Origin of the sequence: Candidatus Phytoplasma australasiaticum subsp. ipomoeae (assembly GCF_024425275.1) — a bacterium.
GTDB classification, from domain to species: domain Bacteria; phylum Bacillota_I; class Bacilli_A; order Acholeplasmatales; family Acholeplasmataceae; genus Phytoplasma; species Phytoplasma australasiaticum.
On record NZ_JALQCV010000002.1, the window covers coordinates 107,881 to 165,551 of the forward strand.

Here is a 57,671-nt window from a genome sequence, read left to right on the forward strand (position 1 = left end):
TAAAAACTATTTATAGCTTTTTAGACTATAAATAGTTTTATTTAAATTTTTTTAAAATTATTTATTTGAATTATTTGTTTAAAAAGAAATTTATAGCGCGAACTATTTGGTCATTAATATATTGAGTTGTAAGAAATTTCATAACTTCGTCTCTTACTTGACTGCTTACTGATGTTTTTATTTGAGCAAATAATACTGTTATAAATTCTCTGTTTATTTCATCAGGTAATATAGTTGTATAATAGTTTGTTGGCAAATTATCATCACTTTTATATGATGGATCGAATGTCTCTGATCCTTTCCATTCTTCAACACCAAATTCATCTTGGAAAATATAATTAATGTAAGTTTGTGCTGCTATTTTAACTGGATGCGATGGTAGATCTTGGCTATCTTCTATTATATTATATTGCATTAAAGATAAAATTTTTTCCTTTTTATCTATAGCTGAAGATACAACTTGGTCAAAATATTGACCTTTATCATAAGCTTTTATAGACATTTTAGAATTGTTAATAGTGAAAATGGTTAATAGACATGTTAAACTCACTGAGAAGAATAAAATACTATTTTTTATTAATTTCAACAAAAAAATAGTCCCCCTTTTGTTAAATGTTTATTCTTCAGTATTATTTTATCTATGGACGATTTCATTCTAACATTTTTTGTTTTTAAAGTAAAGTAAATTATTATCTTGTGGTTTGGGATTGTATAAAATGTTTTCCTAGAGGACTAATGATGATTTTATCATAATTATGTACAACATAATTATATTTAAAAGCTTTTTTTATACATTGTTTGAAAATTTTATTATTCCATTTTAAATCTTTTTGTATAATTATTAATTGTTGTTTAAATGGTTGATTTTGATGATTTTCCAAATGAATTAATAAATTTAACATTAAAAAATTTTTTTTCTGTTGATGATTTTTTATAATTGTTGTTATTATACCTTTTCTTTGTTCAAAAATTAAAACTAATAAAAAATGTATTAAAGTAATAATGGCTATTAAACTAGCTATAGGAATATCCCATAATATACCTAAAAAATATCCTAAATTAGTATTTATCAAACTTATCCATAAAGATAATAAAAATCCCGACCACAAAGTTGATGTTAAAAGAATAGCAGTCATAGCTGGTCCTATCATACAAGCTATTACCATAATAGAACCAACGATATCGAAGCAAACAACTACTGTTAAAGAAACTAAAGTCATCAATAAGTAATTAATAATTATTGTCGAAAAACCTAGTAATGAACATAAGCATGGATCAAAAATGAAAATTTTAATTTCTTTAAAAAATAAAAAAATAAACACTAGGTTAATAATTAAAATTGGTAGGATTTTATATATTTGTTTTAGGTTAATTAATTCTACATTACCTAAAAATACTGCGTCTGTATCTATGTGTACATTACGTGTGTAGTTGCTAATTATAATAATAGCTATTGAAAATAAAAATGTTAAAATTATGCTAATAGCTCCGTCTGATGAAATTTGAGCATGTTTTTTTAGTATTTCTATTAAAATAACAGTAATTAATCCAATTAAAATAGCTCCTACCATTAACCATGGTGAATCTAAATTGCCAGTTATTAAAAAAGCTATTACTATACCTAATAATACAGTATGGCTAATAGCATCTACTGTCATAGTCATTTTTTTTAATACTAAAAAAATACCTAAACTAGCTAAAGCTAATGAAGTTATAGTTAAAATTAAAAATACATCCCATTCAAATTTGTTGGCGATTTGATTTAAATATTTTATCATCATATTTTAAATTTCCTTATTAATTAATTTTTGAATTATTTTTTCGCCTTTGGAAGTAATCATAATTTTTTTATTTATACAAATAAGATATTTTTGTTGGAATAAAAATTTTTCTAAATTAATTTTTTTATTACATGTATTTTTTAAATAAATATTAATTAATGATTTGAATTTTTGTAGATTTTTTAGATATTTTTTGTGTCGGAGGTATTTAGTTATTAAACTTTTTTTTGGTGATAATAAAAATGTAGCTATGATTAAAATATCGGTAATTATTATAATAATAGGTCCTGTAGGTATATTTGGTATTTGGTAACTAACAAAAATACCTATTAAGCTAACGATAGCAGTGATTATAGCTGATAAGATGGCGTTAATATGAAGCTTATTACTGAATTGTAAAGAAATTATTCCGGGTAAAGTTACAAATGAGCTAGTTAAAATAACCCCCATTAATTTCAAACTAATTATAATAATGCTAATTAATAATATATTTAGAATAAAATTAATTAATTTAATATTAAAACCAATACTACGAGTAAATATAGAATCGAAAATAAATATTTTGAATTCTTTCCATAAAAAAATAATAATAACGCTAGTGATAATAGTCATTATAGTTATATAAACAACATTATTATAAGAAATAAGAGCTATTTGCCCTAATATAAATTTTTCTAAAACGGCAATTTTATTGCTAGAAGATATTTTTTGAGCTAGAGCTATTAAAATATTACCTAATCCAAATAAAGAAGATAAAATTAGCGATAAAATCGCGTCTATTGGCAAAATGGAATATTTTTTAATTAATTCTATTAATCCTATAGCTACGATTGAAGATATAATAGCGCCTATCCATAAAACCCATTCATTTGTTTTTTGAGTTAATAAATACATTACTACAATACCAGGTAAAATAGTGTGCGCAATAGTATCACCCAACAAACATTGTTTGCGTAAAATCATAATAATTCCTATGATTCCTGAAGCGCAACCTAATAAAGCAGCTCCTGTAAAGAGTTTAATATTGGTATAGTTCCAAAATTCTGTAATATTCATAATATTTCGTTTATTTTCCGTCCTTTTGGAGTATTTTGAAAAGTTCGATTAATATTATCAGATGTAAAACATTTTATAGTTTTACCGCTAGCTATTTTGTATAAATTAAGTAAAACAATATGATCAAAATATTCTTTAACTGTATTTAAATCATGATGTATTAAAATAATTGTTTTTCCTTCTTTTTGTAATGTTTTCAAAATGGAAATTATTTTTTTTTCTGTTTGTAAATCAATACCTTGTAAAGGTTCATCTAATAGATAAATTTCTCCTTGTTGCGCTAAAGATCTTGCTAAAAAAATTCTTTGTTGTTGCCCTCCGGATAATTCTGAAATTTGACGCTCTTTAAAATCTAACATATCTACTTGTTTTAATGCTTGAATAGCGATTTTTTGATCTTTTTCAGTTGGCCTTTTAAACCATCCTAGATGTCCATATCTTCCCATTAAAACTATATCTAAAACTGTTGTTGGGAAATTCCAGTAAGCTTCATTTCTTTGCGGTACATAAACTATTTTTTTTTGTATATTTTTATAAGGTTGTCCGAAAAATAAAATTTCTCCTGAAATTTTTGGAATAAGTTCTATTAAAGTTTTAATTAAAGTTGATTTGCCAGCTCCGTTAGGACCTAGTATAGCGGTAAAAGAACCTTTTATAATTTCTAAATCTATATCCCAAAGAACAGGTTTTTGGTATTGATAAGAAACAGTTAAATCTTTTATTTGAATAGCTATTTCTTGTGTTTTCATTTTATTTTAACTCCTGACTAATAATATCAATATTATGTAAAAAAGTACCTATATAACTAGACATTTTAAAATACTGATTTGTGTCTGGTAATTGTTTATAATTTGGATCTTCTTCGGTACCTAATGAATCTGAATATAATTCTTGGTCACTAATTTTTATTTTAAAATTGGGTTTATAATTGTTTACCGCTTCTATTAAACTATCAAGATAATTATGTGGAACTGATGATTCTATAAAAATAGCTTTTACTTGGTATTTTGTTATAATTTTAGCTATTTTTTCGATATCACGAGGAGAGGTTTCGGTTTGTGTTGATATTCCTTGTATAGAATATAATCCTTTAAATTGATTTTCTTTAGCTAAATAAGAGAAGGCATCGTGAGCTGTAATTAGTATAATTTCTCTATTTTCGAAAATTTTTTTAGTATATTGTTTTAAATAATTTAATTGTTCTTGGTATAAATTAAAATTATTTTCTAGTGATTCGAGATCTTGTGATTTAGATAATTTCGATTGCAATTGTTCTTTTAGATTTTTTAAAACTTGTTGCCATAAATCGATACTAAACCAAATATGAGGATCTTTTTGACCTGTTTTTTCGTCTATAATTAATTGATCATTTTTAATAGCTTGAGAAGCGGACCATATATTAGAATTAGGAGCTATTAAAGAAAATGAGTCTGTCATTTTAGATTCTAAATGTAATCCGTTAGTTACAATTAAATTAGCTTTTTTTATAGCTATTCTATCGGATTGTTTCATTTTATAATTATGAGGATCAACTCCAGGACCCATTAAAACATAATTTTTAATATTATTAATTTTTTGATATTTTTTATTTTTTGGATTTTCCTTTTTATCAACATTTCCTATTAAATGATTAACTAAATCATTTAGTAAATTAGTTGTAGAAGTAATAATTATTTTTTCATCTATATTATTGCGGGGATATACCGACATTGCATAAAAAATAATATAAATATTTATTATAGTGAAAAAAAGCATAAATATAAACCAATTACGATTTTTATTGGGTAAAAAATTTATCATTCTTAATCTAAGTCTAAATTTAATTTTTTTAAATTTAATACACCTTTCTAAATACTATATTTATAGGTAAATTTTATATTTATTATAAATTGCAAAATATTTTTAAGATTAATTATATTTTTTTTGAATTTTGAAAATAATATTTTATTTTTTTGGTTTACTTTTAAATTAAAATTACAAAAATATATTCATTGATATTAATTTTTTAAATTTCCAAAAATTTTATTTTTTTAATAAAAATTAAAAAAATTTTTTTAATTTTTGTGAGATGTAAATAATATTTATGATATCCGATATAACTTGTATAGTTAAATAAATTAACGATTATCACTATAACAATATTTAGCTTAATTTTAACACATATTTATTTTAATGTCAAACCGAATAATATATTAATTTTATATTTTATATTTAAGTTATTAAATTGATTTTCATTTGAGAATTTTATCATATATTTTAATATTTATTTAAATAAAAATATTCAACAGATTATATTTTATGTATTTATAAATTATAATTAGTTTTTTTATTTTTAAAAATTTTTGGTTTTTTATAAGGTATTTTTAGGATTATCAAATTATAAATATGGTATAATTTAGTTGTTCTCGAATTTATAAATTTTTATGAAATTATTTCAAAAAAATTTCTTTTTAGTTTATAAAATTATTATTTTTTAAACAATAAAAACGAATAAAATTATTATTTATATGATTATTTTTATAAAAAAGAAATTATTTTTGAAAATATTATTTAATAAAATTTATATTAACTATTATATTTAAATATCTCATCTGTGCAATAATGCTTAAAAAAAGCAATAATTATTTTTATTTTTAATTTTTAAATAAAATATATTGTAGAGAGATAAGAGGTTAAAAATGATTTTAAAATCTAAAAAAATAAATCATTTATCTGGTTTTATATTGTTTTTATTAATTATTTTTTTGTTTTTTACTTTAATATCCATTATTACTTTTGCGTTTAAATTATATAATAGTAGACAATCATTAAATAATTATTCCAATGAATCATATTTATCCAAATATATTGATAAACCTAAAAAAAATATTGAAAATACTAATATACCAACTAGTTTATTTAGAAAAATTAATGGAATTGATATTGAATTTAAATTTTTAGGTTATTTAGATGGTGTAGATGAAAAAGGTAATATTAATATTATTTATGAAGGTTCTGATGCAAATTTAAGACTAAAATGTTATATTAATTTTAAAACTAAACAACATTTAGAAGAAAGTGTGTATCAGCGTTTACCTGGAGACGAGTGGCATGCAGTAACAATGGATTATTTCCCTCCTGTTAACAAAAATATTTAATTAAATTAAAAATAACTAATTCGTTTTTTATATAAAAGTGGTTTTTATATAATTTAGGCTATTTAATATTTAATAAATAGCTTTTTTTTATGAATAAAAAATATAATTAATGTTATAAATGATACACAAATTATAATTTATTACTTTGAAATTAATAAATTATTTTTATTTTTGTAAGAGGTTTTTTTGAAATGAATGAAGTCATTAATATTTTTTTTCTTTTTGATTAATTAAAAAAAATTGTTTTAATAAAAATAAAAATTTTAGTTATTATATGATATAATTTCTAGTCAATGTTGCAATATATTGTTATATTAGCGAAATTTTAACTATAAGATATTTTTTTGATTTTAAATTATTAACTAATTTATATTAATTAAAAATTAACGTTTTACTAATTAAATTGCAAAATTAAAATTTTTTTGATATTTGAATCAAAAAATGTTATAATTTGCACAGTTGTATTATCATTATTTAATATTTGATAAATTTTTATATAATTAAATTTTATATTTTTTTCAAACTAAAAGAGTTAAATATTTTATAAAATCTAAGACTTTATTTATAATTAATTTATTTTTATTGCTGTCTTTAAACTGATTTTTAGTATTTATTAGTACTTTAGTATTTGATTATTATATATAAATAAAACATTAAATAGAAAGGGTTTTGATATTTGTATCAATATTATGAAAAAAAATTTTGTTTTAACTAATATTATTAATGTTTCTAAATCTCAAAAAGAAAATAATTATTTTACAAATGATTATGCTAATAAAACGGGCGTCATAATTAAAACTTTATTTTTGCTTTTAATTAGTTTGTTTTCTGGTATATTTAGTTTTCGTTTAATATTTAATTTATCAATTTTTTTTAATCCTTTAAAAATTGCTTTTTTCTGTATCTCTTGTTCAACTGCTTTATGTATTGGATTGCTTATTTATAGTTGCTTTGCTCAATATAATAGTTTACGTACAGTTTCTATTGCATATGCTCTATTTGAAGGTATTTTGCTTGGTAGTGCATTTGTTGTAATGGATGTAAACAATTTTATTTTATTGCCTGTTTTTATGTTTGCTTTAATATGTGTTTGTTTTATTTTTGTACTTATGAATGTCTTATATTCTTTTAATATTATAAAAGTTAATTCTAGATTGTTAACATTTTTCATTATATTGACTGTATTTGTATTTTCTACATGGACTATAAATATTTTCATGGACAATACTGTGTTATCGACTCTAGTTATTTTTGGAACTATTGTATTGGCTTCTTTAAATTTAGTTCAAAATTTTCAGGAAGTAGAATATTTAACTCGTTTGAAATTGGATAAAAAATACGAGTGGCCTTTAGCTTTTTCTTTTCATATAATTTTTATTTCTTTATTTACGGATTTTCTTCTTTTATTATTAGAATATACTAGAGTTAGAGACAAAAGAATTTAAATTATTCCGGTTTATTAGTTTTTATAAATCGGGATATCATCATTTTTTATATAATTTAATATAAATAGAAAAAGGAGGTAAATATTAAATGGCAAAATGTTATTTAACAGGTAAAGCTATTTTATGCGGTAATAAACGTAGTCATGCTATGAATGCCACTAAAAGGAAATGGAAGGCTAACTTACAGAAAGTTCGCATTATCAACGATAAAGGGCAAATTCAAAAAGTTTTTGTTTCTGCGCGTGCTTTGAAAAAAATGAATTTTCAAAGAGTATAATGGTTTTTATATTAAGGATTTTTTATCTTTAATAAATTAACAATGTTCAATATAAAACGTTTTATTTATTTTTATTATATTTTTAATTTAATTATCAATTAAAAAATTTTTAAAACTATATTATATTATTTTGGATATTTAATTTTGAGTTTATAACTTTAATCAAATTTATTATATGATAAATAAGTTTTAAATAATAAAAACTTTAAACTAAATTTAATAGACAATATGTATATATAATTATATAAAACAGCATATAAAATAATTAAAATTTTTTATTTTTTAAGAATAAAAATTATTATTTTAGGCTGTTTTTTGTAATTTTTATTAAAATAATAATTTTATTTATTAATAATAATTAATATTTATTTATAATTCGATATGAATCATTTATTATTAAAATAATTTAATAACATTTATATGCGTATGCTAAATAACTGTTTCGGATAAAGAAATTAATAATAATTTTTTTTAATTTTTTTTGAATAAATAATATTAATATATTATTTAATAAATGTGTCAAAAATAAAAAAAATTTAATAATTATGAGATTAATCGATATATTTTTGAATAATAACAAAAAATCAAAAAATATTTCATAATAATAGTTAATAATATTTGAAAATATTTAAATAGAATATTTATTTAAATATTTTTTAATTTATATTAAAAAATTTTTTTTAATTATTCGATTTATATCTGTGTTTTATTGTTAAATCATATAGAACAATTGGTTGATTGATTGTGACCAAGGACTTATTATTATTAATATTATAAAGATAGATAAAAATAGAATAGAATCAAAACGATCTAATAAACCTCCATGCTCTGGAATGAAGTTGCTAAAATCTTTAATGTTTAAATTTCTTTTAAATTTAGAAACTATAAGGTCCCCTATTTGGGAAATTATACTACTTATAATGGTTAATATTGAGAAAACTATAAAATACGATATTTTATTCATAACATTAAAAAAGGTATTAATAATTATAAGAGTGAATAATATTCCGCACAAAAATCCTTCTTTAGTTTTATTGGGACTGATATGATAACACAATGGCGTTTTACCCCAAAAAACTCCTCCTAAAAATGCAAAACTATCGCTTGAAATAGTAATAATAAATAAATATAAGATTATTTTTGGGTTAATTAGCATTAAACTAAATATAGAAATGCTTCCTAATAAAATGTATATAAAAATAGCTATATTTTTAAATAATTCATTATATAAAAGATAATTATTTTTATGTATAAAAAAAAATATATAACAAAAAATTATGTATAAAGATATATTGAACATTATAAAATTGTTTATATTAGATATAAGATAATATAATCCTTTTATTATTATTAAATAATTTAATGTATAACTTAATTGAATTGTTTTAAATTTTTTTTTATATATAAAATAAATATATAAAAAACAAATGATCATTAAAAATATAAATAATATTATTGAATTATTGGGAATGTTGTTTAAATTTAGATTATTTAAGAAAAAAATTTTTTTAATATAATTATGCAAGATAGGACGATTTTGTATTTTAATAATTTGTTGATGGTACAGATGTTTTAAAATTATTTTTATTAAATAAAATCCATAAACAATATTCAAGATAAAAAAAAATAATAAATTAAGTATATTTTTGGTATTGCTAAATTTTATTATTTGGTTTGAGATTTTGATTTTTTTAATGACTTCACGAAAAGATAAATAAATAAACGTTATAAGGAATAAAATACCATTATAAATTAATAAATCTGTTTTTTGATTTTTATCTATATATATTAAAATACTTAACCATACAATAGTTATTATTAGTATTGTTATTCCTACATATATTTTTTTTTGTATTTTTTTTATATTCATACTCATATTTATTTTATAAAATATTTGTTAATATTTTAATAATTCTTTATTTTTTTGATTGGTTAATTCATCTATTAATTTAATAAATTTATCGTGAATTGTTTGTATTTGTTTGATTATTGTTGTTTCCCAGTCTTGATTAAGTTTTATTTTTTTAATTTTTTCGTTAGTTTGTCTTCTGATATTTCGGATACCAATTTTAGCTTCTTCTGCGTTTCGTTTAATTTTAGATGTTAACTGAATACGTTGTTCTTCGGAAGGTTTTGGGAAAATCAATTTTATAATATTATTTTCAACTTTAGGATTTATTCCTATGTTTAATTTTAAAATAGATGTTTTAATATTTGTGATTAAATTGGGATCAAAAGGTTTAATATGTAATTGATTACCTTCGGCTACATAAATAGAACTAAAATGTCTTAAAGGTTGTGTTTGGTTATAATATTCTATATAGACTTTATCTAATATTTGTGGATTAGCGGTTCCGGTTCTTATATATTTGAATTTTTCATTCATAACTTTAATTTGAGAGTTCATTTTCTCGTTTATTTCTTTTAGTAAAATTTCTATTTGTTGATTATAATCTTGCATTTTAATTCTCCTTAGAAGTGATTAAAGTTCCTATTTTTTCTTCTAAAATTACTTTTTTAATATTACCCTTTTCATTCATATCAAAAACTATAATATCTATTCTATTTTCCCAACATAAAGAAACAGCTGTTATATCCATAACATTTAGCCTTTTAGATATAATCTCTTTATGTTCTATTTTTTCTAAAAAAATTGCTTTTTGATTATGTTTAGGATCGGATGTATAAACTCCTTTAACATTATTTTTAGCCATTAATATTATATTAATACCTAATTCAGCGGCTCTTAAAGCGGCTGCAGTATCTGTAGAAAAAAAAGGTACCCCAATACCCCCGCTTAAAATGATAACACGTTTTTTATCTAAATGATGATCGGCTCTTTTTTTGATATAAGGCTCAGCTACTGCAAGTACTTGAAATGATGTCATTACACGAGTTTCAATATTTAAATTTTCTAAAGCATCTTGTAAAGCTAAAGCGTTTACAATAGTACCCAACATCCCCATATAATCTGATTGATCTCTTTTCATTCCTAGAGTTTGTCCAGTGATTCCTCGCCAAATATTACCTGCACCAATAATGATAACAATTTGTACACCTAATTCTTTAATTTCTTTAATTTCTTTAGCAATTTCTTTTACTTTTTGTGGATCAATAGTTACTTTTTCTCCTTTTAACGCTTCTCCACTTAATTTTAAAAGAATTTTGCTTAACATTATAGCTCTCCATTTTAATAAAAATTATATATTTTTATAAATTGATAAATTGTTAAATATATTTTGTTTAAAATTTTAATTTTATGATCTTTTAATTAATAAAATAAAATATTTTAAGTATTTTATTAATAATTATTTCATTAAAATAGATTTTTTTTAATTATTTAAAGCGAAACGGTAAAAAACAATAATATTTGTATTATTTTTTTGTAAATATTCTTGAACTTTGATTTTAGAGTTATTGTACATTTCTTGTTGTAATAAAATTTCTTTTGATTTTGGATTTGATTCTGTAATATGAATAGGCAAATGTTTTTCGACATTTTTACAAGGTTTCGTTAAATGTATTAAAGTTGAAATTTTACCGTTTTGATGTTTATAGTAACCAAAACTTTCTTCAGTTTTTTTGTAAACAATTTGTATACGTTTCAATCTGATTTGTTCTTGAAAAATAGTCATTTTTTGACTTATTATTTGTTTTACTGTTTTTCCTTGAAAATTATAATTTAAAAAATCATTTAATTTTCGAATACTATCGGGAACTTGTAATAAAATTTTTTCTATTGTTGTAATTAATTCTATAAATTGTATATTTTGCGCTGCAAAATCTGTTTTTATATTGAGTTCAAAGATTACAGCTTTGTTTTTGTTGCAAGCTACATGGGTTGCGCCTTCTGTCAATGGTTCATCAAATATTTCTGGATATTCTATATATTTTTCTTTATTTAATAATTCAATAGCTTCTTCTATATTGCCTTGAGTTTTTGTCAAAGCCTTTGCACAGTCGCATATACTAAAATTAGTAATTTCTCTTAATTTTTTAATTTTTTCTATCATTTCGGGTTTCATATTTATTTAACAAACTCTTTTATTTTATTTATTTTTTATATATAATAATTTTTAAAAATTTTAAAAAAATTATTTTTATTATTTTTTTTAATATATTAAACTTAAATTTTGTTTTTTTAAAAAATATTATTTTAATTAGATATAAAATTATTTTGTTGGATTAGGAATGATTTTATCCGATTCATTTGTCTTGTTGGTTAATTTTATGCCTTCTAAAGCAGCGTTTGCTAAAATAGAAGTTATTAATTTAACTCCTTTAATAGCATCATTATTAGCGGGAATCACATAATCTACTAAATCTGGATCACAATTACTATCTATAATTCCAAAAATAGTAATATTTAATTTTCTCGCTTCTGCAATAGCTATAGCATCTTTTTGTGTATCTATTATAATAATAGCCTGAGGTAGTTTATTCATACTTTTAATACCACCCAAGATTTTTTCTAATTTATTTCTTTTTTTAGTTAATTTAGCTATTTCTTTTTTAGTTAAATAATCCCATAATCCTTCTTCTTCTTCTTTATAAAGATTTAATAAATAACTAATTCTTTGGGTGATAGTGCTAAAATTTGTAAAAATACCACCTAACCAACGTTGATTGACATAATATTGTTGCGATCTTTGAGCTTCTGTTTTTATGATATCTTGTATTTGTTTTTTAGTACCCAGAAAAAGAATTTTTCCACCTGAAGCAACTATTTCTACAATTTTTTTATAAGCAATTTCAATATGTTCTACAGTTTTTTTTAAATTTATAATATGAATTTTATTTCTTACTGTAGGAATGCCATCATTTTTTAAACAAAAAAGATATTTTTTAGCTTTATAATGTGTTTTTTTTGCTGAATGTCCAAAATGTATACCAGCTTCTAATAATTGTTTAATATTTGTTACATTGCCCATATTTATTTTATTTTAAGTTACTCCTTTTTTTATCTTGGAATTTTTTTATTTTTATTAAAATTTCATAATTAAAAAGGGTATTATTATATTTTTTTGATTTTTACCCTAATTTCCAATCGTATTTTTTTATTAACCTTAACATTTTAACATATTTTATATATTTTGACAATTATATTTAGTAAAAATTATTGAGTACTACCGAAGCCATTTTTTCGAATTTGGTTTTCATTATTATCATTTTTAGTAAGTAAAAAATTTTGTAATATTCCTTGAGCAATTCTTTCGTTTTTATGAATAGTAATTATTTGATTAGAAAAATTGTATAATGGGATTAAAATATGTCCTTCATTTTCGATGTTATTATAATAGTCACTATCTATTACTCCTACATTATTAGTCAACATTAATTTTTTTTTAATAAATAAAGAAGATCTGGCATAAATGAGTAAAACTTGGTTCGAAGGTAAAAATACTTTTAAGCCTGTGGGTATTATTGCTATTTGTTGTGGTGGAATATTTATTTCTATAGCAGCTGCTAGATCATATCCTGCACTATATTGAGTTTGTCTTTGAGGTAATTGAATATTATTTTTTTTATAATAACTTACGACTTCAAAAAAACTTTTATTTGACATGTTATATTTTTTCTCTTTCTTTTTGGAATTAATGAATTTTTTATTTTTTTAATTTATTTCTATTATGATAATGGATAAATTTTTTTTGTAAATCGGTATCAGAAATATAAGTGTAAATTTGAGTTGTTTTTAAATGGTTATGTCCTAATAGTTCTTGTACTATTCTTAAATCTGCTCCATTATTTAATAAAATTGTAGCGAAAGCATGACGAAACATATGCGGAGATATTTTAATTTTATATTTATTATTTAGACATATTTTATTAATAATAAAACTTATACCTCTAGTAGTTATTTTATGTCCATGTTGATTTGTAATTAAAAATAATATTTCTTTATTATGGGTTAATTTAGGTCTTATATTAATTATGTAATTTTTTAACATATTTGAAAGTTTTTGATGTAAAGGAATATATCTATCTTTAGAACCCTTACCATTAATTAAAATTTGGTTAGCAGAAAGGTTTATGTTATTGATAGTTAAGTCAGCTAGTTCTTGAGCTCTTAAACCGCAGCTGTAAAGTAAATCTATTATTAAATAATTTCGGTAATTTATTATATTATTGTCTATTTTTATAGAATCTAATAATTTTTGTATATTATTGGGTTCAATAATTTTAGGTATTTTATGGTTTATTTTAATATTTGGCAATGATTTGAATATATTAGTTTTGATATTGTGTTGATCTTTTAAAAAATTATAAAAAGTTCTTAAAGTAGAAATTTTTCTTTTAATAGTTATATTTTTATTTTTTTTTGAAGTTAAATGTACTAAAAATAGACGAGATAAAATAGGATTTTTTAATTCATGAATATTGAAATCTATTTTTTTTTGATTACAAAATAATACAAACTCTTTTAAGTCAGAAGTATAATTAATTATTGTTAATTTAGAGTAATTGCGTTCAATTTTTAAAAATGTTTGAAAATCTTTGATTAACTTTAAATTCATTAAACTTACTCGCTTTTAAATTTTTTTAATAATTTGTTTAACTTTTTTAGATTAATTTTTTAAATGATTTTGATAATAAAACATCGGAATAACTAAAAAATTTTAATTTTAAACAATTCATTAGTAATAAAAGTTATATTCATGTTTCTAATTTATCATCTAAATAAAATAGTTATTCTATAGTTATTCTAAAACCATTATTAATAATTTTAATATTATTTTTAAAGTTTTTTACATATAAATATATATTAATCAATATTTTTTCTAATATATAATAAAGTGGATATCTTATAATTTTTAGACAAAAAAATATATTTATTGTAATATATTACTGTTAATATTTATAATTTTGAATGCGAAATATTATTTATATTTTTGGGAAAATAAAAATTTTAAATTTTTAACTTTATTATTAAAATTTATGATTTTGGGATCAAAGTTATTATATTATTGATGAAAAAAAGCGGTTTAATTATAAAAATTCATAGTTATTTTTTTTATTTTTGAAAAAATATAATCAAAAATTTAATTTGTAATTCGAATGTGTTTTGAAGTTTAAATCCAATAATACAAATAATTATTTTTTTAATTTACATTATAAGTTTTAAAAAAATAATAAAATTTATTGAATTTATCTTTAAATTCTTTTATAAAAAAATAATTGTTTTTTGTAAATTAAAAAAATCTGATTTTTTATTTTTTCATCATGTTTAGAAAAAAAGGATTTTAGAATAATGTCAATATCAGAACAAACTATAGATGGTCTTCTTTTTAAAGAAATGGTTATTAATGGCACTATTAATTTAAAAAAAAATTGTCAAAAAATAAATAATTTGAATGTTTTTCCTGTTCCTGACGGTGATACAGGCACTAATATGTATATGACTATGGCTGAAGGTATTCGTCATATTTATTATTTGAATGAAAATTCTATTACCGAAGTTTCTCGTGTTTTGGCTAATGCTTTAATTATGAGTTCTAAAGGCAATTCAGGCGTTATTTTATCTCAATTTTTTAGTGGATTATCTAATAAATTAATTCAATTAAAGAAAAGTTTTGTTAATATAGAAGAATTTATTCAATCTTTAATTAGCGGTTATCAACAAGCTTATGATTCTATATTTTCTCCTGTAGAAGGTACTATTTTAACTGTTTTACGAGATTCTCTGGAAGCTATTAATGATCAGAAATTTTTTAATAATATTGAAGAATTATTAAAGCAAATCATTAAATATGCTAAAAAATCTTTAGAAAAAACTCCTGAGCTATTACCTATTTTAAAAGAATCCAATGTTGTAGATAGCGGAGCAGCTGGATTAATATATTTTTTTGAAGGTATGTTGTTGTGTTGTCAAGGCTCGAAACTTTCTTTAAAAGAATTTGATAAAGATTTTTTGCTTTCTAAAGAAATTTTAGAAGATTTTGATCATTATAAGGCGACAGAAATATCTGATATAAGTAGTTCTAAAATTCCTTATTGTTATTGTACCGAGTTTGTAGTTCAGTTATATCAGTCTAATGAATTAAGTTTATCTAAGTTACGTAAACAATTTATTAAATTCGGTAATTCTTTAATAGTTATATTAAATGAAAAATTATTGAAAATACATATTCATACTAACAAACCTGGTTTAGTTTTGACTAATTTATTAAAATATGGTTTTTTGATTAAATCTAAAATTGATAATATTAAGGAACAAAATAAAATTTTTCTTCAAGAACAAAATTTTTCTTATGATAATTCAATTTTAAAAAAAAATTATGTTCTAATAGCAACTACTCCAAATGCAACTATTAACGAAATATTTCGAAAAGATTTTAAAGTGGATTATCTTATTATCATTGAACAACGAGAAATTATTTGGGACTTTTTTTGGACCAATTTTAATAAAATTTTAAATAAATTAGAAATTAGTGATGTTATTTTATTCCCGAATAATCCAGAAATATTAGCTAATAGTGATTTGATCAAAAATTTTAATAACTTCAATATTAGTATTATGAATACTAGTAATATAGCTCAAGGTTATAATGCTCTTGTTGCTTTTGATGAAACGTTATCTTATTCTGAAAATATCTCCCATATGAATGATAACATTAAAAATAATCTAGTAGGCAAAATTTTATTTAATCCAAATGTTAATTTATTGGAAAATTTCTCTTCAGATTTTGAAGCTTTTTTAGATTCTACTTTTTTTAAAAAAAATAATAATTTAGAAATTTTAATTATTGAATTATTACAAAAAATGATTACAAAAACAACTCAATTAATTACTATTTTTTATGATCAACAATTGGAGAAACATGATTCTTTGATAGGTTTGGAAAAATTTTTATTTAATAATTATAATGATTTAGAAATTAATAAAATCAAAAACAATGATAATATGCATTATTATTTGATTTTAGTTGAGAATTAATTTATTAAAAAAAATATCTTTGCTTAAAAAAGATATTTTAATGCGGATATGGCGGAATGGTAGACGCGCATGTTTGAGGGGCATGTGAGAAATTTTCTCTTGTGAGTTCGAATCTCATTATCCGTACCATTTAATTTTTTTAATTTTTTTAAAAAATTTTATTTAAAATTTTATATATATTTTAGTTTTTTAATTTATTTAATATGATAAACTACGTTATATTATAATTTTTGAAAAATTATAAAAATTAAATATTTAACTTTCATTAACTTAACTTAATTTACATAATTTTTAATTATTATGTCATTGAGTTAGTTTTTTTAAAAGTGGTTTTTTAAATAACCACTTTTTTAATTTTAAAATCATAAAAAAAATGATAATCTGAATTATATTTCTATGGGAAGAGGTAATTTATTTGCAAAATAAAAATTTTTTAAAACATATTGAACAAATAGCACAAGAATATGAAATAACTTTCGATCAAGTAGTTAATGCTTTAGAGAAAGCTTTAATATCTGGTTGTAAAAAAACTTTTAAACTAAAAAAATGTCGAGTTTGTTTTGAACCGAATTATGATAAAATGAATTTGTATAAACAATATATAGTTGTCGATGAAAAATGTGATTTTTCTGTTAATAAAGAACAAGATTGTATTTCTTTAAAAAAAGCTAAAGAAATTAATCCTTCTGTTGAGGTAGGTGAAATTTTAGAAATTGAAGTGGATCCTAAAAAAGATTTTAATTTTTATGGTAGTCGGGATTTTAAAAATAAATTTAATGAAGAATTATTAAAATTTCAAAGAGAAAATATTTTTAATTTTTTTAAAAAATATGAAAATAAATTAATGATTGCTGAAGTAATTGAAGAAAAATTAAAATTTTTTGTTTTAGAATTAGAAAAAAAATTTAAGACTTTTATATTTAAAAAAGATTTAATGTCTAATGATAATTTTTATATCGGTGAAAAGATTTTTGTTTTAATTACAGGGGTTCACAATACTACGCCTAAACATCTTCAAATTTCAGTTAGTCGTGTTAATAATCAATTTATTATCGAATTATTTAAATATTTTATTCCGGAAATTAAAGATGGTATTGTTCAAATTATGGCTATTGCTCGTATTCCTTCTAGTCGAGTTAAACTTGGATTATTATCTAATAGTAAACAAGTAGATCCTATTGGCGCTTGTATTGGTGCGCAAGGCCATAGAATTAAAAATATTTTAAATATTTTAAGAGGTGAAAAAATAGATTTATTTAAATGGAGCTTAGATGCGGAAAAATTGATAATTAATGCTTTAAAACCGGCTCAAGTAGATCAAATAAATTTAGATTTTGATAACAAAAATGCTTTGGTTTTTGTAGCAGCTGATCAAGTCGCTTTAGCTATTGGTAAATTAGGGCAAAATCTTAGATTAGCTATTCAGGTTACTAAATGGCAAATAGAAATTAAAACTAATGAAGAACGTTAGTCTTTTTATTTTTTGATAAAATTTTTTGTTAATTCCGATTTTATTGAGATTTGATATTAAAAAAGTATTTTTATAATTTATATCTGTTATTTATCTTGTTAATTTTAAAGTAAAATTTATCTTTTTTATAATTAACTTATAGATGTACGGTTAATATATAAAAATTCGTTAAATATAAATATCTAAAGGAGAAAAAATAATTATATGCAAAATAAAAAGAAAAAAGAAGATCATCAACAAGGTGATAAATCTGGTAATTTACTTACAAGTGATTATATTTATAATCCTAATCATACTATTAAAGAATTGGCTGAAATTTGGAAAATTTCAGAAAAATTTTTAATAGGGACGCTTACAAAATTAGGGATAAAAAATAAAGTGCATCAATGTTTAACAAGAGATTTAATTGAGTTATTAGGTTTAAAGTTCAATATTAATATTATCGATGATTGTATAGTTAATGAAGAATTTATATCTCAAGTACCAACGAAAGATTTAATAACTCGTTCTCCTATTGTTACAATAATGGGCCATGTAGATCATGGTAAAACCACTTTATTAGATGTTATTCGTAAAACACGTGTTGTCGATCAAGAAGCGGGAGGCATTACTCAAAAAATTGGTGCTTATGAAGTGGTTTATAATGGTAAAAAAATTACTTTTATAGATAGTCCGGGTCATGAAGCTTTTACAAAAATGCGCAGTCGAGGAGCTCAAATTACTGATATTTGCGTTTTAGTTGTAGCTTGTGATGATGGCGTTAAAGCTCAAACTTTAGAATCTGTTAAACATGCTCAAAAAGCGAAAGTTGATATTATTATAGCTCTTAATAAAATAGACAAAATCCCTAACCAGAAAGAACGTATTATGTCAGAATTATCTGAATATAATTTAATTCCTAAAGAATGGGGTGGAGATACTTTTTATATTGAAATATCTGCATTAAAAACTAAAGGTATTGATAATTTATTAGAAACTATTTTGTTAGTAAATAATAAACGTCCAAGGATAATTAAGGCTCAACAAAATGTATTGGGTACTGTATTAGAAGCTAGTTTGATTAAGAATAAAGGTTCCGCAGCTACTGTTATAATTAATCAAGGTATTTTAAAAATTGGAGATATTGTTGTTGCTGGCCATGCTTATGGTAAAGTTAGAGCCTTAGAAAATGACATTCAAGAAAAAATTCAAAAATGTTTTCCTTCGCAACCTGTGGTTATTTATGGTTTTAAACAAGTTCCACAAGCTGGAGATTTATTAATGGTTGCTACTAATGAAAAAATAGCGAAACAAATTATCGAGATAAGACAACAAAAATCTCAAGAAAAAAAACACCAAGAATTGCAAAAAAATTTAGAACAAAATTTTATGGAAGAATTATTACAGGAAAATGTATCTCATTCAATATTAAATTTTATTTTAAAAACAGATACTCAAGGTATGATTGAGGTTATAACAGAATCATTAAAAAACTTAGATTTTCATGGAGTTAAAATTAATTTTATTAAAACAGCTACCGGAGCTTTAACGGATAATGATATTATGTTAGCTAGTACTTTTCAAGCTATTATAATTAATTTTAATAATTTAGTGGATCAGAATATAATAAAATTAGCTGATAATTTAAAAGTTGAAGTTAGAAGTTATCAAATTTTATATCGCTTAGTGGAAGATATCGCGAAAAAATTAAAAACTTTATCCAAGCCTATTTTTCAACTTAAATTTACAGGTAAAGCTGTTGTTATTCAGGTTTTTTATAGAAGTGATAAAAATAATATAGCTGGTTGTCGAGTTATTAATGGTGTTATTTATAATGGCGCCTCTGTTCAAGTTAAACGTCAACAAAAAATAATTTATCAAGGCAAAATTGTTTCTTTAAAACATTTAAAAAATAATATTGATCATGCTAAAACAGATAGTGAATGTGGTATTGTATTTGATAATTTTAATGATTTCCGTATGGATGATATAATAGAGGCATCTCGAATGGAGGAAATAGTTAATGAGTAATTTGATTTTAGAAAGAATGTCAAGCATTATTCATAGAGAATTAGTTAGTATTGTTAATAAAGTGATTCAAAATTCACAAATAGGTTTTATTAGTATTACGGACGTTAAACTTACTAAAGATTGTTCAATAGCTAAAATTTTTTATACTATTATTGAAAAAAAACCTGAAATTTTAAATTTAGCTAAGAATACTTTAGAAAAAAATAAAAAAATTATTCGTCAAGATTTAGCTGGCAAAATAAGGAAAAAAATTCGTTATATTCCTGATTTAATATTTGAATATGATTATGAACTTTTACATGGACAACGTATAGAAGAATTATTAAATAAATTAAATAACTAAATGTTTTTAAATAGATATTTATATACATGTTTTTAAATTTATATTTCAATTTTCTAAGTTATTAGAGGCTTTTTATGATTGCTGAAATTTTAATAGATTTATCTTTGAATTCTTATTTTTCATCTTTTGATTATATAATTCCTAAAAATATGTTAAATTTAGTCCAAGTAGGTACTAGAGTTATTATTCCTTTCAAAGATACTGTTCGTTTGGGTTATGTTCTTGCTATTAAAGAAAGTAGTATATTTGCTAATAAAGAAATAATAGAAGTTCTTGATTTAGTGCCTTTTCTAAATCAAGAATTTTTTTTATTAATGGATGAATTGTTTAAAGTCCCTTTCAATTCCAAAATTTCTGTTTATAGAACAGTTTTGCCTAAAGATTTATTAACTTCTTATGTTCGTAAAATTTCTATTTTAAAATCTGATTTGGTGCCATTAGAATTAAAACAGTATTTAACCGAAAAAAATTTTTTGTTAAACGTTAAAAATAATTTTAAGATTTCCTTTTTAAGAAAATTAAAAAAAGAAAAAATTATTGAAATGTCTATTGTCCCAAAAAAAGAACTTTCTCAATTGTCTTATGATAATATTAAATCTTTAGTTTCTCAAGAAATGATAGAAAATAATTTTTTTAATTTAAATGATCAAACCAGTAACACAGAGAAAAAAGAAATGTTAAAAATTTCTTTAACCATACAGCAACAAAATATTTTTAATAAATTTGTACTAGATCAATATAAAAATTATTTATTAATTTATTCTTTAGAGTCTGATAAATTAAAAATATATTATAAATTAATTCAAGAAAATTTAATTAACAAAAAACAAATTCTTATTTTGGTGCCCGAAATCATTTTAATTGAACATTTAGTTAGAAAGATTAAAATACAATTTCCTGATATTACGATATTCGTTAATCATGGCCGTATTAAGAATAATTTTAAAAATTCTAAATTACAACAATTAAATGCAGATTTGATTATAGGCAATAATATTGCTATTTTTACTCCTTTTATAAATTTAGGGATTATTATAATAGATGATGAGCATCATGAATCTTTTATTGAAAAAATAAAAATGCCTTATTATGATGTTAGAGAATTAGCTCAAGTAAGAGCTAATTATAATCGAATACCATTGCTTTTATCTAGTTTATCTCCATCATTAACAAGTTATTATCGAGCTAAAATACTAGGCGAATATATTTGGTTAAATTTACAAAATAATGAAAATAAATATGATATTAAATTAATTGATATGAAAGAAGAATTAAAAGAAGGGAATTTATCCCCTTTATCTTCGACTTTAACTGAATTATTAATGGAAAATATTAAATCAAAATTAAAAAGTTTATTATTCATTAATATTAAAGGTTTTTCACGTTTGGTTTTGTGTTTACATTGTGGTTATATTCCTAAATGCTCTAATTGTAGTTGTATTTTGCATTATTATATTGATTTGAAAATATTAAAATGTTCTTTTTGTGGTCATAAAGAAAAATTTCTTGAATATTGTTCTTTGTGTGAACAAAAAACTATTTCTAGTATGTTTTCGGGTATTTTATCTGTTGAAAATTTTTTAAAACAAAAGATACCTGAATCTCGTATTTATTGTATAGATTCGGATAACATTCGAAAGTTAAATATGAAAGAGTATGAAAATATTATATCTAATTTGAATAATAATAAAATAGATATTTGTTTAGGTACTAAAATGATAATTAAGAATAGTATTTCTTGGCCGATGAGTTTATTAGGAATTATTTTATTCGATGCATTATTAAATATAAATCATTTTACAGCTTCAGAAAAAGCTTTTCAATTTTTAGTACAATTAATATATAATATGCCTAAAAAATCTCGTATTATAATACAAACTTATAATATTAATCATTATATTTTAGATTCTATTGTAAATAATAATTTTGAATTTTTTTATGAAACAATCTTACAAGAACGTCAGATTAGTGATTATCCTCCTTTTGGTTTGATAAGTAAACTTTTAATTATGCATCCAAGTATTGTTAAAGTTCAAGATATAGCTAATAAAATTAAGATTATTTTGCAGAATAATTTGTCAATTGATATAGCTATTGTTTTAGGCCCTTCTATAGCTAAACGTTCTTTTCAAATTATAAAGAAAAAAATTTTTTATCGTGTTTTTTTAACTTTAAAATATAAAAATTGGCCTTTAAATTTGGATTTTTTAAAAAAATATTATTTTGATAAAAATACTCGTATTATATTTGATCGTTTTGATACTTTAACAGATCGTGATATTGTGACGTTTTTTTGATTTTTTGTTATTTTATATATTATTTGTTGTTAATTTAAAATTTATTTTTTATTTTTAATATTAAATTTATTCTCTGTACCTTGGTATAGATTAATAATATTTTTTTTATGTTTTATGAAAATTAAAACAGTTATAATTGCCATCATTATAGAGTTATATAAATTTGTTTTCGTTATATATAAATTAATATTAGTAATAATTGTAGCAATTAAAGAAGCTAAAGAAGCATAACCGGTTAATTTGACTAAGATTGCAAAAATCATAATACCTAAAACCCCACTCCAAAAATGAATCCCTGCAATTACTCCAACAGAAGTTGCTATAGCTTTTCCTCCTTGGAAATGATTAAAAATAGAAAACATATGCCCTAAAATAGCACACACCCCTAATATTATTGTTTTTTCTTTGGGAAATAAACTTAAATTATAATTTTTAAAAATAAAAATAGGCAAAAATCCCTTCATAAAATCTAATAAAAAAGTTAATAAACCGTATTTAAAACCTAAAATTCTTGTAACATTGGATGCCCCAATATTTTTAGAACCTAATAAATTGATTTTTCTGTTATGGTAAAAACCTATTAATAAACCGAAAGGAATAGAGCCTATAAGATAACAGATTATACAGATTATAATATTGGTTAATAAGTAAAACATATATAATTGCAATTCTCCTTTTGTATTTGTTAAATAAAATTATTCATTTTTTAATTTTGTTATATATAATATTAATTTTGATTAAAAAATATAAAACTACTTAATTAAATTTAAATAATTTTGTAAGAATAGGTTATGATCTTTTTTATGTTAAAAAAATATTTAATACTGCAAATTATAAAAACATGTTTCGAAAGAAAAAAAAAATTATTTATTTTAATTACTTCGTTGCATTTAATATTTTTTACTTTTTATTTTATTTATTATAACTTATGTAATAATATGTTTAATTTTAAAAAACAATTTTTTAAATGGTGTCGTTTGTGTTTTCGTATCTTTGTTAAAAATATTGTTGCATTTTTTTGTGTAATATATGCTATTTATGTTGTTATTGTTTGAAATAAAAATCAATAAATTTTAACATAAATCATTAAGTGTAATTTAGGGAATTTAATAGAAGAAAAAAATAAAGATCAACTTTTAATATATTGTTGATCTTTATTAATTTTAAATTTAAATTTAAACTAAAAAATAATTTTTATTTTTTATAAAAATGAATTTTATGCCATATATATACTACGGAAAGCTATATTTGCGATGACATATACTAAAGGTCCTGTTAATCTGGTAGCTATCATAGCGAAAGGTAATAAATTCATTCTATGAGATATTGTCATAACTCCTACATTGCCTGCTCCACCAATGCTGTAAGAAGAAATTCCTGATGTTAGAGCTGTTTCTAAAGGATAAAAACCTAATTTTGGCGCTATTAAGAATGTAATCAAGGTAGCTATTAATAAAGATGCGCATACAGTTATTAAAACACTTGGATTTGAAATTGTTGATTTTAATTGTTCAAAATTTGTAGTTAATCCTAAACCCACTAATACAGCGCTTGTGAAATTTTCTGTCATAAATTTTCCAGATTGAGTAACAGCATTTTGATTTTCTTGAGACATTAAGTTAAATATTTTAATCAACAATAATAAGATAATCATGTAAACCATAGGATCCATTTTACCGAATAATAATTGATTTATCATGCTACCTATTGAATAAAGTGCAAAAATAATTAACCATCCCATGCCTATTGTTTTAAAATCTATTATGCCACTATTTTTAGTAGTTTTTGTTTGATTTATTTGATCTAATTGAGTAGAAGATTTTTCTAATTTTCCTTTTCCACTGTATTTGCTTTTATCAAAAATGATGTAGAGTAATCCTGCTATAAAAATACTTAGTGTACGGGCTAAAACTAAAGGTCCTAAGATAGCAGTTCTAATAGTTGAAGCTTCAGTTTTAAAAGCTTCTTGATAAATACCATTAGCAAAACCATTAATTCCTAAATTAGTGCCTCCATTGGTTAAAGGAACAAATACAAAAAATATTACATCCCATATAGAACCTTGACTACGACTTGCAAATATACTTGGACATTTATAATTTAATAAATATCCTAATCCTCCAATAGCGAAACCACATACGAAAACACTAAAAATTGTTAAAGGTACGAATTTTATTAAAGATCTTCTTAATAAGTTACGATCTACACTTAAAAGACTTCCTGCTATAACAATGGTGATAAAAAATTGCGAAAAATTAATACCTATTCCGAAATTTTGATTAGGTTTATTAAAGAACCCTTTATCTATATTTTCAGCTAGTTGTCTCGGTATCCAACCTTTAAAAACTAAATAAGACGGTATGAATATACAAAGTAAAAATCCTAAACCTAATTTATTTAAAACAGGTACTTTTGACCCTATATAACTTAAAGTAATTCCTAACATAGTTATTAAAAATAAAGGAGTTAACAAAGGATGATAAAATTTATTAATTTTGTCTGGATATTTGTGGATGCAAAAAATGTTTAATCCTAATACACAAAGTAATGTTACAAAAAAAATAGGTTTAAAACCAAATATTTTATTGTTTTTGTCTTTTTTTATTTGATTATTGGACATTTTTAGGATATACCCCTTTCGTTTTTAACAGATATTTATAGTTTCAAAATTTAATTTTTTATTTTAAAAAAATATCTTGTTAAAATTTAATATTTTATTAATTTATTTTAGTATTTCGCTTAATATTTTATTATAATGTTTAGCGGCTATCAAGAAAGCAATTTTATTTGCAAATAAATATTTTATTTTAAAAATGAAAAATTTTTATATGTAAATGAAATTCATGGAATTGCGAATAGTTTTAATGTTTAGATTATTTTATAGGAATTTTTATTCCCGAAATATCTCCAACATAAATCTATTTTAGCATAAATAAATTAAAAAAAATTTAAAATTTTTTGTTTTGTAATTATCTAATCAAACATATTTAGATGAGTTTTTTTTATAATTTTGTTAAAATAATCTTACTCTGTTTTTTTAAAATTACAAATAATATAACAATTTTTAGATTTTTATTTTTATATTATTATCAAAATTTTATAAAATAACTTATATTTAAGTAATTTAAAATTTTTTTCTATTGTTATATTAGTATTTATTATAATTTTGGATTATTTTAATGCTTGATACAACGCAACGATTTTGTTTTAAATTTTATTTATATTTTTAGTAAATTTTTATTTTTAGTGATTATAAAAACAAGAATTAGGACGATAATATGAGATGAAAAGAATATATTTTTTTGATATAGATCAAACTCTTTATCATAACGATAAAAAAATAATTTTGCCACAAACGAAAAAATTAATTTTAGACTTGGCAAATAAACCTGATATTATTTTAGGGATTGCTACGGGTAGGAATTATCGTAATTTAAACGTTCTGGGAGATTTAATATCTTGTTTCCAATATTTTGTAATTATGAATGGCGCTGTAACTATATCTAAAATTGATGGTATTATTGATGAAAATCCTATTCCTCGGGAATATATTGAGTGTTTTGTTAATAAAATTAAATCTTTTAATATTTTATTAGCCGGTGTTAATGTTGATAAAGAAGTAATTTTATATAATCCTAATTTATCTGATTTATCTTTGGTGAATTATTATCAAAAAGAATTAAATTATGATTTGGTTTATGATTTAAAATTTATGTCTAAGATATATTTTATGGTTGCTTTAGGTTCGGATGTTAAAAAAATTAGAAATTTTATGAATAATTTAAATTTTTTAAATGTATGTTTTTGGCAAAATCATGTAGATTTAACTGTTAATTATGTAAATAAATATTATGGTATTGCTAAAGTTAAATCCAAATATCCTGATTATCAATTAATTTGTATAGGAGATGGTAGTAATGATGTTGAAATGTTATCTTATGCAGATATTGGTATAGCTATGGGTAATAGTTTATATCCTCGCACTAAAGAAGTAGCTAAATTTATAGCTCCACATATCGATGCAGATCAATTATATGATTTTTTTCAAAAAAATATACTTATATAAATTTTAATAGAAAATTTTATTTTATTTATTTAAATTTATAACGTTTAATAAAGTTTATATTTTAGATTTTTAATGAAAAAGTTTTTTAGGAAAAAGGGATTATGGATCAAAAAACACAAGAGTTGCAAATATTTTTTCAAAAATTTAAAGTCTTGAAAGAAAAAGAAAAAGAGATTTTTTCTCGTATTGTTAATAAATTGTTTCAAGTTAATTATTTAACTTCTCAAAAAAATTCTGATTTAAATGATTATAGATTTATTTTATTACATCAAGAAATGTTTATTTCTTTTTTAAAATTAATAGATTTTGAATTAGAAATTCAAAAACATGATGAAGTTATTTTTATTAAAAATGTTCAACAATTAAATAAATTAAGAATTAAAAAAGAAGAAAGTTTATTGTTATTTTTATTTAGGATTTTATTCCAAAAAAAGAAAGAATTAGTGCCTTTAAATCATAAAGTGGAAATTTATTTACAAGATATTTATCTTGAATTAAAAAGTATTGGATATACTGAGATGCATAAACTAACAAAAGAAAAAATAAAAAATTCTTTACTTTTATTTAAACAGTATAACATTATTGATTTTTCTGATTATAATCATTATCTACCTAATGATTTAATTATCCGCATTTATCCTACTATTTTATATTTAATTAATTTAGGTATGCTGCAATATTACCAAGAATTATTTACTACGAATGTGACTAATTAAAATGAAAAAATTAACAAAAATACAATTAGTTAATTGGCATTTTTTTTCTTTTCAGATTATTGATATTGAGTCTAATACTTTGGTTTCCGGGGAAAATGGTTCTGGTAAATCCACTTTGTTAGATGCTTTGCAATATGTTTTAATAGGGGAACGCAATCATGTAAAATTTAACATAGCAGCAAATGTTAATGCTAAACGTTCTTTGGAAAGTTATATGCGTTGTAAAATCGGAGCCGAAAATAAAGAATTTTTAAGGGATCAAGATGTAATTACGCATATTTTATTAGAATTTTATGATAATGTTAATAAAAAATATAGTATTTTCGGATGCGTTTTAGAACTTTCTCGTAGTAGTAATTTAAAAGAAAAATTTTATTTTATAGAAAATATTCAATTTATTAATGGTATGTGTGTAGAGGATAATCAACCAAAAACACAAAAACAACTTCTTCTTTTTTTACGCCAATATATTCCTAATTTTAATTTTTTTGATACTAAAAAGCAATATCAAAACGCTATAAGTAATTATTTAAATATTAATATAACTAAATATATTCAAATGTTACCTAAAGCTTTAGCTTTTAAACCACTTAATTTACAAAATTTTGTTTTTGAATTTTTATTAGAGCCTAATCCTGTAAATATTTCTAGTTTAAAAAATAGTTTTAAACAATTAAAAAAATTAGAACTTCAAATAGAATTTGAAAAAAATAAATTATTTCATTTAACTAATATTATAGATGCTGATAAAAAATTTATTCATTTAAAAGACCAAATTCAAACTTATCAATGCCTTTTATATCAAATACAAATTAAAAAAAATCATTTTTATTTTAATTATTATCAGTCTAAGAAAGAAGCGGATGAATTAAGTTTAAAAAAATTATTATTTAAGAAAGAAAAAATTAATTTAACTATAGAAAATTTAAATAATGAATTAGCAGTTTTAAAATCTAATGATAAAAATTTATTTTTAAATAATTTGCAAAAAGATTTAGTATTTTATCAAAATATTGAAAAAAACTTAAATAACAAAATTAATTTATTTCAAAGTCAGATTAATCAAGAATTAACCAATTTAAAACAGTTACAAGATTTATTTTTATTTGAAATCGATAAAGATAGTATTAATTTTATAAGTAATTTTTTGAACTTAGAGTTTTCTGAAATGAAATTAAGTTTACCGAGATTAAAGATTATTTTGGAGAAGCTATCTGTATTTATATCAAAAGAAATAATTAATTTTAATATACAAAAAAATGATTTTAATAAAATTATTTTAGATTTACAGAAAAAAATTTCCGAAAAAGAAAATGATTGTCGTGTTCTTTCTTCTGTTAGATCTGTTTATCCTAGGCACATACAGAAATTAATTGAAATTTTAAATCAAAAATTAAGTGATTTTTATAATTTGTCAGTATTTATTTATCCTTTATGCGAATTAATAGATATTAATGATAATTTATGGAGAAATGCTATAGAAGGTTTTTTGGGAAATAGAAAATTTAATTTGTTAATAGAAGAAAATTATTTTGATCAGGCATTAAAAATATATAGAAATTTACCGCAATCTTTAGATAATAATTTTTATGACATAGGATTAGTTAATGTAGCACAAATACCTTTAATAAAAGATAATGCTAATAGTTTATCTACTAAAATATCTTCTAGTAATCAAAACGCTTTGAAATATATTCGTTTACTTTTATCTAATATTATATGCGAGTTAGATTTTTTAAATTTAAAAAAACACAAAACAGCTATTACTCCTGATTGTTTAGTGTATAGCCAATATACTTTAAGAAAAATTAATCCAAAACTTTATCAATTCCCATATATCGGTAATAATTCTATTAAGATGCGTGAAAATTTGTTTTTGTCAGAAATTCAAAAATCTAAATCTTTGATATTCCAACATAAAAGTGAATTATCTAAATATCAAGAAATTCTTAATTTATTGAATAAAAGTCAATTAGCTAATATTTTAAGTTCTGATAATTTTAATTTATATTCAGAATTATTTTCTATTAAAGATAAAATAAAAAAAATTTATAAACAAATAAATGAATTAAATTCCGATTTAAGATTTCAATGTGTAGAAGATAATTTAGTTTCTTTGATGGAACAAAAGAAAAATAATAATGAACAATTAGAACAAATTTTATTTAAAATGGCGGAATTAAAGAATAATTTGCATCATTATGAATCTGAAAATATAAAGGTAAGAGTTACTTTATCAGAATTAAATCAAAAATTAGATATTTTAAAGAATAAAATTAATTCTCCTGCTATAGAAGATAAAATTAATATACATTTATACAATTATTGTCAAAAATATAATGATAATTACGAATTAATTTTAAGTAAAGTTAATGATTATTTAAAAAATATAGAACAACAAAAATTAACTCAACAAATAGAGTTAATGAATAAAATGCAGCTTTATTTAAAAACATATAACATTTCTCATATTGAAGCTAAATTAGAAAATTTGGAATATTTTTACCAAGAATATCATTCTATTAATTCTCAAAATTTATCATCTTATGAACAAGAAGCTAAAGAATTAACTCATAAAACAGAAATAATTTTTAAAGAAGAGTTTATTAATAAACTAAAAGAAAGTATAGATAATACTAAACAACAAATTCACAAATTAAATAAATTATTAAATGATAGACCTTTTGGTAATGATAGTTATCAAATACTTATTAAACCTTCTAATGACCCTGATTATAAAAAGTATTATGATGTGATTTCTAGTTATGAAAATAATGAATCTCAGAATGAGTTATTAGAAAGAGGATTAATGTGCGAAAATACTTTATTAGAAGAATTATTTGATAAAATAATTTCTTTTGAGGAAGGTTATGAGGATATAGCAGAATCTTTTTTAGATTACCGTAACTATATGACTTATGATATTCAAATTAAAGATATTAATAATAATTATTCTTTGTTTTCAAAAATTTTTCGTGAAAAATCTGGAGGAGAGACTCAAGTACCTTTTTATATTATTATGTCTATTTGTTTTGAACAATTGATAACTAGTTCACAAAATAATCAAGGTTGTTTAGTTTTGTTTGATGAAGCTTTTAATAATATGGATGAAGCCAGAATAGAAGGTATGATGTGCTTTTTTAATTCTTTAAAGATTCAATTTATTATGGCTATCCCGCCGCAAAGAATTGTAGATATTTCTCCTTATGTACAAACTAATTTGATTATTATTAAAGATAATAATCATGTGGTTGTCGAAAATTTTACAAGAAATGTATTGAATTTTTAGGTGTTTATTTTTTTAAAATGAATAATTTGTTAAATTTTTAGTAATTTTTACGATTTGATATCTTATTTATTATTAATAGGTTATTTTTTCATTTTCTAAAATCAATTAATTTATATTTTTTTAATTTTTAGTTTATATTTAGTTACAATTATAAGTTTAGTATTAATTTTAAGGTTTTATGATTTTGAATATTATTTTTTTAATTTCGTTATATTTAATGAGAAAAGTTATTATTCTAGACATTTGGTATTTGTTCATATTTTTTATTTTTTCTTGATTACATAAGATAGAGAAGTTAATTTTTTGGTTTTTTTGTCTTAATTTTAATAAACGTAATAAATAATTATGTTGTTTTGGTGTATAATGATGTTTATTCCAGTATTGAGTTTTATAAGACGATTTATCGTTTTCGTGTAAATTTAACCAATCATTAGCGATAGCAAAACAATTATCTTCGTTTCCTTTAAATAAACATTTAGCTGTTTTTGGTTCTTTTTTTCCTCCTATAGCTATATAAAAATCTTTATAATTAGTTATATAAGCCCAAGCATGAAACCCTGCTATATAATGCTTTCCTTTGTTTGTGAGATCATACCATTCAAAATTTGAATTTTTTAATATATCATATTTTTTCATTTTAATATCTTTAGTGAACTGTATTGTTTTTGGTTCTCTTGTATTTAATGATATATTATTGGAATTCTGTTGAGTTAATTTTTTTTTCTTTTTGGAATCATATGGAGATAAATATTCGAATAAATTAGGATTATTTTGGATAGATGTACCAAAATCTAATACAATACAATCTTTTTTGGTAATATGAGGATATTTTGTATGGTTAACAAGTCTTAAACCGCGACCAATCATTTGTTCGATGGTAGATTTAAAAGAACTTGGGCGTAATAACACTACACAGGAAACAATTTGACAATCCCATCCTTCTGTTAGCACATTAACGTTGATAATAACTTGAATTTTTTCTTGATCAAAATTTTTTAAGATAATGTTTCGTTTTTCGATATTATAATGTCCTGTAATTAATTGAGCCTTAATTCCGGCTTTTTGAAATGTTTCTGTAATATCGTAAGCATGTTTAATATTGGCGCAAAAAATTACAGTTTGACGATTTTGAGCATATTTTTTCCAATAAGAAATTACTTCTGAATTAATAACAGTTGTATTTATAATTGCTGCCACTTTATTTAAATCATATTCTTGATTTTTTTGATATAAATTATATATTTTTTCTTTAATACCGACATCTCTAATAAACACTTCTGGTTTCACTAATAACCCTGCTTTAATTAATTCTTTGATTGTAATTTGGGCTGTAATTTCTGGAAAAATTTCTTTTAATTTTTTTTTATCACCTCTTATAGGAGTAGCTGTTACACCAAGAATTTTACAACTAGGATTGTATTTCAAAAAATGATCAATAATTATTTTATAAGTATTTGCTGCAGAATGATGTGCTTCGTCTATTATTAACATATCTATATTAGGATTTTCAGGAAGATTTTTAGCTAAAGTTTGTACCATGGCAAAAATTACTTGAGAATCCCATTTTTTAATTTTTGCATTAAAATAACATGTTGTAATATTTGAAGTAATAGTTTCAAAAGCTTTTTTATTTTGTTGCATTAATTCGTCTCTATGAACTAACACACAAGCTTTTTCAATTGATTTTATTTGAAAAAAATGTTTTAAAATAAAAGAAAACATAATTGTTTTTCCTGAGCCTGTTGGAGCTACAAGTAAAGTAGTTTGTTGGTTATCAAAAACTTTAATAATTTTATCAGTAAGCTGTTTTTGTATTTTGTTCAGTAACATAAAAAAAGCAATCCTTTTTGATTTATGTTAACATTATATATTTCTATTTATTATTAACATTTATTTGTCTTTATAGATTAATTATAATTAACTAAAAATGATTTAAAATATTGAATTAATAAAATATTAATATTTTATTTTAGCTACGAATTAATTCTATTTATTTTAAATTATTTTAAATAATGTAAATTATGAGATTTTTTTATTATTTAAAATAATTTATGGTTTTCTATAATTGATTAATATATTAAAAATTTATAAATCTATAAACATATTAACAATTATTTTTAAAATATATAAATTAATAAATTTTATGAATAAATATCGATAAAAATCAGACGTAAAATTTATAATTGTGTTGCACATTATAATTTAAAAATTTAAATTTTCTAATTTGTAATTTTATAAACAATAATGATTTACTATTTTTCTTAATATATTCTTTAAATATTTTTTAATAATATGAACTGTTTATTTTGCATTATTTTAAGGTTATTTTTAATTATTTTTAAAATTATAAAGAACTTTTAAAATTATAAGGAAAATAATTAAATTATATTTAAAACTGATTTAATGTTTTTTAGTATCATTTATGTATAATATTTGCATTTTTTGTTTTTTTCAGTTACGATAAAAAGTAGCTTTGAAATTAATATAGCTTTATGTTACTAGTTAAAAATGAATTATTTTCAATATTATTTGATAATAATTTTTTTTAATCGGATACGATTAATTTGTGTTAAATATATTTTGTTTTAGATTTTTATATAAGTATATTTTTAATTTTACGCTATGTATTGAATTAATTTATTTTTTAAAAATAATACATTTTTTTATTATTCTTATATATTTTTGATGATAAATTGTAAAATTAAATTTATTTTTATATATTTTATTTAATTTTCAATAAAATAGGCATTTTAGTGACTAATATTTTTTAATATTAGTCACTTTTGTATTTATTTATTAGTTTTTTAGTATCTTGATAAAAAAATAGAATATTGATTTATGGTTTAATTATTTTGGCCATAACACGAATAATTTTAGTAATCTAATTATTAATTTACGTAAAAGAAAGGTAGGTTTTGAATATATTTAAATGAAAAAAAATAGTAAATTTATACAAATTATTGTTAGTTTATGTATTTTTAGTTTGATTATGTTATGTTTATCTTTTTTTTATAAATCGATGTTAAAAGATATGTTTTTTTTATATATATATTTAATTTTGAAAATTATATTAGGCTTGTTATTATTGATTTTTAGTGTTTATTTTTTTATTTTATCTGAAGAATTTATAGTCGGTGGTTTAGAAAGTAATTTACTTTTTTTAGATAAAGTTTTTTTTTACAATCGTTCGGAAAATAAACAAAATTATTTTTTTAGCAATCCTTTAGGTATTATAATTTCTCGTTTAATTATTATGTTTTTATGCGGTTTTTGGTTACCTAATACTTTCTTTTTTTTATTTACTACTATTTTATTTAATTTAGTGTTTACTTGGTCTATTAAATTTTTGTCTAAATGTTCTATAAATAAAAGTTTTTTTATCAATTTATTTCCTGTTTGTATTAAAAAAAATCATGTTTTAAAACTTTCAATTATTTCTTTAATTATAAGTTTATGTATAGGGATTGGTTGTGGTTTAATTTTTTCTAGTGGTTCTTCTACTGGTGGCACTGATATTATATTTTTACTATTAAATCAAAAATTTAATTTTAATTTGCGTTATATTTTGTTTTTTATAGATGGAATTATTATATTTATTTCTTTTTGGATAGATTTATTACGTTATAAATATATGAGAAATTTTATTATTACTAAATATTTTTTTTCTTTTGTAATTTTAATATTGGTGGTTAATTTAATTTCTTTATTTCAATAATAAAAAAATTTATGTTAAATGTCATCATATTAATTATTTATTAAATTATGATTGTTAGTTAATATTTAGTTAGAAATAATTTTTGTAAAGTATTTTTATTTTTTTAAGAATATACTATTTAAATAGATTTGCAAATAATAAAAAAAGATTTATAATATAGTAGTAATTTTAATTTTTATTGAATTATTAAAGTAACGATCGGTTTTTAATCATAATTGTGTTTAAAATTTTTAATACAAAATTTTAAATTTTAAATCAATTTTAAAATTAAATTTAAATTGGAGTAAAGCGGGATATAGTTATTTATGAATAAAACAAAAATTATTTGCACTTTAGGGCCTTCATGTTATTCTGAAGCAGTTTTGAAAAAAATGATTTTGAGCGGTTTAAATGTTGCTAGATTTAATTTTTCTCATGCTGATTATGATATGAGTAAAAAAATAATTTCTATTATTAGAGCTATTAATCAAGAATTAAACAGATATGTAGCGTTAATGTTAGATACTAAAGGTCCCGAAATTAGAACTCATAATTTTGATGGTGATGTTTTAATACAAAAGGATTCTTTAGTGAGAATTGCTTCAACGGAAGTTTTAGGTAATAGTGAAATTTTCTCTGTAACTTATCCTAATTTTTATAATGAACTAAATATAGGCGATTTTATTAACATTGACGATGGTTACTTATCTTTACAAGTTATCGAAAAAGATAATCTTAAGAAAGAATTAATTACGAAAGCTCAAAATAGTCATTTAGTTAAATCTCGTAGAGGTGTTAATGTTCCTGGTGTTAAATTAAATATCCCTTTTTTATCAAAAAAAGATAAACAAGATATTTTGTTTGCTATTGAACAAAATTATGATTATATTGCAGCTTCTTTTGTTCGTAGTGCTCAAGATATACAAGATATTAGAGATCTTTTGGAATTGAATAAATGTGATAATATTAAAATTATTGCTAAAATAGAAAATCAAGAAGGTATTGATCATATAGATGAAATTTCATCTATTGCGGATGGTGTTATGGTTGCTAGAGGTGATTTGGGTATTGAGGTTGATGGCACTTTAGTTCCGTTATATCAAAGTGAAATTATTGATAAATGTCTTCAAAAAGGTAAATTGGTAATTGTAGCTACTCAAATGTTAGAATCTATGCAAAAAAATCCTCGTCCAACTAAAGCTGAAATTTCAGATGTTTTCAATGCGGTTCGAGAAGGTACAAGCGCTACTATGTTATCTGGCGAAAGTGCTTCAGGTAATTATCCTGTAGAATCTGTTCAATATATGTATAATATTAATAAAAGTGCGGAAAAATTTTTAGATTATGATGTTTTTTTAAATTATTATGAACCTAAAGCTTGGCGAGAAAAATTTTTATTAGGTGCTATTGAGTTAGCTAATATTACAGATACTAAAGCTATTTTAGTAAATAGTTTTATAGATGCTTGTATCATTTCGAAGTTCCATTCTGCAGTACCAATACTAGCTATAGTTGATAATATTAAAGAAGCATCTTGGTTGTCTTTGTATTTCGGTGTTATACCGGTTTTGAATTCTGATGAATTAAAACAAAAAATTATTGATTACAAAATAGAAACCAACCAATTAATTGAAGTTAATTTATCTCAAATTTTGATTAGATAATTCGAGGTTTTTTGTGTAATTTATTCAAGGTTTAATATAAGTGGTTTAAAATTAAAAAAATAAAGGAGTTATAATTTTGTCAAAAAAAATAGATGATTTTTTGTATAATGTAGAACAAAAACCTATGTTGCAAGTTTTAGATGAACAAGGTTTTGTAATTAATTCTGAGTTTGAGCCTAATTTATCAAATGAAGAATTGTTAAAAATTTATGAATTTATGGTTTTCACTAGAGAGACTGATACAGCAGCTTTTCAATATCAGCGTCAAGGACGAATGCTTTCTTATGTTTTGAATACAGGTCATGAAGCTTGTCAAATAGGTATTGCAGCAGCTTGCGCGGATAACGATTGGATTTCTCCTTATTTTCGTGATTTAGGTATGTTTTTGTATCGTGGCGTTTCTGTAGAAAATATTTTACTTTATTGGTATGGTAACGAACGAGGTTCAGCAATAGAAGCTCAAAAACGTATTTTACCTGTTAATATTATTATCGGTAGTTCTATTAATATAGGTGCCGGATTAGCCTTAGCTAGTAAATTAGATAATAAAAGAGATGTTACAATAGCAACTATAGGAGATGGCGGTACTGCAAGCGAAGAATTTGCGGCAGGTTTAAATTATGCAGCGGTTTTTCAAGTTCCTTTAGTAGTCGCTATTCAAAATAATCAATATGCTATTTCTACACCTAGAAAAGTAGCTTGTTATGCTGAAAGTTTAGCCCAAAAAGCTATTGCTTTTGGTATACCTGGAATAAGAGTTGATGGTAATGATATTTTAGCGGTTTATACCGCTGCAAAACATTTTATTGAATCTGCGAGAAATGGTAATGGTCCTTCTTTATTAGAATTATATACATATCGTTTATTAGGGCATACTACTAATGATAATCCTTCTTTATATCGTTCTAAGTCTGAAGAAGAAGAATGGTTTAAAAAAGAACCTATTTCAAGATTTCAAAAATATTTAATAAATAAAAATATTTTAACAGATGAATTGATAAATAAAATTAAACAAAATGTGATTGATAAAATTAAAGAAGCTCATAAACGTATTTTAACTTATGCTAATATAGTTGAACCGAAAGAGGTTTTCGAACATACTTATGAAACAATGACTCCTCAATTAAAAATGCAGTTGCATGATTATGAATCATTTTTAAAATCAACAGAAGAAGGGAAATAAAATTATGGCTTTTATGAAAATGAATATGTTAGAAGCTATTAATCATACTTTAGATTATGCCTTAGAAAATATCCCAAAAGTGGTTTTATTCGGGGAAGATGTAGAAAATTTAGGTGGTGTTTTTAGAGTTCTTAAAGGTTTGTATAGTAAATACGGATCTTCAAAAGTTTTTAATACCCCTATTTCAGAATCTAGTATTTTAGGTAGCGGTATAGGATTAGCTTTAGCTGGTTTCCGTCCTATAGCAGAAATACAATTTGAAGGTTTTATTTTTCCAGCTTTACAAGATCTATTTTGTCATGCTGTTAGATTACGTAATCGTACTCGTGGAAAATTTACAGTTCCTATGGTAGTTCGAACTACAATACAAGGAAATATTAAAGCTTTAGAACATCATTCTGAATCCATTGAGGGTATGTTAGCTTCTTTCCCAGGATTGCATGTAGTAGTGCCTTCTAATCCTATTGACGCTAAAGGGTTATTACTATCCGCTATTAAATCTAATGATCCTGTAATTTTTTTAGAACCAAAAGTTTTATATCGTTCCCGTAGAGAAGAAGTTCCTGTAGAACCTTATGAAATAGAAATTGGTAAAGCTCGAGTAGTTAAAGAAGGTTCTGATGTGACTGTAGTAGGGTGGTCATCTGCTATTCCGGTTATTCAAACCGCTATTGAATCTTTAGAACAAAATAATATTTCTGTGGAATTAATCGATTTAAGAAGTATTACTCCTATAGATCAAGAAACTATTATTCAATCTGTTAAAAAAACTGGTAGATTAGTAGTAGCTCATGAAGCTACTAAAACTTATGGTCCAGCAGGAGAAATAATTACTTTAATAAATGAATATGCATTCGATGCTTTAAAAGTTGCTCCTATTCGTATTACTGGTTATGATATTATAACTCCTTTAGCTAGAGGAGAATATCATCAAATTTTAAATCCTGCTAAAATTATTTATTATATTAAAAAGATGTTTAATAAATTGAATAAATAATTCTAACTTTAATTATTATTAGTATTTTGTTTTCTTTATAATATAAAAGAGAAATTATTATAGTTATATTTATATAAAAAAATTCAAGAAAAAAAGTAGGTTTATTTATTATGGAACATAAAAAAATACAAAAATATGAATTTAAATTTCATGATTTAGGTGAAGGTTTACACGAAGGAACTATTACCAAATGCCTTTGTAAAGTTGGAGATATAGTTAAAGAAGGTCAAGGATTATTCGAAATTGAAAATGATAAATTATCTGATACATTATTATCTCCTGTAGATGGTGTTATTTTAGAAATAAAATGTTCTCCTTCTGATCAAGTAGAGTTAGATCAGGTTTTAGCTGTTATAGAGATAGAAGTTAAAGAATAAATATAATATTTATAAAATAAACAATATAAAAGGGATAAAAATATATGCAAGATTTAGATAAAAAAAATAACACAGTTAAAGATCTTGAAAAAATCGAAGTTAAGAAAATTTCTAATTTACGTAAAACTATAGCAAAGCAAATGTCTATCGCCAAAGCTATTATTCCAGATGTTACTTTAATGGAAGAATTTAATATGAATAAAGTTGTGGATTTGAGAAAAGATTTGAAATCGCAAAATCCAACATCAACCATAAAACTTACTTATTTAGCTTTTGTTGCCAAAGCTTTAGTTAAATTATTAATAAAATTTCCTATTTTCAATTCTACTTTTGATGATCAAAAGGACGAAATTATAATTAAAAAATATATTAATTTGGGTATAGCTGTAGATACTGATGACGGTTTAATTGTTCCTAATATTAAAGACACTGATAGTTTAAATATTTGGAAGATTGCAGAATCGATTCAAGATTTATCTCAGCGTACTCGTGATAAAAAATTAGTTTATAAAGATATTAATGATGGAACTTTTACTTTAAGTAATTGGGGTACTTTTGGAGTTTCTTATGGCACTCCCGTGATTTATTTTCCTCAAGTAGCTATTTTAGGTATGGGTTTAATGAAATTAAAACCTATTGTTTTAGAAGATGGTAATATCGGAAAAGCTTATATGTTACCTTTATCTTTAAGTTTTGATCATCGTATTATAGATGGTGGTATAGCATCTAGATTTTTAAATGCTTTTAAAGATTTATTTAACAACCCATCGGATTTAATTGAATAAAAAATATTTAATATATTTTATTTTTATTAATTTTTACAAAATTTATTTTGATTTTATGAATTATAAAATTAATAATTTTTTAAAAAAATCCCAGTTTGTATGTTTTTGTAATTTTTAATTTTATGATAATATCAAGTTAATAGTCGTTAATGGATTTTTTAAATTTATTTAAACAAAAAAAATTATTTTTAATTGTAAAGCGAGTTTTTAATGATATGCAACAAATATATGATATTTTAGTTATAGGTGGAGGGCCAGGCGGTTATGTATCGGCTATTAAAGCTGCTCAATTAGGTGCTAAAGTAGCTTTAATCGAGAAACATAAAGTAGGTGGTATTTGTTTAAATTATGGTTGTATACCTACAAAAGCTTTTTTAAAAAGTGCTAAAGTTTGGGATTTATGCAAAAATGCTAGTAAATTTGGATTGAATAATATAGGTGAAATATCTTTCGATTGGAAATCTATTTTACAACGTAAAGATAAAATTGTTCAAAATTTAACTAATGGTATAGCTTTCCTTTTAAAAAAAAATAAATTAATTGATTTTTATTCAGGTGTAGCAGAAGTTGTAAATGCTTATCAAGTGGTTGTAGATAATCAAATTTTGCATACTAAAAAACTGATTATAGCAACCGGTTCTCATGCTTTTATACCTCCTATACCTGGCGCTAAAGAATCGTATTTGGATAAATATTTGTATACTAGTAAAGAATTAGTGCAATTAGAGACTTTTCCTAAAAAAATAATTATTATAGGTGGAGGAGTGATAGGCGTCGAATTTGCGACTATCTTTAATAAATTTGGAGCTGAAGTAATTATTTTGGAAAAACAAAAATCCATTATAAGTTCTATGGATAGTGATATTATAACCGCTTATACTAAAAATCTTAAAAATGCTAATATTAAGATTATGACAGAAGCTAATGTAATTAAAATTGATAAAAATATTGTTTATTATGAATATCAACAAAAAATATATCACGATACAACAGATATTATTTTGATGGCTGTGGGAACCAAACCAAATTTAATAGGTTTGGATAAATTGAAATTAACTATGGATAGAAATGGCATTTTAACTGATAATTTTTTACAAACGTCTATACCGGATGTATATGCTATTGGAGATGTTAATGGTAAATATATGTTAGCTCATGTTGCAAGTCACGAAGGTATTATAGCTACACATCACGCTTTAAATTTACAGGATAAAATAAAACCTATTAATTATGAACATGTTCCATCGTGTATTTATAGTTTTCCTGAAATAGCTTCTATTGGCTGCACAGAACAACAAGCTAAAGAACGTAATTTAAATTATAAAATATCCAAAATGCCCGTTCAAGCTATAGGTAAAGCTCATGCTGATGGCGATTTAGAAGGTTTTGCCAAGTTAATTGTTGAAAAAGATACACTTAAAATTTTAGGTATGCATATTTATGCTTATAATGCTACAGAATTAATTACTGAAAGCGGTACTTTAATGGCATTTAATGGCACAGCATATGATGCTATGGAAGTAATTCATCCACATCCTACCTTAGCAGAATTAAATTTAGAAACTTTTTTAGGGGCCGTTGATAAACCTATTCATTTATAAATGATAAATGTTTTTTAAAATAATTTTTATATTTTTAGGGGATTAATAAATCCCTCCTGAATAATTTAAATAGTAATAATTTTTAAGAATTATAATGTTTATTTAAGTCATTTTAATATTATCAGGTTTATTTATTAAATTTCTTGAAAAAAATTGTTTATAATAAATTCAATTCATATAAAAATTTTATAATATATTTTTGTTAATATTTCATTATATATCAGCGAATTATTTTTTAAATAAAATATTATTAATTATCCGTGGTATAAGTTGAAAGATTGATTTTATGAAATTGTTTTATAAATAGAAATTTAAAAGGATTACTGTTGGTTTTTAAAATTATAAACTGATGAGATAACTTTACCAAAAAATTTATTTGATTATAATAATTTAGATTTATTTAAACATAAAATTTAATTTGTATAATTATTATATATATTGTTAATATAAATATTGGAAAAACTCGAAATTATATTTTTTTAGATTGAAATATTTTAAACAATAAATATCGGAACGTTTAAATTTTTTATATCGCATTTACAAAAGTTAATTTTAACAAAATATTAGGCATTGGATCTTTTTGGGGATGATCGGTTTATTTTTGTTAAGTTTAATTTTAAATATTATTTTAAATATTATAAAAATTTATATTTGGTGAGTTTTGTATTATTTTTTAATTTGCAAAACAAGGGAATGGGAGTGTTGTGATTAAAAATATGTTATTAATTGATACTCATACGCACTTGAATTTAAATGACTATGAAGGGGATTTAAACGAAGTTATCGCTAAAGCACATCATCAAGGAATTAAATATTTTGTTGTTCCAGGTTTAGATTCTAAAACTAATGCTAAGGCTTTTCATTTAGCTTTAGAATATGAATGCATTAAAATTGCAGTCGGTATACATCCTTGTTATTGGCATGATGAAGATCCTATGACTATTCAACAATATTTAAGATTGCCACAAGTTGTAGCAGTAGGTGAGATTGGTATTGATTTATATAGGGATAAAACTTCTTTACCTATTCAAAAAAAAAATTTACAAATTCAATTAGATTTGGCAATTAAATATAATTTACCTGTTATTTTGCACGCCAGAGAAGCTTTCGAAGAAGTTTATAAAATTTTATTGCCTTATAAAAATAAAATTAAAGGGGTTTTTCATTGTTTAGTTAATAATTTAGAAGAGGCCCAAAAGGCTGTTGATTTGGGGTTTTATGTAGGTATTGGTGGTATTGTTACTTATAATAAAGCTTTGATAGCTCATGAAATAGCTCAAAAAATACCATTAGAAAAAATATTATTAGAGACTGATTCTCCGTTTTTAACACCTTTTCCTTTGGAAAAAACACAACGTAATGAACCTGCTTATTTAAAAATTATTGCTGAAAAAATTGCTTTTTTACGACAAATAAGTTTTTCTGATGTCGTTCAACAAACAACTCAGAACGCTAAAAATCTTTTTTTAATTGATAAATTATAATTATCAATTTTAGAGGTTACTATTTGTTTAAGTTTATAAAAGAGAAGGATATTAATTTTTATATGTCAGATGATTCAAGTAAATTAATAGATATTCAACAAGATTCTATATCTTGGCATGAACATAGAAATAATTATATTAATGCTTCTGAAGTAGCCGCTATCATGGGTTTAAATCCTTTTGAAAGTGTTAAGTTATTATTTAAAAGAAAATTATTCCAAGAGAAAATAGAAGTAAATGAAGCTATGCGTCGTGGACGTCGTTTAGAACCTGAAGCTAGATTTTTTTTTAATTCAGTTCGTCAAATGAATTTTGTTCCAGCTGTTTTTGTAAAACAATTTATGTCTGCTTCTTTAGATGGTTGGAATTCTGAATCTCGAAGTATTTTAGAGATTAAATGTCCTATTTCCTGCGATACTGCTTCTTGGAAAGAATTTTTTTTAAATGATAAAATACCAAAATTTTATTATGCGCAAATTCAAGCTCAACTTTATTGTTCTAATGCGGATAAAGCTTTTTTTTTGGTATATTATACTTATCAACATTCTAAAGTTATAGAAGTTTATAAAGATTTAGAGTTTATTAATAATATGTATAATAAATGTTTTAATTTTTACAAATTATTTAATGAAGCGAAGCAAATTTTGAAAAAATTGGGTGATTTAAAAAAAATTAAGGAATCTTTAAAATTATAAAAAATTAAAAATATAATTTTGATTTTTATATTAAAATTTTAGAGATTATTTTTTTTAATTTATTTATATTTATTGATTAAAAATTTATTATTTTTAGGCCAATTTATTTTGAATTTTATTATTAGACAAATTATGATAATTAAAAAACATAATAATAATAAATATTTATCTTGTGGCCTAGGATAGGCATAAACTTCATTCCAAGCATCATTGATTTGTTTTTTAGTTTGGACATTATATTTATATATATTGTCTTTGTCGTTTATATTTATTTTTAATGAGTTATTATTTTCGTTTATGTTTTGGTAAGGAGAATCATATCCTACAAAAGAAGTGTTTTGTTTGAGATTATCATTTTTTAATAAAAAATTGATAAAATCATATGCTCCTTTAGTATTACTACCTTTGGGTAAAACTAAACTATCTACCCAAATATTTGTTTGATAAATATTATTTTCGTGATCATTGAAATCATAATATTCAAGATTCGGATTTTGCTGCATTAGATATCTAGCATCTCCTGAATAAGTAACAGCTATATCGTAACGTTCTTGATTTGCTATACGCATATTATCTAAAATTTGATCTGTAACAAAAAATAAATTTTTATTTTTTTGTTTTAAATTTAATAACCAATTTTTAGCTTTATTAATTTCTGTTGGATTAGCTTGGCTTATATTACCTTGGGTTGCTTTTAATCCAATAAATATTCCTTCAAAAGGGTTATTATATAATGCTACTTTATAATCATTATTTTGTAATAATTGTGTCCAATGTTTGCTGATTTGGTCTTTAGTAATTTTTTGTTTATTATATAAAAAACCTAGTTTTCCCCAAAAATATGGAATAATGTATTCTTTGATATTCATAGGTAATTTATCTTTTTGGATTTTTTGAAAATTTTCGTTTAATTCAGGATAATTAATTAATTTATTTTTATCTATTTTATTAAGATAATTATCTTTTAATTGTTCTATAGCATATTCGCTTAAAATGGCAATATCATAAACATCACCTGTTTTTATTTTATTGATAGCTATTTCGTTAGATGAGAAAAAATTTTGTTTAATCACAAAATCATTTGATTTATTGTTATAATCTGAAATAATTTTAGGATCAATATATTCGCCCCAATTAAATAATATTATACTTTGTTTAGCAGAGTTGTGATATGTAATTCTATATAAATTTGCTATAAAAATTATAAATAGACACCATATTATAATTATTATTTTTTTCTTAGTACTCATATTTTATTTTTTTTTATAGAATGACAATGAAAAATGATTTTTACTAAGATAAATAAAATTAGAAGCGACGATAAAGCGTTAATAGTAGGATTAATAGTGCCTTTTAAACTGTATATATAAGCTGAGATATTTTGGAAATCAGAACCTCCAGCAAAATAAGAAATAATAAAATCATCAAAAGATAAAGCAAATGCTATGCTTGCTCCAGCTATAATAGAATTTTTTAATTGAGGTAAAATTATTTTAATTAAAGTTTGCCATGGTGTAGCGCCTAAGTCATAAGCTGCTTCAATCGTATCTACATCTAGATTACAACATTTACTGTAAATTGTTACTAATACATAGGGGACGCTAAAAGAAATATGCGATAATAACATACGCCAAAAACCGTTGTTTAACCTCATAAAACTAAATAGAACAAATAAAGATAAAGCATTTATTATTTCGGGTATAATAATAGGAAATTGGTTAGTGGATAAAATTATTTTTTGCCATTTTTTATTATAATTCATTAAAGAAATGGCTGCTAAAGTTCCGATTATAGTTGATATAATGGTAGACAATAAAGCTATTTCTAAAGTTACTATTATGGCTTTTTTAACGGATTCATCTTGTGTTATTTTTCGATACCATTTAAAACCGAATTTATTAAAATGTATTAATGAGGCTATCCTACCTTCATTTTCGTTAAAAGAGAAAATTATTAAAGATATAATTGGGAGATAAATAAAAATTAACATTGCTGTTAAATATATGTATAACATATTTTTTTTTAGGTTAATTTTCATAATTATGTTTTTTCTCCTTTATTATATTTTTGATATTGATTTTTAGGACAAAGTTTTAAAATTATTAACATCATGATGGTTAAATTAATAGCTATAACACAAGCGCTTTTCGTTTCATCATTTAAAAAAATTTTATTCTCTATTAATTCGCTTATTACCATGACATTAGTAGGTCCTAAATATTTCGGTACAATAATGTTAGTTACTATTTGTAATAAAATCAAAATAGTTCCCGTAATGATACCAGGTAATGACAAAGGGAAAATAATTTTTTTAAAAATTTGTTGTTCATTGGCTCCTAAATCTTTTGCAGCTTCGATTAAACCTTTATCTATTTTAGAAATATTTAGGTAAATAGATAAAAACATATAAGGTAAAAAGAGATATAAAAAACCAATAAACATTGCTATGTTAGTTTCTAATATATTAATTTTGAAGAATTTTTCGGTTAAAGATAAAATTTGTACTAAAGCTTGTATTTTTAAAATCATATTAATCCAAATAGTACCGTTAATTAATAGAACTATAATAGGTTGCATTAAAGGATTTAATTGGGCAACACAATACGCTAATGGATAAGTAATAATAATAACAAAAAAAGTAGCTATAATAGAAATAGCAATAGATCTTATTATTATGTAAATAAAATTTAAATTAGTGTAAAAATTATAATAGTATTTAACGGTGAAAACAATTTTAAGAATTTTGGTATCATCATATTCTTGGATTGAGTCGAAACAAATTATTAATATTGGCATAATAATTAAAAAAAATATAATAATTAAGTACGGTAAAGCTAACCATTTATAGAATTTATGGGATTTATTTTTAAAAATATTGTTCATTTTAAATTTACCATGTTTCCATAATATGAATATCTTCTGGATTAAAAGAAATTCCTATTTTAGTATTTTTTTCAATAAAATCGGTAGTATGAATTAAATAATTTCTATATTTAGTCTGAATAATTACTTCCCAATAAACCCCTTTAAATGATATAGAATGTACTATACCTGTAATTAAACCATCTTTATAATCAACAATATCTATATCTTCTGGTCTTATAACTATATCGACTATTTGATTTTTGCGAAAACCATAATCTATACAACGGAATTCTTTATTATCGAATAAAACTACAAAATCATCTTTCATAATGCCGGAGATTAGATTAGATTCTCCAATGAATTGAGCTATAAATTTGTTAGCTGGTTCATTATAAATATCTTCAGGATTTCCTATTTGTTGAATAGCACCTTGTTTTATAACTACTATTTTATCACTCATAGTTAAAGCTTCAGATTGATCATGCGTTACTACTATAAAAGTAATACCGAAAATTTTTTGCATTTCTTTTAATTCGTATTGCATTTCTTGTCTTGATTTTAGATCTAAAGCTGCTAAAGGTTCATCAAATAAAGCTACTTCGGGTTCATTTATTAAAGCTCTAGCGATAGCTACTCTTTGTTGTTGACCGCCGGATAATTGGTAAATATTTCTATTTTCGAATCCTTGTAAACCCACTAATTTTAGATAATGTAAAACTTTGTTTTTAATAAATTCTTCTTTTGTTATGGCGCATAATAATTTCTGATGTAATTGGCTTAATATTAATTGTTGTTGGCTTTGAATAATTTTTATTTCTTCTTTTAAATCTATTTTTAATTGTCTAATTTTAGGATTTTCTTTATAAAATGGCAACCATGAAAGTAAATAATTTTTATTGAAGCTATCTTGAATTATTTTTATTTTATGTTTATACTGTTCTTTAATTAAATTAATTTTTTGCTCTGTGATTCGATTAATGCTTTTTATTTTTTGTTTAGTTTCATAATTTAAATCTTTTACTCTTAAACCGAAAGCTATATTTTCTAAAACATTCAAATGAGGAAACAAGGAATAATTTTGAAATACTGTATTAATTAATCGTTTGTGTGGGGGCACATTTAAAATACTTTTATTTTTAAAAAAAATATCTCCACTACTACAAGTATCAAAACCTCCTATGATTTTTAAAATAGTGGTTTTACCGCATCCTGAAGGCCCTAATATAGTTACAAATTCATTGGTTTTAATTTTTAAATTAATATCTTTTAAAATTATTTGATTATTTATAACTTTAGTAATATTTTTTAGTTCTATCAAATTAGTCATATATATTATCTACCCCCCTTTTTTATGCTAATCAAGCTAATAAAATTAATTGGTTTATAAATTTTTCCAAAAATATTATTATCATTTATTTGCTAAAATAGCTAAAAAAGCTTGTTGAGGTAATTTTACTTTTCCTAAAGCTCTCATTTTCTTTTTTCCAGCTTTTTGTTTTTCTAATAATTTCTTTTTTCTAGTATGGTCTCCGCCATAACATTTGTCTGTAACATTTTTTCTTAAAGCTTTTATATTTTCTCTTGTTATAATTTTTTTTCCAAGAGCCGCTTGAATTGTTATTTCGAACATTTGTTTAGGTATTAATTCTTTTAATTTATTACAAATTATTTTACCCTTAGTATAGGCAAAATCTTCATGTACTACTAAAGACAACGCATCAACAATTTCAGAATTTAATAAAATATCCATTTTTTTTAATTTACTTGGATAGTAATTTTCCATTTGATAATCAAAAGCAGCATATCCTTTGGTTGCAGATTTTAATTGATCAAAATAATCATAAATAATTTCACTGAAAGGCAATAAATATGTTAAGATTGTATTTTGATTTTCTAAATATTTGATATTTTGTAAAATACCTCTTTTATTTTGTGTTAATTTCATTACTGGACCTATGTATTGCTCTGGGCACGTTATAAAAGCTTTAACAAAAGGTTCTTCGATTTTTTCGATTGCTTGATTTTGAGGCCATTTTTGTAGATTATCTATAATAATTTTTTGATTTTGTTTGGTGTAAACATGGAAAATGACTGAAGGCGCAGTAATAATTACTTCGATTTTGAATTCTCGAATAATTCTTTCTTTAATAATATCCATATGTAATAAACCTAAGCAACCAATTCGAAACCCCATTCCTAAAATATTAGAATTAGATTTTTCATAAATTAAAGATGAATCATTTAATTTTAATTTTTGTAATGCTTCTTGAAGATTAATATATTGTTTATGTTCGGCAGGGTAAAATCCACAAAAAACTACAGGGTTAATAACTTTATATCCTGGCAAAGCATTTACTTGGATATTTTTGTTTAAAGTAATAGTATCACCTATTTTAACGTCATCAATATTTTTAATAAAAGCGGTTAAATAACCTACATCTCCTGTAGTTAAAAATGGTTTTATAACGGGATTTGGTTGAAAAGTACCTACCTCGATAACTTCATAAATAGCTTTACTTTTTATAAAACGTATGCGATCTCCTTTTTGGATAGTTCCGTTAATTATTCTAATATGAGGTATTACTCCTTTATAATTATTAAATTTTGAATCAAAAATTAAAGCTTGTAAGGGAGCTTCAGGGTCTCCTTTAGGATAAGGAATTTTTTTTATAATTGTTTCTAAAACATCTTGAATTCCTGCACCTGTTTTCCCGCTAGCTAATATAATTGAATTTATATCGATTTTTAGAAGATTTTGAATTTCTTGTTGAATTTTAGGTATATTAGCGTTTGGTGCGTCTATTTTATTTATGACAGGTATAATTATAAGTTTATTTTCTAAAGCTAATTCTAGATTTGATACAGTTTGAGATTGTATTCCTTGAGTAGCATCTACTACTAATAATGCTCCTTCGCATGCTGCTAACGAACGTGAAACTTCATATCTAAAATCGCTGTGACCTGGCGTGTCAATTAAATGCATAATATATTCTTGTTTTTGCAAATTATGATATTTTATTTGAATAGCGTTTAATTTTATAGTTATCCCCCTTTCTTGTTCTAAAGCCATTGAATCTAAAAATTGAGGTTTCATTTCGTGTTTTTTAATAGTATTTGTTATTTCTAAAATTCTATCAGCTAAAGTAGATTTACCATGATCTATATGTGCAATAATAGAAAAATTTCTTATTTGTTTTTGTCTTTGTTTGATTTTATCAAAATCCATGCTTTTTTATACAATCGACTTTCTTTATCATTTATATAATCATTAAGAATTTTTTTATGTTATTGGTGTAATTACGTATTTAGTATTATACAATAAAAAAAATTTATATAGATAAATTAGATTTTAAATTTTTATTAATTTGGCTTACTATATTAACATTTTTTTATTATAAATTTTGAGATTTTTTATATTTTTTAATTTATATTTTAGTTAATAATTATTAATATATTAAAAAAATCTTTTTATTTACTAAATAATGATAAAAAATAAATTATTTTTCGAAAAATTTATGTTTATGTTTTAATATATTTTTTTTAATATTGATAAGTGATCTTATTTATTGAATTTTTAGTTTATTTATGATAATTGTTAATTTAATATAAAAGCTATTTTTTTTATTGGAATTATATTATTTATTTTTATTTTGTCTAACTAAAGAAACATAATTAAGGTATCTACTTTTAGTAATTAATCCTTTTTGATAATTTTCTATGATTTTACATTGTTTTTCTTCTATATGTAAACAATTATTTCCGAAAAAACATTGTTCAGATATAGAGCAAAAATCTGGGTAAAAATTTTTAATTTCATGATTTTTTAAATTTGATAGTTTTAACTTAGAAAAACCAGGTGTATCCGCTAAATAACCTTGATGGCACATATATAATTGGGAACTAGTTGTTGTATGTTTTCCTTTAAGTGAATGCATAGAAATCGATTGAGTTTTCACATTAAGAGAGGTTAAATTATTAAATAAAGTGGATTTACCCACACCAGTTTGCCCTGCTAAAATAGTTGTTCTATTTTTTAATGTTTTAATTATAGAATTTATAGTATTTTTTTGTTTAGCATTAATATATATTACAGAATACCATTTTTCATAATATGATAATTGAGGTTGAATACATTTAAGTTCTTCTTTAGTTATTAAATCTTTTTTAGTTAAAATTAAAATTATTTTAATATTTAACTTTTGTAAAATAATTAAAAATTTATCTAATAACTTAAAATCTATTGTAGGTTCAGTTAAAGAAAAGATTAATAGTACTTGATCAATATTGGCTATATTCGGTCTTTCTAATTCGTTTTTACGTTTTTGCACATTAATAATAAAAAATTTGTTTTGTTTTGATTCATATTCTACTACATCTCCGATTTTAATAGGGCAATGGTATAAAGATTTGGTTGTTTTATGTTTTTTATTAAAATTTTCCATTTTACCTTTAGGTTGAGCAATTATAGTATTTTTTTGTAATAAATCGATAACGACATACTTAGTAATTAAGTTTTTAATAATAATTCCTTTATACACAATATAAAGCTCCTATTTATTATGTATAGTATTTTATCTTTATCTTATTTGTGCTTGAAATTTAATTTTTAAATTATTTTCTATTTGATTAATAATTTGCTCTACTTTATTTTTATTTAAATCATTATTGATATTTTCAAATGTTAGACGAAAAGATAAAGAGTAATATTTTTGATATTTATTTTTGTTATTAGAATCTGGAGTATATATATCTAACAATTCGCATTTTATTAAAATTTTTTGAAAATTTTGTTTTAAACTTTCGAATATTTGTTGAAAGTGAATTTTTTTATTTATCCAAAAACTTAAATCTCTAGTTATATAAGGTAATTTGTTAATTTTTTTAATGATTATATCTTGTTTTAAAGATTTTTTTAAAATCATATCTAGATTAATTTCAGCTATAAAACTTTTATTTAAATGATATATGTTATTTAATTTTGGATGTATTTCTCCTATAAAACCAATATTTTTTCGGTTAATTTTAATGTTAGATTGCGCTCCCGGATGCAAATTAAAATATTTTTGGGTAGGACAGAAAGACATATTAATGTTTAAAAAATTAGCTATTTTTTCTAGAATCCCTTTTAAAATAAAAAAAGAACTTTCTATATTTTTTTTTAACCAGTGATTTTTTATTAAATAACCGCTAATACCTAATGATAAATGCAAAACTTCTTTATTTTCATAAAACACATTAGATATTTCAAAAAAAGCATTATCTGTATTTTTATTTTTATGATTAAACTCTAAAACCTCTAACATGCTACCGCTAAGAGATTGTCTAAGAATTTTTCTTTCTTCGGTAATAGGTTTTATCACTGATAGGTAATTTTGATCATGATAAAATAGGTTAAAAAGTTTTTCATTAACGAGTTTATATGTTTTAATTTCGTAAAAACCTAGGTTTGCTAATAATTTTTTTAATTTAATTATATATTGTTGCTCAGAATTACGCTCTTTAAAATTATCAATAGGGGTATTAATTTGTTTGTTATTATAACCATTTAATCTGACTAAATCTGCTATTATGTCTTCAGGTGTAGTGATATCATAACGTCTTTCAGGAGCTTGAGCTATAAAATAATTTTGAGGTTTCGATATAAATTTTATTTTATAATTTAATCTTTTTAAATTATTTATGATTTTTTTAGAAGATAATTTTAAACCGACTTTTTTATTGATTTCATTTAATGTTATTTTGATTTCTGGATTATGATATTTTTGTATTTTTTGAGACATAATATTTTTATGTACTATACCGTCAGTTAATTGTTGTATTAAAAATGTAGCTTTTTCTAATGCTGTTTCTATTAAACTTTGATCAATTCCTTTAGTTAATCTTAAAGTTTTTTGATTATTGATTTGGTGGTGTTTGGATATTTCAGAAATACTTTCTATATTCCAATAACTACTTGTAATAATTATTTTTTTTGTTTTATTTGTAATTTCATAATTTGAGTTATTTAAAATATCCGCTAAAGAGATGATATCGTTATTATTAGTGATTACTATATCTTGTTGATCTCTCAAAAAATATGTTTCTTTCGAATTAATAATTTTTTCATTTTGTTTAGCGTTTCTTATTTCAATCTGTTGGTTATTGAATTGATCGGCATCTAAAACATTTAATGGTATACCATATTCGATTATTATTAAATTAATAACATCTATAACATTATTTACAGGTTCTATTTGATTTGTTATTAGTAAATTACGTAACCATAAAGGGCTGGTTTTTATTGTTAAATTAGTTATATATCTTATATTATATTCATAACAATTGTTACTTTTAATATTTATACTAAAAGGGTTTAATTTGTCTGATTCACGAGGATTATTATGGTTTTTTGGATAATTATTTAATTCTGTGATAGATGATTCTAATATAGATTGTAGATCTTTAGCGAAACCTATATGCGATAAAAGATCTGCTCTGTTAGGTGTTAAAGCTAATGTTATAGTGGAGCCTTTTAAATTTAAATATGTTAAAGCGCATTGACCAATAGGAGCTTGATCATCTAAATATAAGATTTTACCTTTTTCTGATTCTATTAAATATTTTTCAGATAATTTTAATTCTCTATGCGATATTAATATTTTATTAAATACTTCATCATCAGAAATATTTGTAAATGGGTTTTTATTATTAGTGATATTAAAATTTGGTGAATTATGTTCTATTAAAATAATAATTTTCTTATTTATTAAAAATTTATCATAATCAATACTATTATTTAGCGAGATAGATACTATATTTATGCCAATATCTACTTTAATGGTTTTGTGTATAATTTGGATAATTTTTCCAATAATATATTTTTGGTTATTTTTTATTTTTAATTGAGGATGGATCGATTCTATTTTATCTACTTCTGTTATATGATTATTAATTAGAAATTTTAAATTTTTAGGAATAGATGTGGATAAATATTTTTTTAAAATGTTTTCGTTGATAATCATGATATTTTCTCTTTTTTTAATTATTTTTTCATCTAATTTATGTTAATAGGTTTAAGTATATTAATTTAATAATGAAAATTGTTTTAAAAATCTTAAATCATTATTGTACAAATCTCGAATATCTTCTATTTGATATTTTAACATAGCTATGCGTTCGATACCCATACCAAAAGCGAATCCTTGATATTTAGCAGGATCGAAACCACCCTGTTTTAATATATTTGGATGTATTAATCCTGCTCCCATAATTTCAAGGTAAATTTTTTCTTTATTTTTTTTTGTTAAGATCAAATCTACTTCTAAGCTGGGATTAGTAAAAGGGAAATAAGATGGTCGAAAAAAGATTTTTTGTTTTCTGCCAAAAATGTGTTTAATTAGTGTATTAATAGTGGTTTTTAGGTTTTCTAAATTAGCTGTGTAATCAATGACAAATCCATCTAATTGTGTAAATTGATGACTATGAGTTGCATCATCTTTATCTCTACGATAAACATTTCCTGATGAAATTATTTTTAAAGGTTTATTAGGGTTTTGTAACATAGCTTTAATTTGCATTGAAGAAACATGAGTTCTTAAAAGTGTTTCTTTTTTGTGATCCAGATAAAAAGAATCTTGCATATCTCTAGCCGGATGATTTTTGCTTATATTCATAAGTTCAAAATTATATAAATCTGTTTCTATTTCTTGACTTTCATAAATAACGTAACCCATTTTTAAAAAAAAATTTTCTAATTCTTCAATTGTTTGTGTTAGGGGATGTATACTGCCTTCTGGGAATGAAAATCCAGGTAAAGTAACATCTATTTTTTCTTTTATTATTTTTTTGTTTAATTGTTTATTTTCTAATTTGGTTTTATTAATTTGGTAAGCAAGAAGAGAATTTTTTTTTAATTCATTTATTTGTTGTCCTAATTCTTTTTTTACTTTTATATCACATTGTTTAATATATTTAAATAATTCTATGAAATATTTATTAAATCTATTAAATTGAACATCTAATTGATGTAGAGAATTTATTTTATCTAATTCTTGAATTTTTTCTTTAATTTTTTGTTTTAAATTTAATATTTTTTGTTGTAAAGCTTCATTTTTATTATTCATTTGGTTAATTTTAATTTCCTTTGTTGGTTCTTACGATATATAAATAAATTTTAGTAATAACTAAAATTTTTGTTTTATCTTGATAAAAGTTTTTTTGATATTAAAATAATTTTATTAAATTTGAGATTTAGTGTTTATATTTTGTTTTGATTAGCGAAATATTTTTTAAAATTTTTTATTTTAAAACTTTTTAGTTTTTAAAATTTTAATTTTTATTTCTATGATATTATAATATTATCATAATTATAATTTAAATATTTAAATTTTAATTACCATAATTAATTTAATTTAGAAATTTAATAAGATAAAATTTTAAACTTATTTAAGTTTTATTTTTTTATGAAATTTAACTCAGAGATTTATAATCAATGTTTTATTTATGTATAAAAAAATTAATAAAATAATATACAAGGATAGGGAATTAATTTTGAAAATATAACGTTTCAATATTATTTTGGATTTTATGAATATAATTAGACAAGCTGTTTTTATTAAAAGTATTACTAATTTAAAATATCGCCCTATTCCGCATTTATCTGAATTTTTATTAATAGGACGTAGTAATGTTGGTAAAAGTTCTTTAATAAACGCCTTAACTAATCATAAAAGATTAGCTTTATTTTCGAAAAGACCAGGTAAAACAATAACTTTAAATTATTTTTTAATCAATAATTATTTTTATTTTGTAGATTCTCCTGGTTATGGCTTTTCTAAAAGGGATAAAGAATCGCGTATTAAACAAATGTTAATGCTTCATAATTTTATTAGAAATAATAAGTTTATTAAGATTATTTTTCAAATAATTGATTTTAATATTGGACCAACTTCATTAGATTTGCAAATGTGTCAAAAATTTATTAAATATAAAATTCCTATTGTAGTAATCCTTAATAAAAAAGATAAAATTAAAAAAAATTTCATAATACCTCAAATTCGAGTTATTAAGCAATCTTTTGAGAATAATTTTTGCAATATCACAGATTTTTATTTATGTTCTTGTCGGGATAAAGATGGTATTCCGGAAATTATTAGTTTTATGTTTAAAAATTTAGATGTATAATAGAAATTATTATAAAAAATTTTTATAAGAAAAATAAAAAATTTAAGTTTTTTGATAATTCAGTTTGTTTGTTAATATTTGTACGGGAAGTGGTAGAATATTACTACCTATTTATCCTAATTAGGAAATCATAAATGAGAAATTTAAATTTAAATAATATGAATAATAAATATGACTTTAAAATTATTGAAAAAAATAGATATGCTGATTGGTTAAAATATAAAGAATTACAAAAAAAAAGTAATTTTTCTAATTTACCTAATTTTACTATTGTTATCCCTCCTCCTAATATTACAGGTAAATTACATTTAGGGCATGCTTGGAATAATATTTTACAAGATAATCTTATTCGTCGCAAAATGTTAACAGGTTATAATGTTCTTTTTGTTCCAGGAATGGATCATGCCGGGATAGCTACGCAAATAAAAATTAAACAAGAGCTGCAACAAAAAGGTTTTTGTATTCATAAATTAACTAAAAATATTTTTTTGGAATTTGCGAATCAATGGCAACAAAAATATATTAAAGATATCCGTAAACAATGGCAAGATTTAGGACTTTTATTAGATTATGATTATGAACAATTCACTTTAAACCCTTCTATTAGTTCAACTGTTGAAAAAGTTTTTGTATCTTTGTATAAAGAAGGTTTAATTTATCGTGATTATAAAATAATTAATTGGGATTCTAGTGCTCAAACTACTTTATCTGATACTGAAATTAATGAACGTAATGTTTTAGGTAAATTATTTTATTTAAAATATTTTTTAATAGAAGATAAAGTTTTAAGTGATGATTTTGTTATAGTAGCAACTACTCGTCCTGAGACTATTTTTGGAGATCAGGCTGTAATGTTTCATCCTAATGATAAAAGATATCAACATTTAATTGGTAAACAAGTTGTAGTTCCTGGTACTAGTTTAAAAATACCTATTATTACAGATGAATATGTTGATATGTCGTTTGGTAGTGGATTGTTAAAAGTTACTCCTGCTCACGATTTTAATGATTTTCAATTGGGTCAAAAACATAATCTAAAATCAGTTTTATGTATTAATTCTGATGGATCTATGAATGAATTGGCAGAACAATATAAAGGGTTAGATCGTTTTGTCTGTCGCGAAAGGTTAATTTCAGATTTAGATAAAAAAAATCTTTTATTTAAAATAGAAGATTATAATCATTCTCTTCGTTTTGCTAATATATCAGGAATTGTTATAGAGCCACGTCTCTCTTTGCAATGGTTTTTGAAAACCAAAGAATTAGCTAAGTTAATTTTAAAAAAACATAAAATTAATTTTTTTCCTAAAAGATTTTTAACATTATTTAATCAATGGTTAACTAAGATAGAGGATTGGTGTATTTCGCGTCAATTGTGGTGGGGACATCCTATTCCTGCTTGGTATAATTCGAAGAATGAAGTTAAAGTTCAAATAGAAGATCCGGGTAGCGGATTTACGCGTGATTCAGATGTTTTAGATACATGGTTTTCATCTTCTTTATGGCCTTTATGCGCTTTAGGATGGCCTAATAATCAAAAATTATTTCGAAAACATTTTCCAGTAGATGTTTTAGTTACCGGATATGATATTTTAACCTTTTGGGTAGTTAAAATGGTTTTACAAAGTATGTTTTTTTTAAAAAAAATGCCTTTTAAAGATGTTTTATTACATGGTTTAATTCGAGATGATAAAGGTCAAAAAATGTCTAAATCAAAAGGTAATGGTTTGGATCCTAAAGAGATTATTGATCAATATGGGATAGATTCTTTAAGGTGGTTTTTGACTACTAATTCTTCCCCTGGTTTAGATTTTTATTTTGATAGAAATAAAATTATTTCAAGTTGGAAGTTTGCTAATAAATTATGGAATATTGGTTTTTTTATTAAAAATAATCTTTCAACATTATCGACAGATTTTGATCAAAGTAAATTATTTTTGCCAGAAAAATTTTTATTAACTAAATTATCCACTTTACTAAAAAAAATAGATGTATTGTATGATAAATATGAATTTAGTGTTATAGGTAAATTGGTATATAATTTTGTTTGGGAAGAATTTGCTAACTGGGGTTTAGAATTTTATAAAATTTGTTGGCAAGATATCGAGAAAGATCCTGAATTAATTTCAAATAGTCGAAAAGTAATTCTTTATATTTGGAAGACTATTTTATTAGTGTTACACCCTTTTATGCCTTTTATTACGGATGCTATTTATGAAGAATTAGATTTAGGCATTTCTATTATTTCAGAAAAAATACCTATTTTGAAATTCAATGATTCTATATCGTTATCTGTTTTTGAATCTTTAAAAAAATTGGTTACTAAAATGCGTCAATT

General features: G+C 22.3%; 46 protein-coding genes and 1 tRNA gene (1 of these 47 running past the window's edge). 24 read left to right on the plus strand and 23 right to left on the minus strand.

Annotated elements, in window-relative coordinates:
* Positions 1-70: 70 nt before the first annotated feature.
* The 5 genes from NQK76_RS00465 to NQK76_RS00485 form a co-directional block, all read right to left on the minus strand.
* Positions 71-586, minus strand: a complete 516-nt coding sequence (locus NQK76_RS00465) for a hypothetical protein (protein ID WP_255872599.1) — start codon at positions 584-586, stop codon at positions 71-73.
* Positions 587-689: 103 nt separating this feature from the next.
* Positions 690-1,781: a metal ABC transporter permease gene (locus NQK76_RS00470; RefSeq protein ID WP_004995253.1), complete on the minus strand. Its 1,092-nt coding sequence runs from the start codon at positions 1,779-1,781 to the stop codon at positions 690-692.
* 3 nt (positions 1,782-1,784) lie between these two features.
* Positions 1,785-2,837 carry a metal ABC transporter permease gene (locus NQK76_RS00475; protein ID WP_255872600.1) on the minus strand — a complete coding sequence of 351 codons (1,053 nt, stop codon included), beginning with the start codon at positions 2,835-2,837 and terminating at the stop codon, positions 1,785-1,787.
* Positions 2,834-3,586, minus strand: a complete 753-nt coding sequence (locus NQK76_RS00480; RefSeq protein WP_255872601.1) for a metal ABC transporter ATP-binding protein — start codon at positions 3,584-3,586, stop codon at positions 2,834-2,836. The genes NQK76_RS00475 and NQK76_RS00480 overlap by 4 nt, the downstream gene beginning before the upstream one ends.
* 1 nt (position 3,587) lies before the next feature.
* Positions 3,588-4,592 (minus strand): metal ABC transporter solute-binding protein, Zn/Mn family, encoded by a 1,005-nt coding sequence (locus NQK76_RS00485; protein ID WP_255872602.1) that lies wholly within the window; start codon positions 4,590-4,592, stop codon positions 3,588-3,590.
* 923 nt (positions 4,593-5,515) lie between these two features.
* Here NQK76_RS00485 and NQK76_RS00490 point away from each other — a divergent pair.
* The 3 genes from NQK76_RS00490 to rpmB all read left to right on the plus strand — a co-directional run bounded on the left by NQK76_RS00490 (position 5,516) and on the right by rpmB (position 7,696).
* Positions 5,516-5,974 (plus strand): hypothetical protein, encoded by a 459-nt coding sequence (locus tag NQK76_RS00490; protein ID WP_054598462.1) that lies wholly within the window; start codon positions 5,516-5,518, stop codon positions 5,972-5,974.
* A gap of 689 nt (positions 5,975-6,663) precedes the next feature.
* Positions 6,664-7,419 (plus strand): Bax inhibitor-1/YccA family membrane protein, encoded by a 756-nt coding sequence (locus tag NQK76_RS00495; RefSeq protein WP_255872603.1) that lies wholly within the window; start codon positions 6,664-6,666, stop codon positions 7,417-7,419.
* Between the two features lie 88 nt (positions 7,420-7,507).
* The gene (rpmB, locus tag NQK76_RS00500) at positions 7,508-7,696 is read left to right on the plus strand and encodes a 50S ribosomal protein L28 (RefSeq protein ID WP_004995261.1); all 189 of its coding nucleotides are present in this window, start codon (positions 7,508-7,510) and stop codon (positions 7,694-7,696) included.
* A gap of 712 nt (positions 7,697-8,408) precedes the next feature.
* Here the strand turns inward: rpmB and NQK76_RS00505 are convergent.
* From NQK76_RS00505 to NQK76_RS00535, 7 genes are all read right to left on the minus strand, one after another.
* Positions 8,409-9,566 carry a phosphatidate cytidylyltransferase gene (locus tag NQK76_RS00505; RefSeq protein ID WP_255872604.1) on the minus strand — a complete coding sequence of 386 codons (1,158 nt, stop codon included), beginning with the start codon at positions 9,564-9,566 and terminating at the stop codon, positions 8,409-8,411.
* 27 nt (positions 9,567-9,593) lie between these two features.
* Complete coding sequence (locus tag NQK76_RS00510) at positions 9,594-10,157, minus strand: ribosome-recycling factor (RefSeq protein ID WP_255872605.1); 564 nt, start codon at positions 10,155-10,157, stop codon at positions 9,594-9,596.
* 1 nt (position 10,158) lies between these two features.
* On the minus strand, positions 10,159-10,872 hold the full coding sequence (pyrH, locus tag NQK76_RS00515; RefSeq protein ID WP_255872606.1) for a UMP kinase: 714 nt from the start codon (positions 10,870-10,872) through the stop codon (positions 10,159-10,161).
* 156 nt (positions 10,873-11,028) lie between these two features.
* Entirely contained in the window at positions 11,029-11,721 is a 693-nt protein-coding gene (gene tsf / locus NQK76_RS00520; protein ID WP_004995269.1) for a translation elongation factor Ts, read from the minus strand.
* A gap of 147 nt (positions 11,722-11,868) precedes the next feature.
* On the minus strand, positions 11,869-12,627 hold the full coding sequence (gene rpsB / locus NQK76_RS00525; RefSeq protein ID WP_004995270.1) for a 30S ribosomal protein S2: 759 nt from the start codon (positions 12,625-12,627) through the stop codon (positions 11,869-11,871).
* A 185-nt stretch (positions 12,628-12,812) separates the two neighbouring features.
* Positions 12,813-13,262, minus strand: a complete 450-nt coding sequence (locus tag NQK76_RS00530; protein ID WP_193622148.1) for a dUTP diphosphatase — start codon at positions 13,260-13,262, stop codon at positions 12,813-12,815.
* Positions 13,263-13,302: 40 nt separating this feature from the next.
* The gene (locus NQK76_RS00535; RefSeq protein WP_255872607.1) at positions 13,303-14,214 is read right to left on the minus strand and encodes a tyrosine-type recombinase/integrase; all 912 of its coding nucleotides are present in this window, start codon (positions 14,212-14,214) and stop codon (positions 13,303-13,305) included.
* Between the two features lie 734 nt (positions 14,215-14,948).
* On the opposite strand from NQK76_RS00535, the gene fakA reads away from it, so the two are divergent.
* The 6 genes from fakA to priA all read left to right on the plus strand — a co-directional run bounded on the left by fakA (position 14,949) and on the right by priA (position 22,755).
* A complete protein-coding gene (fakA, locus tag NQK76_RS00540) occupies positions 14,949-16,634 on the plus strand; it encodes a fatty acid kinase ATP-binding subunit FakA (protein WP_193622158.1) in 1,686 nt (561 codons plus the stop codon).
* A gap of 42 nt (positions 16,635-16,676) precedes the next feature.
* A tRNA-Leu gene (locus tag NQK76_RS00545) sits at positions 16,677-16,763 on the plus strand.
* A gap of 286 nt (positions 16,764-17,049) precedes the next feature.
* Complete coding sequence (nusA, locus tag NQK76_RS00550) at positions 17,050-18,105, plus strand: transcription termination factor NusA (RefSeq protein ID WP_255872608.1); 1,056 nt, start codon at positions 17,050-17,052, stop codon at positions 18,103-18,105.
* Positions 18,106-18,309: 204 nt separating this feature from the next.
* Positions 18,310-20,115, plus strand: coding sequence for a translation initiation factor IF-2 (gene infB / locus NQK76_RS00555; RefSeq protein WP_255872609.1), 1,806 nt, complete (start codon positions 18,310-18,312; stop codon positions 20,113-20,115).
* Complete coding sequence (gene rbfA, locus NQK76_RS00560; protein WP_213680278.1) at positions 20,108-20,458, plus strand: 30S ribosome-binding factor RbfA; 351 nt, start codon at positions 20,108-20,110, stop codon at positions 20,456-20,458. The genes infB and rbfA overlap by 8 nt, the downstream gene beginning before the upstream one ends.
* Before the next feature lie 74 nt (positions 20,459-20,532).
* Positions 20,533-22,755, plus strand: a complete 2,223-nt coding sequence (priA, locus tag NQK76_RS00565; protein WP_255872610.1) for a replication restart helicase PriA — start codon at positions 20,533-20,535, stop codon at positions 22,753-22,755.
* Positions 22,756-22,796: 41 nt separating this feature from the next.
* Here priA and plsY read toward each other — a convergent pair whose 3' ends face one another.
* Positions 22,797-23,411, minus strand: coding sequence for a glycerol-3-phosphate 1-O-acyltransferase PlsY (plsY, locus tag NQK76_RS00570; protein WP_004995293.1), 615 nt, complete (start codon positions 23,409-23,411; stop codon positions 22,797-22,799).
* A gap of 147 nt (positions 23,412-23,558) precedes the next feature.
* On the opposite strand from plsY, the gene NQK76_RS00575 reads away from it, so the two are divergent.
* The gene (locus NQK76_RS00575; RefSeq protein ID WP_004995295.1) at positions 23,559-23,810 is read left to right on the plus strand and encodes a hypothetical protein; all 252 of its coding nucleotides are present in this window, start codon (positions 23,559-23,561) and stop codon (positions 23,808-23,810) included.
* A 161-nt stretch (positions 23,811-23,971) separates the two neighbouring features.
* Here NQK76_RS00575 and NQK76_RS00580 read toward each other — a convergent pair whose 3' ends face one another.
* Entirely contained in the window at positions 23,972-25,375 is a 1,404-nt protein-coding gene (locus NQK76_RS00580; protein WP_004995298.1) for a 2-hydroxycarboxylate transporter family protein, read from the minus strand.
* 663 nt (positions 25,376-26,038) lie between these two features.
* Here NQK76_RS00580 and NQK76_RS00585 point away from each other — a divergent pair.
* The 3 genes from NQK76_RS00585 (at position 26,039) to NQK76_RS00595 (ending at position 30,826) form a co-directional block, all read left to right on the plus strand.
* Complete coding sequence (locus tag NQK76_RS00585; RefSeq protein ID WP_255872611.1) at positions 26,039-26,821, plus strand: HAD-IIB family hydrolase; 783 nt, start codon at positions 26,039-26,041, stop codon at positions 26,819-26,821.
* A gap of 101 nt (positions 26,822-26,922) precedes the next feature.
* Positions 26,923-27,537: a DUF4194 domain-containing protein gene (locus NQK76_RS00590; protein WP_004995303.1), complete on the plus strand. Its 615-nt coding sequence runs from the start codon at positions 26,923-26,925 to the stop codon at positions 27,535-27,537.
* 1 nt (position 27,538) lies between these two features.
* Positions 27,539-30,826, plus strand: coding sequence for an ATP-binding protein (locus NQK76_RS00595; protein WP_255872613.1), 3,288 nt, complete (start codon positions 27,539-27,541; stop codon positions 30,824-30,826).
* Positions 30,827-30,994: 168 nt separating this feature from the next.
* On the opposite strand, the gene NQK76_RS00600 is transcribed toward NQK76_RS00595, so the two are convergent.
* Positions 30,995-32,656: a DEAD/DEAH box helicase gene (locus tag NQK76_RS00600; RefSeq protein WP_255872616.1), complete on the minus strand. Its 1,662-nt coding sequence runs from the start codon at positions 32,654-32,656 to the stop codon at positions 30,995-30,997.
* A 1,099-nt stretch (positions 32,657-33,755) separates the two neighbouring features.
* Here NQK76_RS00600 and NQK76_RS00605 point away from each other — a divergent pair.
* The 9 genes from NQK76_RS00605 (at position 33,756) to NQK76_RS00645 (ending at position 43,306) form a co-directional block, all read left to right on the plus strand.
* Complete coding sequence (locus NQK76_RS00605) at positions 33,756-34,541, plus strand: YitT family protein (RefSeq protein WP_193622181.1); 786 nt, start codon at positions 33,756-33,758, stop codon at positions 34,539-34,541.
* 305 nt (positions 34,542-34,846) lie between these two features.
* Positions 34,847-36,184, plus strand: coding sequence for a pyruvate kinase (gene pyk / locus NQK76_RS00610; RefSeq protein ID WP_004995312.1), 1,338 nt, complete (start codon positions 34,847-34,849; stop codon positions 36,182-36,184).
* Positions 36,185-36,254: 70 nt separating this feature from the next.
* Positions 36,255-37,367, plus strand: a complete 1,113-nt coding sequence (pdhA, locus tag NQK76_RS00615; protein ID WP_370659222.1) for a pyruvate dehydrogenase (acetyl-transferring) E1 component subunit alpha — start codon at positions 36,255-36,257, stop codon at positions 37,365-37,367.
* Positions 37,368-37,371: 4 nt separating this feature from the next.
* The gene (locus NQK76_RS00620) at positions 37,372-38,364 is read left to right on the plus strand and encodes an alpha-ketoacid dehydrogenase subunit beta (protein WP_004995314.1); all 993 of its coding nucleotides are present in this window, start codon (positions 37,372-37,374) and stop codon (positions 38,362-38,364) included.
* Positions 38,365-38,474: 110 nt separating this feature from the next.
* Entirely contained in the window at positions 38,475-38,741 is a 267-nt protein-coding gene (locus NQK76_RS00625) for a biotin/lipoyl-containing protein (protein WP_004995315.1), read from the plus strand.
* Between the two features lie 44 nt (positions 38,742-38,785).
* A complete protein-coding gene (locus NQK76_RS00630; protein WP_255872617.1) occupies positions 38,786-39,526 on the plus strand; it encodes a dihydrolipoamide acetyltransferase family protein in 741 nt (246 codons plus the stop codon).
* Between the two features lie 215 nt (positions 39,527-39,741).
* A complete protein-coding gene (lpdA, locus tag NQK76_RS00635) occupies positions 39,742-41,127 on the plus strand; it encodes a dihydrolipoyl dehydrogenase (protein WP_054598464.1) in 1,386 nt (461 codons plus the stop codon).
* Between the two features lie 704 nt (positions 41,128-41,831).
* A complete protein-coding gene (locus NQK76_RS00640) occupies positions 41,832-42,611 on the plus strand; it encodes a TatD family hydrolase (protein WP_004995334.1) in 780 nt (259 codons plus the stop codon).
* Positions 42,612-42,673: 62 nt separating this feature from the next.
* Complete coding sequence (locus NQK76_RS00645) at positions 42,674-43,306, plus strand: lambda-exonuclease family protein (protein ID WP_054598465.1); 633 nt, start codon at positions 42,674-42,676, stop codon at positions 43,304-43,306.
* 59 nt (positions 43,307-43,365) lie between these two features.
* Here NQK76_RS00645 and NQK76_RS00650 read toward each other — a convergent pair whose 3' ends face one another.
* The 8 genes from NQK76_RS00650 to pheS all read right to left on the minus strand — a co-directional run bounded on the left by NQK76_RS00650 (position 43,366) and on the right by pheS (position 54,273).
* Positions 43,366-44,556, minus strand: a complete 1,191-nt coding sequence (locus NQK76_RS00650) for an ABC transporter substrate-binding protein (protein WP_004995377.1) — start codon at positions 44,554-44,556, stop codon at positions 43,366-43,368.
* A complete protein-coding gene (locus tag NQK76_RS00655) occupies positions 44,553-45,344 on the minus strand; it encodes an ABC transporter permease (RefSeq protein WP_004995381.1) in 792 nt (263 codons plus the stop codon). Before NQK76_RS00655 ends, NQK76_RS00650 begins: the two co-directional genes overlap by 4 nt.
* A 2-nt stretch (positions 45,345-45,346) precedes the next feature.
* Positions 45,347-46,189: an ABC transporter permease gene (locus tag NQK76_RS00660; protein WP_004995383.1), complete on the minus strand. Its 843-nt coding sequence runs from the start codon at positions 46,187-46,189 to the stop codon at positions 45,347-45,349.
* A 7-nt stretch (positions 46,190-46,196) separates the two neighbouring features.
* Entirely contained in the window at positions 46,197-47,498 is a 1,302-nt protein-coding gene (locus NQK76_RS00665) for an ABC transporter ATP-binding protein (protein WP_004995386.1), read from the minus strand.
* An 81-nt stretch (positions 47,499-47,579) separates the two neighbouring features.
* Positions 47,580-49,397, minus strand: coding sequence for a translation elongation factor 4 (gene lepA, locus NQK76_RS00670; protein WP_213680290.1), 1,818 nt, complete (start codon positions 49,395-49,397; stop codon positions 47,580-47,582).
* A 409-nt stretch (positions 49,398-49,806) separates the two neighbouring features.
* Entirely contained in the window at positions 49,807-50,709 is a 903-nt protein-coding gene (gene rsgA / locus NQK76_RS00675) for a ribosome small subunit-dependent GTPase A (protein WP_255872619.1), read from the minus strand.
* A gap of 39 nt (positions 50,710-50,748) precedes the next feature.
* The gene (gene pheT, locus NQK76_RS00680; protein ID WP_255872620.1) at positions 50,749-53,172 is read right to left on the minus strand and encodes a phenylalanine--tRNA ligase subunit beta; all 2,424 of its coding nucleotides are present in this window, start codon (positions 53,170-53,172) and stop codon (positions 50,749-50,751) included.
* A 60-nt stretch (positions 53,173-53,232) separates the two neighbouring features.
* Positions 53,233-54,273, minus strand: coding sequence for a phenylalanine--tRNA ligase subunit alpha (gene pheS / locus NQK76_RS00685; protein ID WP_004995402.1), 1,041 nt, complete (start codon positions 54,271-54,273; stop codon positions 53,233-53,235).
* Positions 54,274-54,736: 463 nt separating this feature from the next.
* Here pheS and yihA point away from each other — a divergent pair, with 463 nt between their 5' ends.
* Together yihA and NQK76_RS00695 are read left to right on the plus strand one after the other, a co-directional pair.
* Positions 54,737-55,333: a ribosome biogenesis GTP-binding protein YihA/YsxC gene (gene yihA, locus NQK76_RS00690; RefSeq protein ID WP_004995414.1), complete on the plus strand. Its 597-nt coding sequence runs from the start codon at positions 54,737-54,739 to the stop codon at positions 55,331-55,333.
* Between the two features lie 134 nt (positions 55,334-55,467).
* A protein-coding gene (locus NQK76_RS00695) for a valine--tRNA ligase (RefSeq protein ID WP_004995417.1) crosses the window boundary here: on the plus strand, positions 55,468-57,671 show its 5' portion. It continues 415 nt past the right edge of the window; the window shows 2,204 of its 2,619 coding nt (coding positions 1-2,204); it begins with the start codon at positions 55,468-55,470; the stop codon falls past the right edge of the window.

Coding starts and splice junctions, on each gene's coding strand:
- NQK76_RS00595 (WP_255872613.1), top strand. CDS start 27,539: ATGAAAAAATTAACAAAAATACAATTAGTTAATTGGCATTTTTTTTCT.
- NQK76_RS00490 (WP_054598462.1), top strand. CDS start 5,516: ATGATTTTAAAATCTAAAAAAATAAATCATTTATCTGGTTTTATATTG.
- NQK76_RS00475 (WP_255872600.1), bottom strand. CDS start 2,837: ATGAATATTACAGAATTTTGGAACTATACCAATATTAAACTCTTTACA.
- NQK76_RS00590 (WP_004995303.1), top strand. CDS start 26,923: ATGGATCAAAAAACACAAGAGTTGCAAATATTTTTTCAAAAATTTAAA.
- NQK76_RS00580 (WP_004995298.1), bottom strand. CDS start 25,375: ATGTCCAATAATCAAATAAAAAAAGACAAAAACAATAAAATATTTGGT.
- NQK76_RS00470 (WP_004995253.1), bottom strand. CDS start 1,781: ATGATGATAAAATATTTAAATCAAATCGCCAACAAATTTGAATGGGAT.
- NQK76_RS00650 (WP_004995377.1), bottom strand. CDS start 44,556: ATGAGTACTAAGAAAAAAATAATAATTATAATATGGTGTCTATTTATA.
- NQK76_RS00510 (WP_255872605.1), bottom strand. CDS start 10,157: ATGCAAGATTATAATCAACAAATAGAAATTTTACTAAAAGAAATAAAC.
- pyk (WP_004995312.1), top strand. CDS start 34,847: ATGAATAAAACAAAAATTATTTGCACTTTAGGGCCTTCATGTTATTCT.
- NQK76_RS00660 (WP_004995383.1), bottom strand. CDS start 46,189: ATGAACAATATTTTTAAAAATAAATCCCATAAATTCTATAAATGGTTA.
- rpmB (WP_004995261.1), top strand. CDS start 7,508: ATGGCAAAATGTTATTTAACAGGTAAAGCTATTTTATGCGGTAATAAA.
- lpdA (WP_054598464.1), top strand. CDS start 39,742: ATGCAACAAATATATGATATTTTAGTTATAGGTGGAGGGCCAGGCGGT.
- pyrH (WP_255872606.1), bottom strand. CDS start 10,872: ATGTTAAGCAAAATTCTTTTAAAATTAAGTGGAGAAGCGTTAAAAGGA.
- NQK76_RS00620 (WP_004995314.1), top strand. CDS start 37,372: ATGGCTTTTATGAAAATGAATATGTTAGAAGCTATTAATCATACTTTA.
- rpsB (WP_004995270.1), bottom strand. CDS start 12,627: ATGGGCAATGTAACAAATATTAAACAATTATTAGAAGCTGGTATACAT.
- NQK76_RS00630 (WP_255872617.1), top strand. CDS start 38,786: ATGCAAGATTTAGATAAAAAAAATAACACAGTTAAAGATCTTGAAAAA.
- NQK76_RS00665 (WP_004995386.1), bottom strand. CDS start 47,498: ATGACTAATTTGATAGAACTAAAAAATATTACTAAAGTTATAAATAAT.
- NQK76_RS00530 (WP_193622148.1), bottom strand. CDS start 13,262: ATGTCAAATAAAAGTTTTTTTGAAGTCGTAAGTTATTATAAAAAAAAT.
- NQK76_RS00655 (WP_004995381.1), bottom strand. CDS start 45,344: ATGAAAATTAACCTAAAAAAAAATATGTTATACATATATTTAACAGCA.
- pheT (WP_255872620.1), bottom strand. CDS start 53,172: ATGATTATCAACGAAAACATTTTAAAAAAATATTTATCCACATCTATT.
- tsf (WP_004995269.1), bottom strand. CDS start 11,721: ATGAAACCCGAAATGATAGAAAAAATTAAAAAATTAAGAGAAATTACT.
- lepA (WP_213680290.1), bottom strand. CDS start 49,397: ATGGATTTTGATAAAATCAAACAAAGACAAAAACAAATAAGAAATTTT.
- NQK76_RS00535 (WP_255872607.1), bottom strand. CDS start 14,214: ATGAATTTAAAGTTAATCAAAGATTTTCAAACATTTTTAAAAATTGAA.
- NQK76_RS00605 (WP_193622181.1), top strand. CDS start 33,756: ATGAAAAAAAATAGTAAATTTATACAAATTATTGTTAGTTTATGTATT.
- NQK76_RS00645 (WP_054598465.1), top strand. CDS start 42,674: ATGTCAGATGATTCAAGTAAATTAATAGATATTCAACAAGATTCTATA.
- NQK76_RS00485 (WP_255872602.1), bottom strand. CDS start 4,592: ATGCTTTTTTTCACTATAATAAATATTTATATTATTTTTTATGCAATG.
- NQK76_RS00625 (WP_004995315.1), top strand. CDS start 38,475: ATGGAACATAAAAAAATACAAAAATATGAATTTAAATTTCATGATTTA.
- NQK76_RS00495 (WP_255872603.1), top strand. CDS start 6,664: ATGAAAAAAAATTTTGTTTTAACTAATATTATTAATGTTTCTAAATCT.
- infB (WP_255872609.1), top strand. CDS start 18,310: ATGCAAAATAAAAAGAAAAAAGAAGATCATCAACAAGGTGATAAATCT.
- fakA (WP_193622158.1), top strand. CDS start 14,949: ATGTCAATATCAGAACAAACTATAGATGGTCTTCTTTTTAAAGAAATG.
- yihA (WP_004995414.1), top strand. CDS start 54,737: ATGAATATAATTAGACAAGCTGTTTTTATTAAAAGTATTACTAATTTA.
- NQK76_RS00600 (WP_255872616.1), bottom strand. CDS start 32,656: ATGTTACTGAACAAAATACAAAAACAGCTTACTGATAAAATTATTAAA.
- NQK76_RS00480 (WP_255872601.1), bottom strand. CDS start 3,586: ATGAAAACACAAGAAATAGCTATTCAAATAAAAGATTTAACTGTTTCT.
- priA (WP_255872610.1), top strand. CDS start 20,533: ATGATTGCTGAAATTTTAATAGATTTATCTTTGAATTCTTATTTTTCA.
- NQK76_RS00505 (WP_255872604.1), bottom strand. CDS start 9,566: ATGAATATAAAAAAAATACAAAAAAAAATATATGTAGGAATAACAATA.
- pheS (WP_004995402.1), bottom strand. CDS start 54,273: ATGAATAATAAAAATGAAGCTTTACAACAAAAAATATTAAATTTAAAA.
- rbfA (WP_213680278.1), top strand. CDS start 20,108: ATGAGTAATTTGATTTTAGAAAGAATGTCAAGCATTATTCATAGAGAA.
- NQK76_RS00585 (WP_255872611.1), top strand. CDS start 26,039: ATGAAAAGAATATATTTTTTTGATATAGATCAAACTCTTTATCATAAC.
- plsY (WP_004995293.1), bottom strand. CDS start 23,411: ATGTTTTACTTATTAACCAATATTATAATCTGTATAATCTGTTATCTT.
- NQK76_RS00575 (WP_004995295.1), top strand. CDS start 23,559: ATGTTAAAAAAATATTTAATACTGCAAATTATAAAAACATGTTTCGAA.